General features: G+C 46.0%; 45 protein-coding genes and 1 riboswitch (2 of these 46 running past the window's edge). Of the genes, 25 read left to right on the forward strand and 20 right to left on the reverse strand.

The annotated features are described in order from the left end of the window. On the reverse strand, positions 1 to 113 hold the start of the coding sequence (gene pdxR / locus SK066_RS02120; protein WP_320543471.1) for a MocR-like pyridoxine biosynthesis transcription factor PdxR. It extends 1,390 nt beyond the left edge of the window; 113 of the gene's 1,503 nt are visible here — the first part of the coding sequence; it begins with the start codon at positions 111 to 113; its stop codon lies off the left edge, out of view. A 272-nt stretch (positions 114 to 385) separates the two neighbouring features. Between pdxR and SK066_RS02125 the strand changes: the two genes are divergently transcribed. After that, positions 386 to 1,369 carry a DMT family transporter gene (locus SK066_RS02125; RefSeq protein ID WP_320543472.1) on the forward strand — a complete coding sequence of 328 codons (984 nt, stop codon included), beginning with the start codon at positions 386 to 388 and terminating at the stop codon, positions 1,367 to 1,369. A gap of 562 nt (positions 1,370 to 1,931) precedes the next feature. Then, entirely contained in the window at positions 1,932 to 2,666 is a 735-nt protein-coding gene (locus SK066_RS02130) for a hypothetical protein (protein ID WP_320543473.1), read from the forward strand. 476 nt (positions 2,667 to 3,142) lie between these two features. Here SK066_RS02130 and SK066_RS02135 read toward each other — a convergent pair whose 3' ends face one another. Together SK066_RS02135 and SK066_RS02140 are read right to left on the reverse strand one after the other, a co-directional pair. Beyond that, complete coding sequence (locus SK066_RS02135) at positions 3,143 to 3,760, reverse strand: hypothetical protein (RefSeq protein ID WP_250344224.1); 618 nt, start codon at positions 3,758 to 3,760, stop codon at positions 3,143 to 3,145. A 308-nt stretch (positions 3,761 to 4,068) separates the two neighbouring features. After that, positions 4,069 to 5,886 (reverse strand): APC family permease, encoded by a 1,818-nt coding sequence (locus SK066_RS02140; RefSeq protein WP_188774335.1) that lies wholly within the window; start codon positions 5,884 to 5,886, stop codon positions 4,069 to 4,071. Between the two features lie 467 nt (positions 5,887 to 6,353). Here SK066_RS02140 and SK066_RS02145 point away from each other — a divergent pair, with 467 nt between their 5' ends. From SK066_RS02145 to SK066_RS02155, 3 genes are all read left to right on the forward strand, one after another. Beyond that, the gene (locus tag SK066_RS02145; protein ID WP_188774334.1) at positions 6,354 to 6,596 is read left to right on the forward strand and encodes a hypothetical protein; all 243 of its coding nucleotides are present in this window, start codon (positions 6,354 to 6,356) and stop codon (positions 6,594 to 6,596) included. Positions 6,597 to 6,746: 150 nt separating this feature from the next. Then, positions 6,747 to 7,643: a stalk domain-containing protein gene (locus SK066_RS02150; protein WP_320543474.1), complete on the forward strand. Its 897-nt coding sequence runs from the start codon at positions 6,747 to 6,749 to the stop codon at positions 7,641 to 7,643. 575 nt (positions 7,644 to 8,218) lie between these two features. Continuing rightward, a complete protein-coding gene (locus SK066_RS02155; protein ID WP_320543475.1) occupies positions 8,219 to 9,631 on the forward strand; it encodes an MATE family efflux transporter in 1,413 nt (470 codons plus the stop codon). Positions 9,632 to 10,184: 553 nt separating this feature from the next. On the opposite strand, the gene SK066_RS02160 is transcribed toward SK066_RS02155, so the two are convergent. Both SK066_RS02160 and SK066_RS02165 read right to left on the reverse strand, forming a co-directional pair. Next, positions 10,185 to 11,189 carry a hypothetical protein gene (locus SK066_RS02160; protein WP_320543476.1) on the reverse strand — a complete coding sequence of 335 codons (1,005 nt, stop codon included), beginning with the start codon at positions 11,187 to 11,189 and terminating at the stop codon, positions 10,185 to 10,187. Between the two features lie 343 nt (positions 11,190 to 11,532). After that, the gene (locus tag SK066_RS02165; protein ID WP_320543477.1) at positions 11,533 to 12,483 is read right to left on the reverse strand and encodes a hypothetical protein; all 951 of its coding nucleotides are present in this window, start codon (positions 12,481 to 12,483) and stop codon (positions 11,533 to 11,535) included. A gap of 323 nt (positions 12,484 to 12,806) precedes the next feature. Between SK066_RS02165 and SK066_RS02170 the strand changes: the two genes are divergently transcribed. From SK066_RS02170 to SK066_RS02180, 3 genes are all read left to right on the forward strand, one after another. Continuing rightward, entirely contained in the window at positions 12,807 to 13,277 is a 471-nt protein-coding gene (locus SK066_RS02170; RefSeq protein ID WP_188774329.1) for an ArsR/SmtB family transcription factor, read from the forward strand. A gap of 157 nt (positions 13,278 to 13,434) precedes the next feature. Then, the gene (locus SK066_RS02175; protein ID WP_320543478.1) at positions 13,435 to 14,730 is read left to right on the forward strand and encodes an MFS transporter; all 1,296 of its coding nucleotides are present in this window, start codon (positions 13,435 to 13,437) and stop codon (positions 14,728 to 14,730) included. Between the two features lie 296 nt (positions 14,731 to 15,026). Continuing rightward, a complete protein-coding gene (locus tag SK066_RS02180; RefSeq protein WP_188774327.1) occupies positions 15,027 to 15,584 on the forward strand; it encodes a GNAT family N-acetyltransferase in 558 nt (185 codons plus the stop codon). A 1,662-nt stretch (positions 15,585 to 17,246) separates the two neighbouring features. On the opposite strand, the gene SK066_RS02185 is transcribed toward SK066_RS02180, so the two are convergent. Further along, positions 17,247 to 18,242, reverse strand: a complete 996-nt coding sequence (locus tag SK066_RS02185; RefSeq protein WP_320543479.1) for a MerR family transcriptional regulator — start codon at positions 18,240 to 18,242, stop codon at positions 17,247 to 17,249. Positions 18,243 to 18,404: 162 nt separating this feature from the next. Here SK066_RS02185 and SK066_RS02190 point away from each other — a divergent pair, with 162 nt between their 5' ends. Continuing rightward, complete coding sequence (locus SK066_RS02190; RefSeq protein ID WP_320543480.1) at positions 18,405 to 18,623, forward strand: stalk domain-containing protein; 219 nt, start codon at positions 18,405 to 18,407, stop codon at positions 18,621 to 18,623. Positions 18,624 to 18,695: 72 nt separating this feature from the next. After that, positions 18,696 to 19,460 (forward strand): pentapeptide repeat-containing protein, encoded by a 765-nt coding sequence (locus tag SK066_RS02195; protein ID WP_320543481.1) that lies wholly within the window; start codon positions 18,696 to 18,698, stop codon positions 19,458 to 19,460. 150 nt (positions 19,461 to 19,610) lie between these two features. On the opposite strand, the gene SK066_RS02200 is transcribed toward SK066_RS02195, so the two are convergent. Next, positions 19,611 to 20,066, reverse strand: a complete 456-nt coding sequence (locus tag SK066_RS02200; RefSeq protein ID WP_188774323.1) for a DUF4385 domain-containing protein — start codon at positions 20,064 to 20,066, stop codon at positions 19,611 to 19,613. A gap of 428 nt (positions 20,067 to 20,494) precedes the next feature. Here SK066_RS02200 and ppsA point away from each other — a divergent pair, with 428 nt between their 5' ends. Then, positions 20,495 to 23,155, forward strand: a complete 2,661-nt coding sequence (ppsA, locus tag SK066_RS02205) for a phosphoenolpyruvate synthase (RefSeq protein WP_320543482.1) — start codon at positions 20,495 to 20,497, stop codon at positions 23,153 to 23,155. Positions 23,156 to 23,396: 241 nt separating this feature from the next. Here ppsA and nagE read toward each other — a convergent pair whose 3' ends face one another. The 3 genes from nagE to SK066_RS02220 all read right to left on the reverse strand — a co-directional run bounded on the left by nagE (position 23,397) and on the right by SK066_RS02220 (position 27,222). Next, on the reverse strand, positions 23,397 to 24,893 hold the full coding sequence (gene nagE, locus SK066_RS02210; RefSeq protein ID WP_320543483.1) for an N-acetylglucosamine-specific PTS transporter subunit IIBC: 1,497 nt from the start codon (positions 24,891 to 24,893) through the stop codon (positions 23,397 to 23,399). A gap of 449 nt (positions 24,894 to 25,342) precedes the next feature. Beyond that, positions 25,343 to 26,209, reverse strand: a complete 867-nt coding sequence (locus SK066_RS02215) for a BglG family transcription antiterminator (RefSeq protein ID WP_320543484.1) — start codon at positions 26,207 to 26,209, stop codon at positions 25,343 to 25,345. 329 nt (positions 26,210 to 26,538) lie between these two features. After that, positions 26,539 to 27,222, reverse strand: a complete 684-nt coding sequence (locus SK066_RS02220; RefSeq protein WP_320543485.1) for a hypothetical protein — start codon at positions 27,220 to 27,222, stop codon at positions 26,539 to 26,541. 426 nt (positions 27,223 to 27,648) lie between these two features. Here SK066_RS02220 and SK066_RS02225 point away from each other — a divergent pair, with 426 nt between their 5' ends. The 4 genes from SK066_RS02225 (at position 27,649) to SK066_RS02240 (ending at position 32,667) form a co-directional block, all read left to right on the forward strand. Continuing rightward, positions 27,649 to 29,031: a hypothetical protein gene (locus SK066_RS02225; protein ID WP_320543486.1), complete on the forward strand. Its 1,383-nt coding sequence runs from the start codon at positions 27,649 to 27,651 to the stop codon at positions 29,029 to 29,031. Between the two features lie 201 nt (positions 29,032 to 29,232). Further along, a riboswitch (purine riboswitch) is annotated at positions 29,233 to 29,331 on the forward strand. Positions 29,332 to 29,472: 141 nt separating this feature from the next. After that, on the forward strand, positions 29,473 to 30,657 hold the full coding sequence (locus SK066_RS02230; RefSeq protein ID WP_320543487.1) for an MFS transporter: 1,185 nt from the start codon (positions 29,473 to 29,475) through the stop codon (positions 30,655 to 30,657). A gap of 284 nt (positions 30,658 to 30,941) precedes the next feature. Next, positions 30,942 to 31,346 (forward strand): hypothetical protein, encoded by a 405-nt coding sequence (locus tag SK066_RS02235; protein ID WP_320543488.1) that lies wholly within the window; start codon positions 30,942 to 30,944, stop codon positions 31,344 to 31,346. A gap of 535 nt (positions 31,347 to 31,881) precedes the next feature. After that, positions 31,882 to 32,667 carry a DUF2087 domain-containing protein gene (locus SK066_RS02240; protein ID WP_188774318.1) on the forward strand — a complete coding sequence of 262 codons (786 nt, stop codon included), beginning with the start codon at positions 31,882 to 31,884 and terminating at the stop codon, positions 32,665 to 32,667. 509 nt (positions 32,668 to 33,176) lie between these two features. On the opposite strand, the gene SK066_RS02245 is transcribed toward SK066_RS02240, so the two are convergent. The 3 genes from SK066_RS02245 to SK066_RS02255 form a co-directional block, all read right to left on the reverse strand. Further along, entirely contained in the window at positions 33,177 to 33,659 is a 483-nt protein-coding gene (locus tag SK066_RS02245) for an AbrB/MazE/SpoVT family DNA-binding domain-containing protein (RefSeq protein ID WP_188774317.1), read from the reverse strand. A 430-nt stretch (positions 33,660 to 34,089) separates the two neighbouring features. Further along, a complete protein-coding gene (locus SK066_RS02250; protein ID WP_320543489.1) occupies positions 34,090 to 34,770 on the reverse strand; it encodes a CidB/LrgB family autolysis modulator in 681 nt (226 codons plus the stop codon). Further along, a complete protein-coding gene (locus SK066_RS02255; protein WP_320543490.1) occupies positions 34,767 to 35,138 on the reverse strand; it encodes a CidA/LrgA family protein in 372 nt (123 codons plus the stop codon). Before SK066_RS02255 ends, SK066_RS02250 begins: the two co-directional genes overlap by 4 nt. Positions 35,139 to 35,787: 649 nt before the next feature. Between SK066_RS02255 and cidR the strand changes: the two genes are divergently transcribed. Beyond that, positions 35,788 to 36,675 carry a cidABC operon transcriptional activator CidR gene (gene cidR, locus SK066_RS02260; protein WP_188774314.1) on the forward strand — a complete coding sequence of 296 codons (888 nt, stop codon included), beginning with the start codon at positions 35,788 to 35,790 and terminating at the stop codon, positions 36,673 to 36,675. 197 nt (positions 36,676 to 36,872) lie between these two features. Here cidR and SK066_RS02265 read toward each other — a convergent pair whose 3' ends face one another. Further along, on the reverse strand, positions 36,873 to 37,562 hold the full coding sequence (locus tag SK066_RS02265) for an NPP1 family protein (protein WP_320544782.1): 690 nt from the start codon (positions 37,560 to 37,562) through the stop codon (positions 36,873 to 36,875). 644 nt (positions 37,563 to 38,206) lie between these two features. On the opposite strand from SK066_RS02265, the gene SK066_RS02270 reads away from it, so the two are divergent. Both SK066_RS02270 and SK066_RS02275 read left to right on the forward strand, forming a co-directional pair. After that, the gene (locus tag SK066_RS02270; protein WP_320543491.1) at positions 38,207 to 40,489 is read left to right on the forward strand and encodes an ATP-dependent DNA helicase; all 2,283 of its coding nucleotides are present in this window, start codon (positions 38,207 to 38,209) and stop codon (positions 40,487 to 40,489) included. A gap of 471 nt (positions 40,490 to 40,960) precedes the next feature. Continuing rightward, positions 40,961 to 41,374: a DnaJ family domain-containing protein gene (locus SK066_RS02275; RefSeq protein ID WP_320543492.1), complete on the forward strand. Its 414-nt coding sequence runs from the start codon at positions 40,961 to 40,963 to the stop codon at positions 41,372 to 41,374. A 346-nt stretch (positions 41,375 to 41,720) separates the two neighbouring features. Here the strand turns inward: SK066_RS02275 and SK066_RS02280 are convergent, their stop codons facing one another. Then, positions 41,721 to 44,324, reverse strand: coding sequence for an S-layer homology domain-containing protein (locus tag SK066_RS02280; RefSeq protein ID WP_320543493.1), 2,604 nt, complete (start codon positions 44,322 to 44,324; stop codon positions 41,721 to 41,723). 381 nt (positions 44,325 to 44,705) lie between these two features. Between SK066_RS02280 and SK066_RS02285 the strand changes: the two genes are divergently transcribed. The 4 genes from SK066_RS02285 (at position 44,706) to SK066_RS02300 (ending at position 50,266) form a co-directional block, all read left to right on the forward strand. Next, on the forward strand, positions 44,706 to 45,209 hold the full coding sequence (locus SK066_RS02285) for a MarR family winged helix-turn-helix transcriptional regulator (RefSeq protein WP_229685622.1): 504 nt from the start codon (positions 44,706 to 44,708) through the stop codon (positions 45,207 to 45,209). Then, a complete protein-coding gene (locus SK066_RS02290; protein ID WP_320543494.1) occupies positions 45,202 to 47,001 on the forward strand; it encodes an ABC transporter ATP-binding protein in 1,800 nt (599 codons plus the stop codon). Before SK066_RS02285 ends, SK066_RS02290 begins: the two co-directional genes overlap by 8 nt. Continuing rightward, positions 46,998 to 48,890: an ABC transporter ATP-binding protein gene (locus SK066_RS02295; RefSeq protein WP_320543495.1), complete on the forward strand. Its 1,893-nt coding sequence runs from the start codon at positions 46,998 to 47,000 to the stop codon at positions 48,888 to 48,890. The genes SK066_RS02290 and SK066_RS02295 overlap by 4 nt, the downstream gene beginning before the upstream one ends. 962 nt (positions 48,891 to 49,852) lie before the next feature. Further along, complete coding sequence (locus SK066_RS02300; protein ID WP_320543496.1) at positions 49,853 to 50,266, forward strand: hypothetical protein; 414 nt, start codon at positions 49,853 to 49,855, stop codon at positions 50,264 to 50,266. 82 nt (positions 50,267 to 50,348) lie between these two features. Here the strand turns inward: SK066_RS02300 and SK066_RS02305 are convergent, their stop codons facing one another. Continuing rightward, positions 50,349 to 51,101, reverse strand: a complete 753-nt coding sequence (locus SK066_RS02305) for a DNA-3-methyladenine glycosylase family protein (protein ID WP_320543497.1) — start codon at positions 51,099 to 51,101, stop codon at positions 50,349 to 50,351. Between the two features lie 442 nt (positions 51,102 to 51,543). Further along, positions 51,544 to 52,410, reverse strand: a complete 867-nt coding sequence (locus SK066_RS02310) for a YitT family protein (RefSeq protein WP_188774308.1) — start codon at positions 52,408 to 52,410, stop codon at positions 51,544 to 51,546. A 512-nt stretch (positions 52,411 to 52,922) separates the two neighbouring features. Here SK066_RS02310 and SK066_RS02315 point away from each other — a divergent pair. Next, on the forward strand, positions 52,923 to 53,819 hold the full coding sequence (locus SK066_RS02315) for a diacylglycerol/lipid kinase family protein (protein ID WP_320543498.1): 897 nt from the start codon (positions 52,923 to 52,925) through the stop codon (positions 53,817 to 53,819). Positions 53,820 to 54,121: 302 nt separating this feature from the next. Then, the gene (locus tag SK066_RS02320; protein ID WP_320543499.1) at positions 54,122 to 55,081 is read left to right on the forward strand and encodes a nucleoside hydrolase; all 960 of its coding nucleotides are present in this window, start codon (positions 54,122 to 54,124) and stop codon (positions 55,079 to 55,081) included. Between the two features lie 288 nt (positions 55,082 to 55,369). Here SK066_RS02320 and SK066_RS02325 read toward each other — a convergent pair whose 3' ends face one another. Beyond that, a complete protein-coding gene (locus tag SK066_RS02325; RefSeq protein WP_320543500.1) occupies positions 55,370 to 55,765 on the reverse strand; it encodes a hypothetical protein in 396 nt (131 codons plus the stop codon). 159 nt (positions 55,766 to 55,924) lie between these two features. On the opposite strand from SK066_RS02325, the gene SK066_RS02330 reads away from it, so the two are divergent. Further along, positions 55,925 to 56,383 carry a GNAT family N-acetyltransferase gene (locus tag SK066_RS02330; RefSeq protein WP_320543501.1) on the forward strand — a complete coding sequence of 153 codons (459 nt, stop codon included), beginning with the start codon at positions 55,925 to 55,927 and terminating at the stop codon, positions 56,381 to 56,383. A 109-nt stretch (positions 56,384 to 56,492) separates the two neighbouring features. Here the strand turns inward: SK066_RS02330 and cobA are convergent, their stop codons facing one another. Together cobA and nirD are read right to left on the reverse strand one after the other, a co-directional pair. Then, positions 56,493 to 57,284, reverse strand: coding sequence for a uroporphyrinogen-III C-methyltransferase (cobA, locus tag SK066_RS02335; protein WP_320543502.1), 792 nt, complete (start codon positions 57,282 to 57,284; stop codon positions 56,493 to 56,495). A gap of 237 nt (positions 57,285 to 57,521) precedes the next feature. After that, positions 57,522 to 57,671, reverse strand: partial view of a nitrite reductase small subunit NirD gene (nirD, locus tag SK066_RS02340; RefSeq protein WP_320543503.1) — the 3' portion only. It continues 183 nt past the right edge of the window; 150 of the gene's 333 nt are visible here — the last part of the coding sequence; its start codon lies beyond the right edge, outside the window — the gene reads right to left on this strand; its stop codon occupies positions 57,522 to 57,524.

The raw sequence follows: 57,671 nt of genomic DNA on the forward strand, positions 1-57,671 counted from the left end.
GGTAGCTCAACCGATCGTTGTGTAGTGGGTGATAAAAAGCTGCTCGCTGCCTGCGGTGTGGCTGTTGGAGCATCGATATGCTTGGAAGAAATCGTATCGCGGGAAAATGTCATGATCAACACTCCTTTTCAGGCAAGGTTTTATAAAAATGTACGTAGAGACAGACATACATACATGTAGGTAGATACAGATTCATAGTAGACGGTATACGGCCAGGTATATAACAGGCACAAGAGTAGTAATACCAGCCCTATACCCAGCCTGCTGTTTGCTTCTGTTCATCATAACGTGTTCTACCCTGTGTACCGATGCATCTGTTCTGCTTGACTTCATCTGTTCTATTGTCCTTCCTTTACAATAACAGAACAAAGAGGAGGAGTGACAGATGATTATGCTCGGCTATGCAATGATGTGCTTGATTTTCAGCACAACCTTTCTGGCTATTAAAATTGGAGTGGACGCAGGAATGCCCCCGTTTTGGAGTGCAGGTGTGCGCTTCTTTCTAGCTGGGCTGATTCTGATGATCGTGATGCGTCTATGTGGAAAGATCAGTTTTTCTGTTCTGCTACGTAAGGAGACGCTGTGGATTGGTGCGAGTATGACCTTTGTAACATTTGCCGCATTGTATTGGGCAGAGCAATATGTAACCTCGGGTGTGGGTGCATTGCTATCAGCAACCGGGCCAGCGATGGTATTGCTGATCCGTGCGCTGGTGCTCAAGATGAATGTACCACGGATCGCCTTTATCGGTGCTTTTATCGGACTCGGTGGAGTGGGGCTGCTCATGTTGCCAGGCTTATCGGGTACGGTGCATGGCTTGTGGGTTCTCGCCTGTGCGGTCGTCATTATCGGTGAAATCGGCTATGCGAGTGGTGCAGTCTATTCCAAACAGGTATCGTCGAAAATGAAGGACGTATCACCAATCGCGCAAAATGCAGCACAGCTGATGCATGGAGGCTGGATGCTACTCGTATTATCTCTGCTTACCGAGCGTGGACAGATTCATATGGATGCGATGCTGGAGCCGGAAGCGTTAGGCTCACTGCTCTATCTGATCGTGGTCGGATCCATGGGTGGACATACGCTCTTTTACTGGCTCGTAGCGCGTACGAATCCGGTATTTCCATCGACATGGCTATACATTTCGCCTGTGCTTGCATTACTGATCGGCTGGGCAGTATACAGCGAGCCACTCAGCTGGATGGTTGCAGTTGGAGCAGGCATCGTATTATGCGGTGTGATCCTGACCAATTTGGAATTGCTACAGACGCTCTGGAAGGGCAAACGAAGTAAAGCAGCTACCAGACGTTCTCTGGAGCTAGAGCGGCGCTTGGACCTGGAGCAACCATTACCGGTCAAGTCTCGCTAGGTCGTGCTGGATGGTGTTGGGTCTGTAGCTGTTGTTGAGTAAGGAAGACTGGTGATAGTATAGCAAGCGATCATCACAGCGAGGAACGATGATCAGCATGTAGTGATTTCTAGTGCTATGTATATAGCTGCGTATATAGGTTCATAATCAGTGTTATTTGTACTACAGTGTAACCACCATGCGATAGAGGAGTAGGCGCAAACCAGGTCTATTTACCGGGCTCAAGTGTATCCACCTGCTCCTCTGCCGCATACGATACGTGCAAGGGTTCAAGACGTGCAAAATTTCGAGCTGTCGATAAGAGATGCCAATAGCAGAAGCGAGTCGTAAAGTGACTGTTAAAGTGACTCGTAGAAATAACTAGTAAAAGTAACTAGCCAAAGCTAGTAACACTAGTTGATAACAAAAGTGAACAAAATCCAAAAGCCAAACCGTACAGGTAACCCTCATCGCAAAACAATCCCATACTTCAATCCACCAGCAGGAAATTATCCCCTCCATTCCGAATTAGGTAAGTAGCTAAATCAAATCCGCCATTACCGAAAACGGAGGGATCTACATCGTGATATTCAACAAAGGCAAACATAACCATCAAATTCATAAAACCTACAAAACAGCTACTTTCAGTACATCGAGCAGCTATAGTCACACCTCAGATCGCGCCATCAACGAATCGCTATTACCTTTACATCAGCAATCCCCCTCATCATTCCATCAGCCATCGATTAAGCCTATACGTGCATTATTGCTCAGTCTCGGCGTATTGCTTGCTAGTACAGGTGGACTGGTGTTCACCAGCTCCTATGCCATCGCAGCTGGAGCGTCATCACACGCATCAACACAGTCAGCTCTCCAAACCGTCAATGCAGCAGCGAATTCAGCCCCATCCAGCACATCCAATACGGCACTCGCCGATCCAACTGTGAATACCGTCATTCAAACGCAGACACAGGTATACGAAGGCAAGCACTTCCGTTTCTACTATCCACCAGCATGGAAGACAGGCATCAAAGTCGAAGTCTACCATCCACCCGGCATGGATACGTCTGAGGTTGTTGATTTTACCTATAATGGCAATTCCCTGCTTAACTTAATGGCAGTTCCACGCGCCGAATGGAATGCTCAGCTTCCTGATGAAGTTCCATATGGCTACCGCATTGCTGCGAATGGCAACTACATCTACGCAATCAATCTTCCACAGGATAGCGTCTATGACCCGACAAGCAAGGAATACCCAGCGTTCCATAAAAGAGTGCTTACGATGGAGCAAGTCCAGCTGATGTTCCAGGGCAAGTAGATTCTAAAATGGAGATTAAGATCAATGACCGCCCGAATATCAATGATCACCATGTAAATCGAACATTAATAATAACGGCACCTCGGCACCAACAGGTACAGAAAAAGTACTGAACAATTACAGAAATTTGTCCAATCGCTATATTGATAATCATTCAAATCGTAGTTCTAATAAATAGTAGTTCTAATCAATACTACGTGACTACTCACACCACAGTCTAGCTCTAGTCCCACCATCGAATAACCATCACCTCCAAAAGTCCATGCAAAAAAGGCAGGATAGAAAGCCACAGTAGCTTCCTATCCTGCCTGATATTTCACAACCAAATACATAAACAATACCAACCTGCACAATCGCAATAGATAACCCATTACGCAGTGTACATCACGCTATACGTAACGAAGCCCTCAATGAAGCCCAGCCGAATCCAGCTGATGGAGTCTAATCTAATCCAACACCATACTGATCCGATCCATTTACTGGTTCACCGCATAAATCCCCGGCTTCCCACCCACAACGCCGATCCATAGCTCACCGTTTCCAACCATCACACCACGATAGTTGATAAATACATCATTCACATTTTGATTCGCCAGTGCATTACGTACCTTTGACGTCATGATCGAGTTATATTCATTCAAAAATTGCTTTTCGTTCAAAATGCTACGTCGTTTACCATCCGCTTGATTGACTGCCAGCGGATACGATACACGCTTGGCAACTGCATCGCGATTACCATTAGCCACCGCTCGCTTGAGATTGGTGAAATACCCGGTAAACTGCTTGGCAGAGTCGAAGCCAGCTACATTCACCAGACGATTATTCAGATTAGCCTGAGTGGAAGAGCTAGAGGAGCTGCTACCGTTGTTACTATTAGAGCTTGAGCTACTGCTGGAGCTTGATCCTGAACTCGAGCTGCTAGAGCTGGAAGAGACCGATGGAGTCGATGGTGTGCTTGGCATTTGAGGAGCAGATGGTGTTGCCACGGTCGCTTCCTTCACAGCTGGCACCGTCAGATCGTTGGCCGCATAAGCTGGTGTCGCTAATGCCATAGCCATCACCGCAATAAGTGGAATCGCGCGCTTGTTCGTCATGATTCATCCTCCTATGTTGATAGTATCGTGTCTAGCATGTGGCACTATAAACGAGAGGTGCGATGAGAAAAGGATGTGGCGTAGCCCAAACTCCATTCCATTGCTACTGAATCCTCTTGTATACATGCCTTTACTCGTTTGTACCCGATTTGGAGTGTTATTGACCAATAACTTCCAGAGTGTATACCCTAATCGGCATCATCGCAGCGCCGTATGATGTATGTATTATCTAATATTTCCCAGTCGCAAAGCAAGTAAAAAAGCCTGCTGCAAGCAGGATCGCTTACAACAGACTGTAAAAGAATTCGTTAGTTTTTCAAATGGAACGGTACGGTCGCTACAACAACATCCTTGTAGTTGATCAGATACGCACGCATGAGCAGACTGGTCTGATTATGCAATATACTTTCCCACCAGTGCTTGGTGACGAACTGCGGAATCAGAATCGTAATATGATCGGTCTCCCCGTTTTTCCATTCAACCGTATCGATGAATCGACGCAGTGGACCCAGAATACTACGGTAACGTGAGCGCAGAATGATCAGGCGTACACCTGGATTCCATTGCTCCCATTTTTTCTCCATTTTCTCAATCGCTTCTTCGTCAAAGCCAACATACACAGCGACGACATTCGGTGATAGCGTTTGTGCATAGCTGATCGTGTTCATTACGACCCGCGTAATTCCAGCTACCGGAATGATAATCGTATTGCCCTTCGGCTGTGGCTTATCCTGATCCAGGTCGATGCGCAGCTGTTCAGCTGTATTTTGATAGTGCACATAGATTTTGTGGAACAGGTACACGACGATGGGCAGGAAGATGAAGATGATCCAGATTTGCGAGAACTTGGTGAAAATAAAGATCAGCGTAATCGACAGCGTGGTCAGCATACCGATCGTATTGATCAGCAGCTTGATTCCCCAGTTGGCTGGACGAAGCTTGATCCAGCGAATCATCATCCCCAGCTGGGACAGTGTGAACGGAATGAATACACCGACCGCATACAGTGGAATCAGATTGTCCGTCTCTCCGTGGAACACGATGACCAGTAATGCGGAAGCTAGGCTCAGGAAGATAATCCCGTTCGAGAAGCCCAGGCGATCACCACGTACCATGAACATATGCGGCATGTATTTATCCTTTGCCAGCATGAACGACAACAGTGGAAACGCAGAGTACGCCGTATTGGCAGCAAGGAACAGAATCAGTGCCGTTACACCTTGAATAATAAAATAGATTACGCCACTGCCAAAGGTCATCCGAGCAATCTGTGAAATGATCGTCTCGGTTGGACGTGGGCTCACACCGTACCAGTAGGCAAGCAGTGTAATCCCGATAAACATACTACCCAGAATGATCCCCATCATAAGCAGTGTGGCAGCTGCATTACGCTCAGCAGGCTGGCGGAAGTTCGGAATCGCATTCGATACCGCTTCAACCCCTGTCAGTGCCGAACAACCGGAGCTGAACGCCTTGAGCAATAAGAACAGACTGACATTGGACACGGTAGCGCCAAATTCCGGAGCCGCCGCTTCAATGCCGCCCGTCATGTATTTGATGACACCGCTAATAATCAGGAAGAAAATCGCTACGACAAACAGATAGATCGGAATAGCGAGCACGGATGCAGATTCGGTCACCCCGCGCAGGTTCATAATCGTTAAAAATACAATCATAATCAATGCAATTAATACCCGATGATCATGCAATACAGGAAACGCCGATGTGATCGCGTCTGTACCTGCGGACGAACTAACAGCTACCGTTAGTACATAGTCGACCAGCAATGAACCACCGGCAATCAGACTCGGAATCTGTCCGAGATTATCCTTGGCGACAATATAGGCACCGCCACCGGTCGGATAGGCAAAGATCGTCTGACGATACGAGATAACTAGAATAACCAGCAATCCCAGTACAGCCAGCGAGATGGGAACGGAATACCATAGTGCAGCAAAACCGGCTACCATCAATACAATTAAAATCTGTTCGGTTCCGTACGCAACCGAAGATAGCGCATCGGAAGACAAAATGGCGAGTGCTTTCAGTTTGCCTAGCTTTTCCGCTTCGAGTTCTGCGGATTTCATCGGTCTTCCGATCAAGATACGCTTTAACTTGCCTAGCATCTTTTTGTACCCCTTCGTTGTGTAAATTTGATAATTGATGTTACAAATAACATAATGATTATACGTGTACAAAGCCACCATGGATACATATAAAATACGTTACGATTTATATACACCCTTTTTCTTGTATCAACGCAATTTGCTCAGTCTATCCACGGTATGCAGACATTAAAACAGACCGCACAGCAGAAAGCAACATCATACCGGCTTGGTGGATCGAAGCATATGCACATATCCTTACCTACCGGCTGTGCAGCTTGCATGGCGGCTAGACTGAACAGGCGTATTTCATTATACTCCTCACGCGCAAAAAGTCATGCTAAATTTTGTGGAAATTTGTTAAAATGACACGATAGGTGATTCTTTAGCAAATATAGCTCGATAGAACTGCTCGCAAGACAGAAGCCGGCAGACTTTTGCGGCTATATTGCATGAAGAAGAATAGCCGAAGACAGGAGAGAATGAATATGAAGAAAATCATGCTCCGAGTATTGCTGGTAGCGACATTGCTGATCTTAGCTGCTATCGTGACCTGCTTTTATCTGGGCTACTTTATGCAGGCGTATTTCCTTATCTTTATCATTCTGGCGGTGTTATTTGCGATGGGGCAGGTAGCGAATCTGAACAACAATGTATGGCTGCATCGGAATAGCTATGAACGACGTATGCACGAGGAAGCCGAGCGTTACCGTCATGAACGCGAAGATTGAGCAAGCTAAGATCATAATCTAAAATATTACATTTGTACTATATAATGAGACGTGCTCCTTTCGCCGATATTAATAACAAAATGAATTGCCGGGTACACACTCTTATCCCTGCGCTAACGGCAAATCATCTGGCGAACAGGAGGACCACATATGAAAAAGACAAAATGGCTGTTTCCCATGATGCTAGCAGGTATGATGCTCGCTGGCTCCACTGGCGTATATGCTGGTGTAAAGCTGGAGAAGATCGAGGCTTTCAAAAATCATGGCATTAGTATCGAATTAAATGGACAAACCTATACACCCGTTAATGTAGACGGGCAGCCGCTCACACCTATTACGTATCAGGGTAGTACGTATTTGCCGATTCGTGCGATTGGTGAAACGATGAATACATCGGTGCTGTATGATGCGGTGAACAATAAGGTGCTGATCGGTAAGTCTGGTGCAGCCGCTACACCTGCTGCAACCGCAACAACTCAGGATACGACGAATAAAAATGCAGCGGCCAATACAGCCGTAGCTCCTTCAACAGCAACTGGCACAAGCAGCAATGCCAGCTCTGCGGCTACAAAGGATGCCACAACGACAACCGCTCCAGCCGCGACAAGCCCGAATACAAGTGATGCAGCACAGGGGCAGAGCGCTCCTATCACACCAACTCCGGGACCGATCGACACCTTAACCGAGCCTGCTCCGCCAGTATACAATGTATCGATGACGACAGGGATTATTCAGAGCTCGTACCTGTCAGCGGACTTTCCATTTCCAGCAGATGCCGAGCGTGTAAGCCTGGTTGAGCAGGTCGCAGGTGGTAAAAAGCAGCTCTCGCTCGTGTACCGCACGCAAGCCGATCTACAGACGGTCGGAAATGCCTATGTTGATTACTACACTGGCTACAATATGGAATTTGGCGCCAAGCGTGTCGCTAGCTCAGGCATTAGCATCGTCGGGATCGTGAATGATGCGTTCGGTGTATCGATTCAGGGAAACCCAATGTCACTGCGTCCAGGCTACAATAGCGTATCGGTGATTCTGGCTGAGCAATAAGGCATAGGTCAATCAATTTATGAAAATGGGTTCTTAGCTGAAGACCGTTGTAAGCGATTAAGCGAGCAATTATTTTCAAAAATACGAGACTTTTTTCACAATGATTTTCAAATTGAAATATTATGGAAAGTGTAAGTGGTTATGATATTCTGTAAGTCCATCGGGTGTAGGAATGATGACTGGTGTATATTACCATTTTATCGCATAAAACCTTGATACAAAAGGCATTTCGCTCTTCATGACATAGAAGAGCGAAATGCTTTTTTTGCTATGTTGTTTGCTTATGTAAACGTGTGGGAAACCCATATTTCGTACCGCATTCTTTCTGCAAAAGCAGCATAATACCCGTCTATAAAACGTTTGAATCGGAAAATTTGAAATTCTTTCAGAAATTTTCAATTTAGGTAGTGCAATTGGAAAATGGATGTGCTAAGATACGTAGAGTTTTAAGAGATGCCCGTCGGAAATGCCATGTGACCTTCACGCAAATGAATGATTTGCCTGGAGGTTTTTTGCAGCCAAGACTGCCATAACGGATTGTAGTAAAAAGAAACAAACAAAAGGAAGGTGACATCATGAGCGCTATGAACCCTGCACAAGGTAAAGCCCCTGTTGAAACACAATTTAATCTGTTTAAATTAACCTGGCCGATTTTCCTTGAGGTATTCCTGTTTATGTTAATGGGAATCGTCGATACCCTGATGCTGAGTGACGTGTCTGACAACGCGGTTGCGGCGGTTGGTACATCCAACCAGGTTATTTCCATCGCTATACTGATTCTGGAGGTAATCGGCAACGGGGCGGCAATCGTTGTAGCCCAGTATATTGGCTCACGCAAGCTGCTGGAAGCAAGCCGAATTACGGCACTGGCGATTACGCTGAACCTGTCTGTAGGCGTGCTCCTGAGTGGAACCTTCCTGCTGTTTGGTGGACATATTATGGAATCCATGCACTTGCAAGGCGATATTCTAGCACTGGCAGAGAGCTATATCGCGATCGTCGGTGGTGCAATTTTCTTACAGGCACTGATTAATATTTTAGCTGCTGTTATTCGTACCTATGGTTTTACGAAAGAAACGATGTTTGTATCGGTATTTATGAACTTACTGCATATCGGTCTGAACTATCTGCTCATCTTCGGTCACTGGGGCTTGCCTCAAATGGGCGTACAGGGTGCAGCGATCTCGACGATCATCAGCCGTCTTGTATGTATGCTGATCTTCTTCTGGCTGATGTATCGTGTAATGGAAGTACGGATCATGGTTGCCGATTACTTCAGAATGTCCAAAGAGTATATTATGAAAATTCTGAAAATCGGTGTTCCGTCCGCAGTTGAGCAAATTACGTATCAGCTGTGTCAGCTCGTATTCGTCTTTTACGTCACCTATCTGGGTAGCGAAGCGATGGCTTCCCGCCAGTATGCGAACAATATCTCGACCTTTATCTATCTGTTCAGTATCGCAATCGGTATGGGAACAGCGATCATCGTCGGTCGCCTCGTTGGTGCAAAGCGCAAGGAAGAAGCGTACCACCGCGTATGGAAAAGTGTAAAATGGGCGATGGCAGCAACGCTGGTCATGGACGTGATCATCATCCTGCTGCGCGAGCCACTGATCGGCATGTTCACAAGCAATCCAGAGATTATCCGCATGGCTTCACAGGTCATCCTGCTGAGCTTCCTGCTGGAAACGGGACGAACCTGTAATATCGTTATTATCAACTCGCTCCGTGCCTCTGGTGATGCCAAATTCCCGGTCTATATGGGCTTGATCTCAATGGTGTGCATGAGCTTGCCGCTCGGCTACCTGTTCGTTTTCAAAATGAATCTGGGTCTAGCTGGCATCTGGCTAGCAATCGCCGCCGATGAATGGACACGCGCCGTGATCATGTACTTCCGCTGGAAGAGCAGAGCATGGGAAAAACACGCACTTGTCCAGCACGATGAGCCTGAACCAGCTGAAAAGCTACCTGTGGCGGCTCCGGTATGATCGTAAACTGAATATACGCTAGATATGCAAAATCCCGTTCACTGTTAAGGTGAATGGGATTTTTTATGTTGGCGTGTTTGCAGCAACCACTCCAGATAGAGAACATACCAACGACCTCCGGTTAAGCCGGGATACTTTGATTGTAATAGAGCAGGCGTATCCCGGCTTAAAGGTCGGTCTTTTGGTATTGTTCTCTACCTTCCGTTATGTGCGTATGGATTTGTACGAACATAGATAAGTAAACCTTAAATCATTTGAGTATACAGTCTGTTTGTCCTTGTCCTGTCCGTGAACCCACTGCCAACTCCCATGCTACGATGTACTTTTATTCTTGTTGCAGAATGCACGGAACGGAGGAAAGGAAATAAGGGGAAAGGACGACTTATAGTGTTAGTGATCTTCTAACACGAGGTTCAATGGAAAGTGATTTTTGCGAAGCAAAATATCTTACAGCTTTGGAGGGGCGGGAATCTACATGTAATTCCTAATCCAGTAGATTCCCGCGGCTCCACCTGAGTCCGTCCCCTTATTCCTTGCCGGAGTGGTTCCTCATTCAAAGCCGAATAACACGACGATAGTGCATATTTCCAATACGATCGGTCCAATCCAGCTCATCTTGATACGCCGAGCGGTAATAAATGCCGACCGGGAGATAGCCGAGTAGCATGCCACCGCCGCCGCATAGCGACATACCGCCATCGCCGCCTTTGTCGATGGTTTGTCCGTCAGGTGATAACGTAAGCTCGACCTGGTAAGGATCGCCGAGGAAGTACAGACCGAAGCCATTAGCTAACTCTAGATCGTATGGACGTTCGATGTCAGGTGAAGCAGTGGCTGCTTTATCCTTTTCAAAATAGCGAAGCTTCATCGTATAGTCCCATTGATTGCCCCATGGGAACATCGTGCGGACGCCACCGCCATTTAGATACTCCCATTCATCCTCCGTGGGCACCTGAAAGGGTGAATCCAGTTCGATCTCTGCCCATTCGGCTGCATCCTCCGTCGTGTAAAATAACCAGACGCGGATCGTATCGCCATCACGCTCAAGTCGGTAGGATTGATCGAGCTCGTAAGAATTGTACTGAGCTTGCTTGAAGACTTCGATTTGTTCGAAGATGTCCTGATCTTCTTCGGGATCTAGCTCGTCGAGCGATGTTTCTTCCCAGCTTACAGAATGCACCTTACGCTCGGCGAGTAACGGGCGAATGATAGCTTCACGTACGGGAGAGAGCTGATTATCCATTAATGAATCTGCACTTTCTGGTGGGAGTCCAATATCGGTGAGTATAGACCGGAGCTCTGTCCAGGTCGCTTCGTCCTCTTCATCTGGCCATTGCTGGAGTCCGAGTGTTACTGTATCACCCGGCACAAATACAAATTCACTGCCCTTATATGTAAATACACCGGTCTCTGTTGTTGCTCCATATCGGCTGAAGGTTTCTATTCGATCCAGCTCAAAGCCTTCGGGTAGCTGAGGCTTCAATTGCTCCAGCAGGCTTCGTCGTTGCTGCTGATCCAGCGTATTCCACACAGGGCGGTTATACTGATCATTACTCATGGTTTTAAGCTCCTTTTCTATTGGAGGTAGATGGTGCTCAGCGGATGATGAAGGGTGAAATGGCTAGCTGGTATGGATATGGATGGTTCGTTAGCAGCTGGAGCATCAGGCTGTTCCTTTTCAAGCAGATGCTACGTGCCTCATCCAGCCTATTGTAGCTGTATTGTATTACGTAAAGCAACCATTCTGGCAGAAGGTTAGCAGGAGCAAACGAATTGTCCCGATGAGATGCAGAACCGTGTTAGCAGATGTGACTACATGATATGACCGGATCATCAGGCAGGACTTGCTTTATCGATCTACCAGACTTCTGCAAGCCATGGGTGCATGGGTACAATGTTGTCTATTCCAGCATTGCTTGAACCTCTTCTAGCGTTACCACATATAATGCCTGCTCGGTGCATAGTAGAAGACGATCCTTTCTGCAATCCTGTTGTACATACTGAAGCGAGCCATGCTCTTCATTTACGAACTCGATTACTTTGCCGGTACTTAGTTGTCCAGATGTATCCAGCGTTTTAAATTGAAAGGATGTTCCATGCTTATCATAGCCCGCCTCGAATAAGAAATTTCTACCGTCTGTACAGAAGCCACTGGAGCCAGATATACCCGGATGAATGAAGGCTACCTGTGATGATTCAGTATGCACGCCATTGGTAATATGTCCAAGCTGAAAATCAGAATAATAATAAAACCATATCTCCTTTTCGTTGACGACATTAAGCGCATAGCAGTCATCGATCAGGGCAGCTGTGTTTTTATAGCGAATATTCCCCTTCGAATCCCAGGCGATCAAGCCGCTGGCACCAACCGGATCAGACCAGCCATAATTACCATATACACCCTCATCAAAATAACTGACCCAGATCGTTCCTTTTCGGCTCACCTGTACATTCTGGATACCATCGCCCAGCAGAAAATCACGAATCTCCACGCCCTCGCGGCTCCAAACACGGGCATTGCGATCGTATTGCTCTCGTCCATAATATGCAGCTCGTGCTCCGACCAGTAGCAGATCATCATGCAGGGGCTGTACATAATGGTAAAAGTATTGCTGCTCTGGAATGACAATCTCCTCAATATAATCCTCCGATGCCACCAGCACTTTATACGTATATCGTTGTTCAAGCGCCGTTTGGACGAACATGCCTTGTTTTCGTGCCGGTACTTCGTTCATAAGTAACACATACGCCAGACCATCATGTCCCCATTGCGCAGAGACGATAGTAAAGCCCTCCGTATAGCCAGATAGATCGGCAAATGGTAGTAACGTTATTTTCACATCAGACATCATGGAATCCTCCTTCATAGTCGATCAACGATGATCTTCGCTAGTTATAGGGTGATTATAGCAGGCGTATACAGGCAAGAACATGGCGCAAGTATAGCGAACACAGCACGAAAATGAGGAATGGATGTACAAAATATGTACGCTGATGGGTGATTGATTTCTACGCATTAAGTAGAAGCGCAATTTCAGGCATAGAAATATCCAATATTCATTTGAAAAAACTTCCAAAAAACCGTTGACAATCCCAGCTCTGGCATCATACAATACAATCAAACAACACGGTCAAACAAAACTGACGGTTTTAAAAAAGTAGGAGTGAGTTGCAAATGAAAGATGTTCTGATTATTGATGAGTTAAACCAGCTTCGTGCCGTAAGTGATCCGTTTCGTGTTCAGCTGCTGTATCATCTGGGCAGAGAGCCGATGACCGGACAACAGCTTGCCGAAAAGATGGATCTATCCCGTTCCAAAATCCATTATCATCTACAGGAGCTGGAGAAGAACGGAATTATCGAAGTCGTCCGCCGGGAAGAGAAAAATGGGATTTTGCAAAAGTTCTATAGCCCGATCGCCAAGGCGATCATTCCAAGTGAAGATTTACTAAGCTTTAGCGGGGCACCGCAGCTAACGAAAAAGGATTATCATTTCGAAGGCAATGCCGAATCGCTCCAGCGTTTTCTGGAAGGCATCGATCGTCTCTACGAGGAGCTGAATGGACAGGGTGCCGATGGTGACAAGGCAAGCTACGAAGTGAAGATTCAGTGGGCAGAGCGTAGCACGGTAAAAGCGGCAGATTAACAGGCGAAGGATACAGGCAGCTTATTATAGGCTGGTGTATCGATTTCCTTCGCTGGATAGGAACCTATTACTTGTAAAAAGGGTAGGTTTTTATTTTACCGAAACGGTCAAAAAAATATGACCGAATAATTAAAAGAACACGAAAGGAGAAAATCACATGAGTTCAATATTACGTAACTGGAATTTCACACTGCTGTTAAGTGGACGTTTTCTAGCGAATATGGGTGATAGCTTCTACGCCATTGCCGCAATGTGGATGGTCTATCAGCTGGGAGGCTCGACGCTATACACGGGACTGGCGTTATTCTTAACTTCACTCCCGGCGCTGGCTCAGATCGTGATGGGGCCGCTGATCGATCGCTTTCCGGCTAAACGGCTTATGATCTTCACGCAGATTACGCAGTCCGTACTGCTGCTGATCATTCCAACATTATATGCCTACGGGATGCTGACGATCACGATCGTGCTGGTACTGATGCCGGTCATCTCACTGCTCAATCAATTCATCTACCCGACGCAGCTAAGCTTGCTGCCAAAGGTGCTACCGAAGGAACAGCTAACGCGAGGGAATTCATTGTTTGCCATCGCCTATCAAGGAAGTGACGCAGCATTTAATTCACTTGCAGGGATTGTGATCGCCATGGTCGGCGCTGTATCGGTCTTCTATCTGAATAGTATGACCTTCGTGCTCACCGCGCTATTATTCACCCTTCTACGGTTACCACAAGTGAAGCAGGAACAAGATGCTGCCAGAGTACAAGCGGCAGATGCGCCGCTGGAGCAGGCCAAGCGTCCAACCTTAAAAAGCGTCATTCGTCAGTATAATAGCGATCTGCGTGAGGGATTAGATGTACTGAAAAAACCGATCTTCACACGGATGCTGCTCGGTATCATCTTCGTCAATCTAGCAGGCATCTCCATCTATGCCGTACTTCCTGCCTTTGCAGAGAGCTGGGGCGGCGCGCAATACTACGGATTCTTCATGGCTGCTGCGGGTGTGGGGATTATTACTGGCTCGTATGCCGCTTCGCTACTCAAGCTTCATCGCTTCAAAATGGGCTTACTCTACTGCCTGCTCATCTTCATCTGCGGCGTATGCTGGATGCTGACCGGTGTGGTGCCTGCCGCATGGATGGCGATTGCACTGTTCGCCATCGGCTGGATTCCAGCAGGCATGATCAACGTCTTATCGCAGGTCATGATTCAGTCGGTCGTCCCACCACAATTGATCGGCCGTGTGATGGCAGCTGTACTCGGATTATCCGCCGCGATTGCCCCGGTTGGAGCGATTCTCGGTGGGGCGCTTGGAGCCTGGGCAGGAAATAGTGTACTCATCATCTCCTGTGGCGTGATCGTCATACTCAATTCCGCTTACTGGCTGCTGAATAAGCACACTCGTGCAATGCCACCAGCGAAGGATATGACCCCTGCTGTACTAGGCATGGCCGAGTAAAAGGCGAACGAGCCTTTTCCAGGTATAGCAAGCAGGTAGAAGTCACGCAGACTATATTCGCAGTAGTCTGCTACGCATCACGTCAAATCTGTTGTATCTCGTATATCCAGCCAGTACACATCCTCAGTTATTTTGCAGCGCCCCAGGTCATGGCATCCTTGAAACTGCACCCTGAACATGCCGCAGCGTCTGCTGTCATACAGCTTGAAGAGATTAAATAGAAGCTCTACACGAAATAAGCTAGGCAGTATTGCGGAATGTATCGATCAATCTAATACAAAGATGGAGGGGTTCAAATGTTGATGAATGCAGAGCAAGGGATCGTGTTGGTGGGCGTAGAGGAAGCGGATAAAGCGTTTTTGTTACAGCTGTACAATAGTCCGACGGTGATTATGAATGCACTAGAGCCGTCAGAGTATCCGATCTCAGCTGGTAGTATCGACAAAACGGTCGGCTTCTTCCAATCCGGCGATAACAAGATGTTTATCGTCAAAGTGAATGGCGAGCGTGCCGGTATGGCCATGCTGTACGAAACCTCGTATATTCATCAGCGCTGCAAATACGGCCTCGTGCTGACGCCGGACTATGTAGGCAAAAAGGTAGGTACCTACGTTACCGAGCTGATTCTGCAATACTGCTTCAATTACCTGAATCTACGTAAAATCTCCGGTGAAGTGCATCTGCATAACGAAGGCGCACTCAAGCTGATCCACGCATTTGGCTTTGAGCAGGAAGGCATTTTACGAGATCATGTGTACCGCGAAGGCGAACATCGGGATATGTACATGTACAGCATTTTAAAATCAGCCGTCGTGTATCCATCTCAGATGAAGCCGTATGCAGTAGCTCGCTAAGGGCTGGCGTTAGCGCGGAGGTCAGGTGAGTAAGATTCCTTTGGGGAGGTGAGTAGGATGCAAACACGTGGTGTGATCATTATCGTAACGAAGTAATTTGTTGGAGCCGGGTTCAGTTATCGAGTGAAAGGAGCACATATCCATGAACAACGAGCGTAACGTGATCATTATCGTGACGAAGTAATTCGTTGGAGCAGCGGGTTCATTTATCGAGTGAAAGGAGGACACATCCATGAACAACGAGCGTAATGTGATCATCATCGTAACGAAGTAATTCGTTGGAGCAGTTGGTTCAGTTATCGAGTGAAAGGAGGACACATCCATGAACAACGAGCGTGGCGTGATCATTATCGTAACGAAGTAATTCGTCGGAGCAGTTGGTTCATCTATCGAGTGAAAGGAGGACATATCCATGAACAACGAACGTAACGTGATCATTATCGTAACGAAGTAATTTGTTGGAGCAGTTGGTTCATCTATCGAGTGAAAGGAGGACATATCCATGAACAACGAACGTAACGTGATCATTATCGTAACGAAGTAATTTGTTGGAGCAGTTGGTTCATCTATCGAGTGAAAGGAGGACATATCCATGAACAACGAACGTAACGTGATCATTATCGTAACGAAGTAATTTGTTGGAGCAGTTGGTTCATCTATCGAGTGAAAGGAGGACATATCCATGAACAACGAACGTAACGTGATCATTATCGTAACGAAGTAATTTGTTGGAGCAGTTGGTTCATCTATCGAGTGAAAGGAGGACATATCCATGAACAACGAACGTAACGTGATCATTATCGTAACGAAGTAATTTGTTGGAGTAGTTGGTTCATCTATCGAGTGAAAGGAGGATACATCCATGAACAATGAACGTAATGTGATTATCATCGTAACGAAGTAATTCGCTGGAGCAGTTGGTTCATCTATCAAGTGGAGGGAGGGCATATTCATGAACAACGAGCGTAGCGTGATCATCATTGTAACGAAGTAATTCGCTGGAGTAGCGGGTTCATTGATCGAGTGAAAGGAGGACACATCCATGAACAACGAGCGTAACGTGATCATTATCGTAACGAAATAATTCACCCGTCACCCAGCCAGTGATCACATTCCCATCTTATACATACATGTTCCGAGAGGAGGGATCGATATGCATACAAGCTCCATCCTGAACGTCATTATCATTATCACACAAACAGCGTAATCTCCCATCACACTCAACCCATTTTCACAACAAAACCAACGACAAAGGAGGCAACAACATGCAAAAAACACCTGTACGCGGCGTCATTATCATCGTAACGAAGTAATCTTTATTTCTCACTACTCACCACACTATAAGTCAATATCCAATGAAAGGAGAACCCATCCATGACAAACGAGCGTAGCGTGATCATCATCATTAAGTAATCGTCCCTTTCTGAACTTACCCACACTATCCGCTTTTCAAAGGAGGCAAGTCCATGTCCAAGCATCTGGATCGTGGTGTCATCATTATTATCAAATAAATGCATTACCTTCATCCCCACCAAGGCTCCGCAATATGACTTTCCTCAACATAATCAATACAACGATAAACATACTCATAGGCCGCTTTTTCGGATTTCTTCTCTGACATCACGATCAATCCGAAAAAGCGGTCTTTTTCTGCGCTCTAATCTATGACCATACGCGAATGGGTACCGCCAGCAGCGTGAACACACCCGTGTAAGGTGAGGTACGTTGTAGCATATAATCGTGCTGCTCGAGCCAATCCTGTAGTAGTCGGGCAAGTGTAGAATTTTCTGTGTTTTCTGGGATCGTATCGGTAATACATATCCGTCCATGTGGTTTCAATACGCGCTGTAGCTCTGCCAGGGCGAGCGGCAGCTCCTGCTCTGCCAGATAGCGAAAAGCAAAGCTGGACACGACAAAATCAAAGCTTCGATCATCATAAGGAATCGACAGCAGATTACCGATTCGTACATCCATGGCAGGGAATTTGCTCCGACATTGCTTGAGCATTTCGCGGGATTGATCAATACCTGCCATATTTGCCCCTTGCGCCAGCAATCGCCCTGCAAGATTCCCTGTTCCTGTACCCAGATCCAGCCCTCGCTCGCCTTGAGCTGCACGCACACTAGCAGCAGTATGAGTGAGTACCTCGTCATAGCCGGGATACGCCGTATGATCTGTATGTACATGCCGATCATGTTCTTCGGCTCGCTGATCAAAATTCCAGTGATCCCGCCAATTGTGCCGTAGCTCACGCAGCTGCCGTGCCTGCTGCGCTAACTCGAAAAACTCCTGCAACGGTAACTCCTGTTCCTTTTGTAATAACTCCAGCATTTGCGAGGTCGTCTCTGCCATCCGCCGCATCTCCAGCCATTGTCCAGCCAGTAGCGCCTGCTGTAGCTCCAAATAATACCGCAGTCGTTCGCGATCTGTAACAGCATGGTGCGCAGACTCTGATTCCAATACCTCGCGAATATCCTTTACCGTCATACCTGCTTCCCGTAGTGCAATAATCGTCTGCAATCGCCACACATCCTCATCGCTAAACACACGATAGCGATTATCTTCGCGAATCACACCAGGCAACAACCCATTTTGCTCATAAAAGCGGATCGTGCGCGTCGATATTCCCAGCTTGCGTGCGAGCTCATTGATTTTCATCGTATCACCTACCTGTGAACATCTAAAATTTGTTTATCACGATATATCCTCGATACCTATAAAAGTTCTAATCTCAATATAGAGGATGTGGATTTGTAATGACAGCATTTGGCATAATATAGATAGCACATGATATGAATAGAAGAGGATGAGGATCGTAAAATGAAAGGTTGGCTATTAAAATTAATCAGGCTGACTAATAATAGCAGCAATGCCATCGTTAATGGACAAATGGTTCCTCTGGTTGCTCCGCCGTTTATTGATCCGACCGAGCACACGTTTAATGTGAATTTGCGATTTATCTCTGAGACGATGAAAGCTAGTGTACAATGGGTCAAAACAGATGAAGATGCCCGTATATTTATTGTAACTAAAAGCTAATTCACCTATAGTTCATATGATGCGGGCGGCGGTATGCGATCATAGCCATTCAGAAAGGAAGGGATCATACCCATGCGTAAGCTTGAATCCGATATGATCATCAACCAGGAATCCTTCCTAGATATCGTGCGGTACGAAAACGAATCTTTACATAATATGACGATTACGAACTCGAATATCGGTGCGCCGATCTTTTTTGGCTGTATGCTGCGAGAGATGACGTTCGATACCTGCGATTTGAGTAATACGAGATTGTTTGCCCATTGTACGATGGATACGTGTACGTTTATCCGCTGTGATCTGCGTGCAGTGGGGATCGGGCAGGAGGAAGCTGTATTCGTGAATTGCGAATTTACCTCCTGTGATATGAGAGGGATGACGATGGAGAATGCGACATTCGTCAACTGTACATTTACCAAATGCAAGCTACAGGATCGGGTGCTGCAAGCTTCTCGTATTGTGAATTGTACATTTGCTGGGAAGCTGGTCGATATTACATTTGAAGGGAACGGAAAGCAAGGGCTACAGGCTAATTTTGCTAATTGTATGCTTGATGGTGTAGTGTTTCAGGGTTGTGATTTGTCGCTGGTAGTTCCACCTAAGCTGAAAAACCATATTTATGTAGACGATCTATCTCTACGGGTAAAAAAGGCATTAATACGGATACAGCAAAATGAAGACCCATCCAGCGACGATGGGAAAATACTGCTGCGTTATGTAAAGAAGCTGGACAATAACTCGCAATATATATTTAATATTGCCTATATGCGGAAAGTATATGGAGATGCATTTGCTGAGAAATTCGTTCAGTATTTAGAACTGGATAATCTAGTTTGATAGTAATTTGATAGTAATTTGATAGTAAAAGGTACACATATATCGGCATCATTATATTCCCTATGTATAAACCAAAAACGACGATGATCATAAAATGTCTGCTGCTCATCAACTGTATATCATAAGGCACAATACGAGCAAAAAAGAGCATCAGCCGCCATAGCGCTGCTGATGCTCTTTTTTCATGCGTATATAATCGGCGTCCGTCTTCGCTTCATCCCATTTTACTTTGAAAATGCGTGCGGATTCTGCTTTGATCGGATCGCTAGTATAGGGCAAAATAGTGCCGTCCTCATCGTATTTACGTCCGCCCTTGTGGTTCGTATAGCGGCGTGCACGCGTATAGCCCATTTGCAGGAATTTACGTGCCATATCCATACCGACAAAGTCGTTTTGCTCCTTGTATTCTAGAAACATTGCATAGATCTTCTCAGAGGATTCCTTAGCGATATCGGGCGTTTTGAAGCGCCAGTGTGGAAGGATTTCGCCTTTGTACGGCTCTACCATAAGTACGCCTTGCTCACCCTTGCCTACACGATATAGCTCAGGATGCTCGCGCAGATCGAGATTGGGATAGTCGAGATCGTAGTCGAATTTGTCAGGCATTGTGGTCACCTCGATTGGTCTGTTTCCTGTCATTTACCCGTTTAGAGGGAGAAGTATTCGTTTACAGGAAAGGACTGTGTGGCACAATGAGGTGTAGAAGTAGAAGTAGAAGTAGAAGTAGAAGTAGAAGTAGAAGTAGAAGTAGAAGTAGAAGTAGAAGTAGAAGTAGAAGTAGAAGTAGAAGTAAGGTGAAAAGAACATCGTTAAAACCGCTAAATATAGCTCAAATAAACATAATAAAACCCTCTACTTCTGCATAAAGCAAAAGGTAGAGGGTGACGTATTGCATATAAAAATACGCGATGCTATAATAGAATCGCGTATTTTTTATTATTTAAATATAGTATGGTCATCTTATAATTTAATGATATCATAGGGACGAAATCTTGTCAAACATCAAATTCGGCAAGCGGACGGGAGCGATGGGGATGACGAAATATGTAGTGGATTTGCAGGAGTTAACTACCGAGCATTCGCTAGAGCTGGTAGGTGGAAAGGCATTTCATTTGGGGCAGCTGCATGCAATGGAGGGTGTTGCTGTACCGGATGGATTTTGCATCACCACCGATGCTTACAAGCAATTCGTGCAGCATCGTGCACAGTATAATGAATGGCTCCAGCAATTAGCGATATTGTCTATAGATGAAAATGAATCCATTCGAGAGCTCGCGCTGCAAATACGGCAATGGATACTTGAAGCCGAGCTGCCTGCTGAATTAGCAGAAGAGGTCACAGGGCACCTAACACGACTGGGTGCGGATGAGCCGTATGCCGTCCGTTCCAGTGCAACCGCAGAGGATTTGCCCCATGCGTCCTTTGCTGGACAGCAGGATAGCTATTTGAATGTGATCGGTCAGCACTCATTAATGCAGCATATTCGAGCCTGCTGGGCGTCGCTATTTACCGAGCGTGCTGTTATGTACCGTATTCACAATGGCTTCGATCATCGCCAGCTCTCCCTCTGTGTAATTGTGCAGAAGATGGTGTTCCCAGAAGCTTCCGGTATTTTGTTTACTGCTGATCCGCTCACCTCCAATCGTCATCAGCTAGCTATTGATGCAGGGTGGGGACTGGGGGAAGCGCTAGTGTCTGGCATTGCTTCGGCAGACCATTATGCTGTGCGCGATGGGCGAATGACAGAGCGCCGCATAGCGGTGAAAACGACAGCGATATATCCAATGCCGCAGGGAGGAACGGTAACGCAGACGATTGAAGCTAGCCGCCAGCATCAACAGGTATTAAACGACTCGCAAATTGTACAGCTGGCGCAGCTTGGACGGCAGATTGAAGGTTATTTTGGTCAGCCTCAGGATATCGAATGGTGCCTGGCGAATAATCAGTTTTATATTGTGCAGAGTCGTCCGATCACGACCCTGTATCCCATTCCCGAAGCGACGGAGCCTGGGAATCGGGTGTATCTGTCGGTAGGTCATCAGCAGATGATGACGGATGTGATGCGACCGCTGGGGCTGTCCTTTTTTCTAAGAACGACAAGAGCACTGATGCGTGTAGCAGGAGGGCGTTTATTCGTCGATGCGACCGCTTTGTTACAGCGTAACGCTACGCGTAAGATGCTGATCGAAGGCTTCGCACAGTCGGATCCGCTCGTCAGTGATGCCCTACAAACGGTGATCGATCGTGGCTTTATTCCTTTGCTGGATGAACCTGTAGCGCAGACTCCGTTGAGCGGGCAAGAAGCTGAATCAGCATTAAAGTCTTCTCCAGCAAAACGGGTGTCGACTCCTGCTCATGAAGCGAGTGTGGAGGCGGAGCTGCCAGTCATCGATCGTTCCATCGTTAATCGACTTGTTGAACGAACGGAGACATCTTTAAAAAAGCTCCAAAACGAGCTGCCCAATCGGTCAGGAACAGAAGCGATGGATTATATTGATGAGGATTTGCATGAGCTGCGCAGCATTTTATTCGAACCAGATAGTATGGTGGCGATCAAGGGAGCGATGGACGCTTTTAATTGGATTAATCGTCAGGTCTATGATTGGCTTGGTGAAGAGCATGCGGCAGATATGTTGTCCCAGTCGATTCCTGGTAATGTAACCTCTGAGATGGGACTGGCTCTAATGGAGCTGGCGGATACCATTCGTCCTTTTCCCGAGGTGATCGCGCTACTAGAACGGACAGAGGATGATGAATTTCTGGAGCAGCTTCGAGATGTGGAGGGTGGCAGTATTGTTCGTGAAGCGATGGATGCGTATTTGCAGCGCTATGGGATGCGTTGTCCAGGTGAGATCGATCTGACGCGGACGCGATGGAGTGAGCATCCCGCTGCACTAATTCCGCTCCTGTTGAGTTCTATTAAAAGTAATGCGTCCGATGCTGGCAAGCAACGGTTTCATTTAGGAGAGCAGCGTGCCGCAGCTAAGGAAGCAGAGCTGAGTGAACGAATCGTACAGCTACCCGAGGGTGAGCAGAAGCTACGTGCCTTTCAGCATTATGTGCGTATGCTGCGTGAACTGAGCGGATACCGTGAGTATCCGAAGTATGGCATGATTCGACGCTATTTTATATATAAACAGGCGATTATGCGGGAGGCAGAACACCTGGTACAAACGGGCGTAATCCGGCATAAGGAAGACGTATACGAATTAACGCTGGAAGAGTTGAATGAGGTTGTGCGTACCAGACAAGCCGATCTGGAGCTAATCGAGCAGCGTCGCCGTGATGATGAGCAGTACAGCCGTCTGGCGCCACCACGTGTGATTACTTCGGAGGGCGAAACGATCAGTGGACAGTACAGGCAAGATTCATTGCCAGAAGGAGCATTACCAGGAACACCTGTATCGGCTGGAGTCGTCGAAGGTAGAGCGCGTGTGCTACATTCGATGCAGGAGGCTACGCTGGAGGAAGGGGATATTCTGGTAACCCCATTTACCGATCCAGGCTGGACACCAGTATTCGTCACGATAAAAGGGTTAATTACCGAGGTGGGTGGAGTGATGACGCACGGTGCGGTCATTGCACGTGAGTATGGATTGCCTGCGATTGTCGGCGTCGATCAGGCGACCACACGTATTCGAGATGGGCAGCGGATTCGCCTGCATGGTGGGGCTGGATACGTGGAGCTATTGTAAAAGAGTACAGTCGCATCCGTAGCTGCCTGAACTGCATTTCAAAAACAAACGAGTTTTAACAATGGAGCGTAGTAGATAGAGAGCGTATAATCGCTACCGGTAATCTCGCAACTCATGATTGGAAAAGTATAAAAAGCATCGCCAGCAGTGAGAGAATCACTGCGAGCGATGCTTTTAGTTGTAATCTGAGTTTTCATTACAGTAGTATACGATTCAGGTATTGTAGGGGGATATCCATGTATTACTTGTCGATAATATCTTTAATCTCATCCTTGAGTGCTTCGGATTGTGTACCGAAAATAACCTGTACGGCACCCTGACCGAGTCGCATAATGCCAGCTGCACCTAGCTTGCGCAGCTCTGCATCCTCAACCTGACGGTCATCTTTAACAACGAGACGCAGACGCGTGATACATGCGTCGATGCTATCGATATTTTGTGCACCACCAAGATGGTTCAGGACTTGAGTGGCTTTGCTGTCACTACTCGTTGCACCAGAAGCTGAGATAGCAGCCTTCGGTTGAGCTGTTGGCGTGCCTGTAGCAGGAACAGCAGTTACTGCCAGATCATCATCCTCGCGACCCGGTGTCTTCAGATTGAACTTCACGATCAGGAAGCGGAACAGTACATAGTACACGACACCGAAGCCTAGACCAACTGGAATCATCAGCAGCGGGTTGGTGGCAAGCTTCAGATTTACAAGGTAGTCAATTAGACCTGCCGAGAAGCCAAAGCCGAGCTTGACGTTCAGCATATACATGATCAAGCCAGACAGACCCGTCAGCAAGGCATGTACAACATACAATAATGGTGCAGTGAACATAAACGCGAATTCCAGTGGCTCCGTAATACCTGTGAGGAACGAAGCGATCGCAGCACTGATAAAGATGGCAGCTACCGCTTTGCGTTTCTCTGGACGTGCTGTATGGATAAAGGCGAGTGCTGCACCTGGTAGAGCGAACATCATGATCGGGAAGAAGCCGGACATGAACATCCCTGCCGATTTGTCACCAGCGAAGAAGCGAGTCAGGTCACCGTGCACGACTTTACCCGCAGCATCGGTATAATCGCCGATCTGGAACCAGGCGATCGAGTTCAATACGTGGTGTAGACCAATTGGAACGAGCAAACGGTTCGCTGCACCGAATACAAAGGCACCAAAACCGCCCAGACCGACAACCCACATCCCGAATGCGGAGATGGCATCCTGAATCGGACTCCAGATCATACCGATCAAGGTAGCCAGTACGATAGTCGTTGCAGCCGTAATCATTGGCACAAAGCGTTTACCGGAGAAGAAGCCGAGCCAATCCGGCATTTTAATATTGTGAAAGCGATTATACATATACGCTGCCCATAGACCGACCAGAATACCACCCAGTACGCCCATATTCAGCTTCACGTCATCCGGAATATAGCTCATCATGCCCGGAATAATGTCGAGAATCGCAGTCAGAATCATATAACCCATAACCGCCGACAGCGCAGCTACAGCATCGCGTGCCATACCGATGGCAATACCGACAGCGAAGATGAGCGCGAGATTACCGAAGATCGCACCAGCACCAGCGGTAAGCAGCGGAGCGATATATTGATTCAAAAATCCCCCCACCGTAGAGCCAAGTGGAATATCCTTCTCATAGTTCAGCAGACCAAATCCTTGTAAAATGGCTGCGGCAGGTAGTGTAGCGACCGGAAGCATCAGCGAGCGACCGATCTTTTGTAAAAATTGAAGCATAGGCATAGACCTCCTTACAGTGATAGGGAGTACATCATTTTGACCTACCCGTATACTGTTTTCTTTTGAAATGGGATGATGCGGTATAGCGTATTACAAAATACGGAATCCTATGAAAAATATTTTCATTGCAGAATATACGAAATGGGCTGTACATTCATCCGCTAACTCTGTCGCTATCCCATCCGATGAATGAGGATAACAACACGATTAGCGGATGAATAGAAGCACAATTCACATCATTCTTGTTGTAAGGTTGGAAGCCGTGGCTCACCATTAGTCAGCACCAAGCACCAAGCACCAAGCACCAAGCACCAAGCACCAAGCACCAAGCACCAAGCACCAAGCACCAAGCACCAAGCACCAAGCACCAAGCACCAAGCACCAAGCACCAAGCACCAAGCACCAAGCACCCATATAATCGTATTTATAAGCTGCGATGCGTGCGATCAGCCTTCCTTATTGTACGTACGGAATAACCGATACAAATGCATCGCGAGAAAACAAACCTCATCCTCCGGCACGCTTAGCTTGAGCTCTTGCTCCATCACGTCCTTCATCCGTACTGCCAGTGCATACTCCGCAGCATATTGCTCGCGAATATGATGGATCAGCGGATTATCGACAAGCGAGCCCTGGACGATCCGTTCTAGTGCAAAGCGCAGATGGATCATCAGGCGTACCTGATTCATACTGCCCTGGCGGAAAGTCATATTATGCTCCTGCTCGATCATTTGTTGTAGCTTTCCGAGTAGGGAAGACATTTTAACGAGCTGTCCGACAGGTACATGCGTGACCGCAGAGTGGATATGATACGTTAGAAAGCCCGCTTCATCCTCCGGGATATCCAGCTCAAATGACTCGCGTATCATGTGCAGAGCATCCAGCGCCACCTCATATTCCTGTGGAAAACAAAGCTGTGTTTCTTGCAAAAAAGGATTCACGATCTCGATCCCATGACGCATCCGATAAACGGTAAACTGGATGTGGCTTGGCAGAGCCAGATAGATCTTATCGTTCAACCGTTCAGGAAAGGTCTGCTCGATTCGCTGGATAATTCGATCCGAAACCTCCAGCACCGGCGCATCCATATCCTCGAAAAAGGTCGGATGGTTCATCAGCTGTTCCCGGTCTTCCAGTCGAAACCGCTTTTCGATGCGTTCATCCGACGTGTTCAGCTCCTGCATATTTTTGGCGGCAAAGCCGAGTCCTTTGCCCAGCAGCACATATTCAACACCGGTTGGCTCATACGATGCCATCACGATATTGTTGCCGACTACGCGATCTACACGCAGCAATCGATTGTCTATGCTCATTCCGATAATCACCTCTTGCTTGCAGGATAACACGGTAAGGCGCTGGCGAAAAGCAAGAATGACGCTGCAGCCGTCAATTTTGCAATTTATACCTGACATGTATCCATCCAAGCCCAGAAACGCCAAAAAGAGCCAAGACAAGGGAGACACAAAGATACCCGGAAAGGATATTCGTATCGTCCGTTGCTTGGCTCATGCCCATTGCTGGTAACACGCCGATGTACGGTCGCTGTATATAATTTGGTTGCGGTTTCATACGTAGCATATAACGGATGAACAAGGTCGTCAATACGATTTGATGATTTTCATCTTGAAAATAATTTTCTGTTCTAGTTAACGTGACAAATTGCATAATTTGTATACGTTTTAGCTACTGGAGTTCTTTGAACCATTTCGTTTCCGCCTACATTTACACCAGTAACTTGAGTACCGGAATATCGTATAGTTGCTGTATAGTTATTAGGTCTAGAAATAGAAGGTGTATCAGGAAGCCACTGTGTTAGAGGCACAAATCCTACAATTTTTGAATAAGCACTTACATTCGTAATTGTACATTTGTTTACTAATACATCTGCATAGCCAACAATTTTGTAAGGTATCCCACCATCATGAATTATAGTACTCCAATTCTCCATAGCGCTATATTTCGGTTTAATATCATCCTCGCTCACATAATTAATTTCATTCTGATTGTTTTGATCTTTAGCATAAAATAAGTATGCTGCATATTCATCTACAGAATTAATTTTTAAAAAAGGACGACTTTCAAACTCCTCTTTTTGATTTTCTTCTATAGGTGCCAGGCTATTCTCGAATCCCGCAGCTTCTTGAACTTCTTCGTAAGAACTATATTTACCTTTGTATTTTTCTAAATACTCAGGGCTGACTATGTCTTTTACTGTGTACTGTTTATTAGATTCATTTGATAGGGTTTCATCTGCTGCTGTGGCCAAAGAACTATAGGTTGATAAAAGTAGTATGAAGCAAAATACAGAAAATGAGATTTTTTTCATTATTTTTCCTCCAGTTATAATTATGTTATTGTAATATTATCCAATACGAAAGGGGGGAGATTGAATGTTCACTTCAGTGTTACCTTGGATTTTGTTTTTAATTTTTATAGTTTTGTTTGCTTTTTTGATATATGGGGGATTTCTTTTAATAAAATACTTAAAAAGCAAAAATCAATGATAAATGATAGAGAGTTGTTACATCCTCCTTTCACATAAGTACTCCCACTATCGTAATTATTATTTTATTACTGGTTTTTAAAAATATTTCCATTTAATTTAAGGTGAATATAATGGCCGAAAAATAGTGGCTTTATCCAATAGATTGGATTTAAGCTGCTATTTTTAAAATTTGATTAATATCGTAATATTTACATATTAAAATACTTGTAGAGTTATATGTATTTGTATGCGTAGGAGGTTTTAGCGGTGAGTGAGTTAAATAATATACAGCAAGAAGTGAAACGTTTCCTTACTTCTGAAAATCTAAATTTAACTAAATTTTCAAATATGACCAATATTAATAAAGGTATTCTGAGTTCTATTCTTAATGGTACTCCGCCTAGAATAATGTCTCTCAAAATGCTGGATCGGATAACAAAGCAAATGAGTTTACCTGAAGGGCATTATTATTCACTCTATGTAGATGAATGTTTTAGAGAAGGAATTCACTGGCGAAGAATAAAACCATTTTTTTTCAAATGTAGTCATATTGGTCGTTTAGACTGTATATGTAAAGCATTGAAATATCTTCTTGAAGATTTAAAACAAATTCCTTTTATATTTGAAGTTGCTGAAGAAATGTTCGAAGAGGAGGCTTACGAAGCAGCAAGTATATTATATAAAAAAGTAGTCGAAGCCGAGAAATCACATCAATCTGAACGCTTGGGTATTTCCTATTATCGACTATTTCAGATTTACAAAACGGATGAGAGAATGAAAAATAAAGCAGCCTTACAATTTATACCGTATCGAAATCAAATTCCCCATTATTTAGCTTTAGATGCTCTACTAAAGCTGGCTAACTTTTTTGCTCTTCGTGAAGAATTAGAAGAGGTCAGAAAATATGCGGATGAATTATATGAACTTACTCATAATATTTACAAGATAAAAACATGGAAGAATAAGTATTTTAAAACAGAGCGACCCTTTACATATTATTATGGAGGAAGTTATTTTCTTAAAGCTGTTTGTTTCGAATTAGAAGGAGATTATGATCAGGCGAAGGTTTGGATTAAAGCATATCAGGAGCTGAAATGGGATGAAAGACTAGATGAGAAAAATATGAAGGAGTTAGAAAAGTTAAATATTTTTGCTCAGTCTAAAATGCTATCACTTGATATACAACAAGGTAATAAAGAATATATTTCAGAATATTTGAAAATTTTAGAGCAAAATGAGAATGAAATTTTAAAAGGAATAACTCTGCTTTTAGAAGCTTCTAACAAGTACAACTATTTTTTTGAAAGCGAATTGAAGAAATTTAAATTATACTTAGATGATAAAGCAGAGTTTATTAGTATTGAAGGACAGTACAAGAAGGAAGTCCATTTTTTGAATTATTCTAAACTCAATCTTCAATATGCTATATATTTCTTTAGAAAACAAGAATACTCGAAAGGTATATCTAAATTACTGTCAAGTTTGGAAGATTCGGTTAAATCTAAAAATCAAGAGGGTGTATATAAGACAATTAGTTTATATGGAATTTATCAATTTTATGCTTCGAAGCGTCAAGACGCCAAGTTTAAGGAAATATGTAAAGAGATTTGGGAATATAATCTTCAAACATATAGTTTAGATTTTAATTAAAATGATACTTGGAAAATTATAACACTATAATTGCTCAATTGAATTAATGAAGTTAAATAGATAACTTCAGTTGAGGATAAAGCACTTTTAGGAAATTCTAAATGAATAAAAAATAACTGTTGAAATTCCATTTCTCATCTGGTAAGGTATGTAATGTTGATGTGACGTCCCATCAATGTTTAACCTACAACTGAATGAGTGAAGGAATTTATCATACATCGTGTATAACCTCAATAATATGGTTTGAGGGTCTCTACCAGGAACCGAACAATCCTGATTACTACAGATGGTGCATCGTCTATGCATCCTGTTGTAATCAGGATTTTTTTATGGATTTTGCAGCATTCCGGCACTCCCGTTTTGAACATAAGCAGCGGATCCTGTCGATCCGTCTGCATGCATGTTAAAAATGAATCGTTTAAAACAAAGGAGAGAGAAGGCTTGAATTTCAAGGTACTGATTTTGACCATTGCGACCTTCACGGTCGGCTTGATTGAATTGATTATCGGTGGTGTACTGCCTGAGATTTCCCGTGATCTGAACGTATCGATCGGTACGGCAGGACAGCTTATCACCATTTATGCATTAGTCTATGCGATTGCTGGTCCAACGTTACTGGCGCTCACTTCCCGTGTAGAACGGAAGTCGCTGTATCTGTGGTCGATGCTGATCTTTACAGCGGGTAGCATGCTTGCATTTTGGAGCCCGAACTACGAAGTATTGTTCGCTTCACGTATGCTGACAGCAGCGAGCGGATCGCTGATCGTTACCCTGTCACTAACCATTGCAGTAAAAGTCGTAGCCCCACAATTTCGTGCTCGCGTTATCGGTATTATCTCGATGGGAATTAGCTCATCGATCGTACTCGGCGTACCGATCGGCGTTCTGATTCAAGAAGCACTTGGCTGGCGCGTGCTGTTCCTGGCGATTGCGCTGCTCACCCTCGTTGCTATGCTGATCGTTGCCTTGTTCATGGAGCGTATTCCGGTTGAAGAATCCATGCCACTGCGTGCACAGCTCGCTTCTCTGAAAAATACTAAAATCTTCAGCGCGCATCTCGTAACGATGCTGCTGCTGGCAGGTCACTATACAATGTACGCGTATTTGACACCGTTTCTGGAAAATACGATGGGATTGAATGCATACTGGATTAGTATTGTATACTTCGTATTCGGTATTGCTGCTGTAAGTGGTGGCATGATCGGTGGGATGATGTCTGACCGTCTGGGTAGCCGCCGTAGTATTCTGATCGTGATCGGTGTATTCGCCCTGACGATGGCTGTTCTACCACTGGCTGTCAAATCGATCTGGATCTTCCCGATCGTACTGTTCGTCTGGGGCGCACTGAGCTGGGCACTGTCGCCAGCACAGCAAAGCTACCTGATCGAAAATGCACCGGAAACATCCGATATTCAGCAAAGCTTCAACTTCTCCGCACTCCAGGTCGGTATCGCCATCGGTTCCGCTCTCGGTGGAATCGTGGTTAAAAATACCGGTACAGTAAACATGAATTCATGGGTTGGCGCAGCGATTGTCGTACTGTCCTTCCTGTGCGCGCTGTACTCGCTGTCCCGTCCGGCTATAGCAGCTCGACGTGTGAGCAAGCAGGCTGTGCATTCGTCGTAAGTGATGGATCGGAAACGAAATATTTTGCTACTATAAATAGTGAATGAGAAAAAGACCGAGTACTCTTAATGAAAAGAGTGCTCGGTTTTATTTTGCAGCAGAACAGAAGGAGAAACAGGAATAGAAATAGACACAGAAACAGAAATAGCAATAGAAATCGGAATTGAAATAAAAATAAAAATATAGTAGCCAATCTACCCCGGTATACGTTAGATGGGTGTATAGAGTAAAGTCATAATATAGCGATGCCATTCAACAACTTACATAGAAAAGAGTGAAGCCAAATGAAGCAACTCCTCATGCTATGGATTGCTGTTTCCATTCTGTGCGCTGCCTGTGACAAGCAAGAGACCGCTAGCACCCCAAAGCAAGCCGCTCCTGTAGCTTCAACCACCTCAAGCTCGGATACCATATATAGCTACCAACAATACGAAAAGCTATTCGATCAAAGCTCCACCAATCTAGTAATTCCAGACGCCCATATCGTAAAGCATACGACAGACACGAATCTGGTAGCGATTGACCCGGCTGACTCCTTCAACACACGCTCTTTTTTGACGAAGAATGGAGAGCAATCCAATGAGACGACGCAAAAACAATTAATCTATAAGGATAATCAAGGCGATGCGTTTACGGTAGTTGATGTGATCTACCTCCAGCATTCGCTTGGCAAAGACATGATCTCCTGACCCAGCAATACGCTAAAGCAGGAGCAAAATGAGCCAATACTAGATCAATACGATACTTGTTTAATCGCGTATAATAATATTCTTGTTCAAATCACGAGAATTTCTAAAACAAAGCCACTTGATCTGAAGCAGATGAAAACTAAAATTAGTGCGGTCACAGACTATTTGCAAAAAGAGTTGAATTAAAGTGAGCTAGATTGAAATGAGAAGATTAATGCTGATTGGATGCTAATTGGACGTTCGACTGATGGCTAGCTGTATCTGCTGTATTGGCTATACTTGTTATATTGTACATTGTAAATAACCAGCTCCTCTTCGGTCATGAACTGAAGGCGGGCTGGTTATTTTTATGTAATATTCAGAGTATAATCCGACTCAAACCGAATACGAACGAAATATAATCCGAAAAACATGAATTTGTTTGTATTTTTAATAGACAAAATATAAATTTGACTATTTATTTGATAGACATTAATATATAAATATAAAAAGTCGACTATTTAATCTATTCTATCCAAGTAAAGGAGCAATCACGATGAGTGAAATAACCAGCAAGCAGCAAGCCGATCGTTTTTGGCAGGCTTCACTGGAAGAGTTGAAGCAGGGATATATGGAGGATGCACATGCAGGGCCATTTGGTGGGTTTGTATGTCTGATCGATGGGCAGGTATTTGAAAAGGGGAGAATCTATGAGCAGGATGGGCTGTATTTTGAGGCGGAGCGCTTCGTTCAGCAGCATATTCGCTTAAACTACGTTTCTATGTTCCACTATTTGCTCACACTGAACAAAAAGCTGACCGGCTTAACGGAGCTGCAATGCAATTTACTGCAATCCTTTTATGAAGGGAAAAGTGATGCGGAGCTGGTAGCCGAGCATGGGAGCAGTAAATCGACCATTCGCAACCATCGGTTTGCGTTGCGGGAGAAAGCCAAGCAGGCACGAGTGTTATTGGCGATTATGGAGCTGCTGGAGCAACAGAGTAATGACCCTGCACCATTTATCGAGATTCATCGCACGGCGACGATGGTGGACGAACGGTATAATATTACAGAGCAGGAAAGTGCATTGCTCCTGAAGCAGTATTTTAAAGAGGGATTGGATGGGCCATTGTCTGAATTCCCACGCAAAGAGAAACGAAAAATTATTATTTTGCGTCATCTGGTGAAGCGTTTTGATAGCAATCGTCAGTATACAGAAAAACAGGTGAATGAGGTGCTATCTGCTGCATTTGCCGATTATGTTACGCTGCGCCGATATATGATCGAATACGGCTTTATGGATCGTCATGAGGATGGTAGTGCGTATTGGGTGAAGAAATAGTTACTGTTCATGATCATATTCAAGCCAGTAGTCATATCACAACCTGTGGCGATATCAAAACTACAGGTATATCCAATCTACAGCGATAGTAAAACCCCCACGTTGAATCCATCCATGATGGAATGCAGTGGGGGTTCATTTGTAATCGTATAAAATTCAATGTTAGGAGCAAAAGAATAGACTTCTTCACAAGCATGCCTATATTCAGACCATCCTAAGCGAGATAAGGATAACAACCCTACCATCACCATCATCATCTATAGCTCAAAGCCAGGCGATAGCCCTCATCCAGTGCATCTCTAACCATCGGTAGCGATACATTACATAATGGAATCGATACCAGCATGAACAGGCGCTTGGAGCACAGCTGCATTTAGAGCTGTTTCCGTCGTTCGTATCGATCATGTCTTCGACTAGAAAATGATAAATGGTTCGTTATACTGCTCGTCAGACGATCATAAATCAAGCAAAGCCAGTGATCGGTGCTACATCCTGCTCATCGCTGATCCTTAGCGCTCGTAAGTAGAACTGGATGCACGCAATTCCTTTTGAATCTGGCAAACACGGCTTTGTGAGATGCCAAGTATGCGAGCCAGCTCATTTTGTGTCGCGCCAGGGTTCTCCTGCATCGCTGTTTCCACCTTGGTCAGCATCTCACCGCGTTTGCTTCTGGACTTACGTAGAGAAGACTGCAAATTGCGGCTAAATGCAGGTGCTTCGGTCATTTGCTCCATCGGAATATGCTGGGATTCGTCACCCATCTGCTCCGCACATACTCCACAAATGAATTGATCCTTGTAGTACATCAGATCGTCAAAGCTACCGCAGAAAATGCATTGAATGCCCTTGTGCTTGCGGAAGATGATTTCTTTTTCAGTAATAAAAAATTCCATCGGATCACTAATGCCAATCTCCATCGTATCCCGAATCTCTTTCGGAATAACGATTCTGCCGAGACTGTCCAATTGACGTACCATACCTGTTTTTTTCATGATTAAGGTCCTCCGCTTTGGTCAGTTTAGATTATCACATTATCGATTGATCAAAATTCGTCTGCCTGTTGGCTCCAATCATCAGGCTGCTCTTATATAAATATACAACAATATCGGTATAAAATTCATCTTTTGCAATTGGGACTGGATAAAAATTTTGGAAATTGTCCGAATATATACGTTAATAATACATGGATAATAATGGATTTAACAGCGAGTTTCATATAGTTGTTGCAACAACTCAAATAATTTATTAATAGAAAACACAATTAAATAACCTGCAATTAATATAATAAAAAATTTAATTAAACTAATAATTATTCACTTATACGTATAAAATTATATTTAAATGATGGGTATCAAAGGGAAGTTATTTATGCAACTATGTATGTAATAGTTTATTTATACAGACACAAAAAAAGCTGCCCGTTCAGGGCAGCATCATAAGTGCAAGAATAGGCGTGGTCGCCAGTGTAAATAAAGCCGACAGAATCATCGAGATACTGGCGATCGTTCCAGTCAATGAGCTGAGCTCAAATGCCTTCGATGTACCTGTACCGTGAGCCGCTGTACCGAATAGAATGCCTCGGGCAATCTCACTTTCAATTCGGAACCATTTTACCATATACGGGCCGATCATACTGCCAATCAGACCGGTGATGATCACGAACACAGCAGTAATCGTAGGCACGCCGCCAATCGCTTGGGATACATTCATCGCAATCGGTGTAGTGATCGAGCGTGGGATAATGCTACTCATCAGATTATGATCCAGATGCAGCAGCTTGGCAAACAATGCCGATGTGCTCACTGCAACGAGCGATCCGCAAAGCACACTCGCGATAATCGCGCTGGCGTGCTTTTTGAGTGTGGGCAAGTTTTTGTACAGTGGTATCGCAAATGCAATCGTTGCTGGCTGTAGCAGCAGGGACAGCAGATGACCGCCTTCATTGTAATTCGTGTATGGAATCTTCATGATGAGCAGCACGATGACCAGAACGAGTGGAGTCGTCAGCAAAGGCGACAAGTATACACGCGGGAAGCGCTTGTACAGCTTCTTCGCTCCTGCATAGATGATCAATGTTGCCAGTAGGAAAATAATCGAATTCATGAGGAATGACGCTCCTTTCGTTTGGACATGATGGCAGCCAGTAGACCGGAGCTAGCCATAACGAGAATCGTGCTGAAAATAACAATGGCCATAATGCGTACGCCATCCTGCTCCAGCATCGGAATGTAGTTCATCACCCCGACAGCAGATGGAATGAAGAAAAGTAGCAGCTCCGCCAGTAGCCAGCTTGCTCCGATATCGACCCATTCCAGCTTGATAACGCGAGATTGTAGCAAAATGAATAAAATCGCAATGCCGATAATACTGCCGGGAACAGGCAGATGTAGCCAGCTCACCAGCAGATTCAGTAGCTCGGAGAAACCCATCAGCGCAGCGACTTGGATAATGCCTTTCCCTATATTTTTCATGAGGTAAATCCTTCTCTCTTAATATTCGATGTGTAAATGACAGTTGTAAGGAAATGAAGAGTGTTCTAGCTGATATGAAAAGTTTACATCTGTTTCTTTCATGAGTAAAATTCATATATGGCATGAAATGTATTCCGTTTGGCTATGGGTTGGGAGGGCGGGTGTGAAACACTGGTGCTGTCTTGTATGCACCACTTCGGGAAGGAATAAGGGAATGGACTTCCGTCTCGCACAGGAATCTACGAAGTAGGAGTGAAATGTAGATTCCCGTGCTCAAAAGTCCGTCCGTTTCCCTTATTTCCTTCCCTTCGTTCTGTGCTAGGAGGGACAGGGGTGTTTGCATACACGCTATGGTGAGGGGGCATTTTGTTTAATGAGGTGTGTGTATGAGACTTTGTATGCTTTATATAGGGCAGTGGAGTGGGTGGATAGTAGATAGTAGTAACAGATCGTAAGGTGAAGAGGAAATGATTTGTTGAGGTGATAAGGCGGTAACAGGGAGCATGGGGAGAAGGTGTAGGGATGGGTAGAACAATAGATAAACGAACGCATAAGTATATAAAAAACACATAAATAGATGTAAGCACATAGGCAAATAGATGAATAGATAAATAGACATAGGAATACGTTACATCGAGGAGGCGTTGGGATGGATATTCGGCATTTGCAGTATTTTATGGAGGTTGTGCGGTTGGGGAGTTTTACGCGGGCGGCGGAGGCGTTGTTTATTACGCAGCCGACGATTAGTAAGACGATTCGGGCGTTGGAGGAGGAATTGGGGGCGGCTTTGTTTAATCGGGTGGGGCGGTCGATTGAGTTGACGGATGCGGGGAGAGTGATTGAGCAACAGGCGCAGAATATTGTGAAGTCGTTTGAGAGTCTGTCCTCGCAGCTGGATGATTTGCGGAATTTGAAGAGTGGGCACCTGCGGATTGGGCTGCCGCCGATGATTGGGTCGCGGTTTTTTCCAAGGATTATTGGACAGTTTCATCAATTGTATCCGAATGTGACGATTCAGCTGTTTGAGGATGGCGGTAAGAAGGTGGAAAATGATGTGGTCAGCGGTGCGCTGGATATCGGGGTTGCTGTATTGCCGGTGTCGGATCAGGTGCTGGAATATTTCTCATTTCGAGAGGAAAAGCTGAATCTGCTCGTTCCGGTGACGCATCCGCTGGCAGGTCGGGAGCAGGCAGAGCTGATCGAGTTAGCGGAGGATTCGTTTATTATTTTCCGCGAGGATTTTACGCTGCATGGACGAATTATCGATTCGTGTATTCGAGCAGGCTTTCAGCCGAAGATTATTTATGAGAGCTCGCAATGGGATCTGATTAGTGAGATGGTGAGCGCAGGGCTGGGGATTGCATTATTACCGGAGACGATTTGTAGGCAGATCAATCAGGAGAAGCTGCATATCGTACCGGATGTACAGCCAGCGATTCCGTGGCAGCTCGGGATGATCTGGCATCGTGAGCGGTATTTATCCTTTGCGGCGCGGGAGTGGCTGCGATTTACGCGTGAGCAGATGCAGAAGCGATGAGGCAATAGATAGAAGCTTTATACTCTAGAAATTCTATACTATAAAAGTTTATATACTATGTAGCCTGTAATCTGTAAATGGAAGCTCTATCCCTTATAGTATAAACAAAATACGGTGTAGTTTACGATACAAAAGCCGCTATCTCCTCATTCGAGAGATAACGGCTTTTCGCATGAATTCCTATGCAGCAGTGAGCTTTATTTAAACCACGCTTTTTGCAGATTGCTTGTAAAGTTCGAATCCTTGAACGGTACGTTAGCATCGCCAAAGTCTGTCGTATTCAGCGCATCCCGTGCGGCTGGTGTGAGCTGTTCCCAATTGATTAGCGGTTGGGTGCCGCCCACATCGGTTACACTAAAGAGAGAATGATTCAGTGGCCAGATGCTACGGTAGCCGATGAGTGCATGGGAGCCGCTCATATTGTTGCCTGTTGGCGCAGCATTTTGGAAGCCGCCGTGCTGGGAGTACGAGATGGACAATACCTTTGGATTAGCAGCTGTCGGATCGTCGATCCAGATGACGGCACATTCCCAATCATGACGATGACCGAGCGATGGAGAGGCTTCATCCTTCGGAAAGTACCACGAATACATAATCGCCCACGCACCGTTGTACCATGCCGAGCGCGCATACACCTGACCGATGCTTTTGCTGCTCTGTCCTTCCGGTGAGCCTGTTGGCTTCAGCCCACCACTTGTATTCCCCTGTGCATCGACAGCAGGGAACGGCACACTGCCATTGTATACTTTGAGAAAGGGCTGAAAGGTCTTGGCAGCGCGCTGCGAATCATTGGTCGGTGTCACCTCGCTAAAACCAACTACCTGATCATGATTAATCACCGCGGCATGACTGGACGGAACGGGTAAAATAGCAGAACAGGCTGTCATTGCAAGTGCGCCAGATAATAACCATTTGGATACGGTATACTTCATATGTATTCCTCCTGTATCGATAGGATGCTATGTATAGCAATATTATCCAATCGAATAGGATGGATCGCCATATCAATATAGCGAGTAATGGCATGAATAAATGGGCGAAAAATAGACCTCTAACGAGCTTGTTTATAACTTGTTCATAATAGGATGCCCAATGAGATCTTTTTTCATAGCTTTCCCTTTTGATAAAATGCTTCATATCAGGTAGAGATAGAAGTGCGTAGTTTAGCTATCCAAGATACATTAAGATATATAGTTCGTGTATAGGTTATAGATTATGAAATGAGTTATAAAAGCTTGTACGATCGCACATGTAGGAAACTTACGGAACGTAGGGAAGGAAATAAGGGAAACGGACGACTTTTGAGCACGGGAATCTACAATGATCTCCTATTGCGTAGATTCCTGTGCGAGACGGGAGGACGTTCCCTTATTCTTTCCCGGAGTGGTGTACATCCTACCACCTACATTGGCTCACATATCATTAATCACTAGAATTCCTTTTATCACACTTGATAGGAATAGGATAACCACAATAAACCCACATGCATAAATAGAGACAGCTAGACACAGAGAGAAAGCAGGTGAAGATCATGACGACCATTATTGATATTCCGGTACGTCCACTGGTGGAATATGTGTATCGGAGCGGCAGTATTGAATCAGGCTTTCGCGTAGCACAGACGATGCAAGAAGGCACACGTATTCATAAGCAGGTGCAGGAAGGCTACGGAGAAGAAGGCGAGAAGGAGGTTCATCTACGGATCGAAATTCCTTTACGTGATCTGCTATTTCGCATCGAAGGACGCTGCGATGGATTATGGATAGACGAGTCCGGCTTGCTCACGGTCGATGAGATCAAATCCACTTCGATCACAGCAGAGGATATCGGAGACGGGCGTGAGGTGCATTGGGCGCAGGCGCAAATGTACGGGCATATTTTGGCTGAACAGCGTGAGCTGGAGCAGGTACGTATTCAGCTCACCTATGTACACAAAAGCAGTGGCAAAGAAACCAAGCTGGAGCGCATTCGCACTCGTCAGGAGCTACAAAACTTTGCAATGGATACATTGGAGCAATATGCGCCCTATGCGGAGATGCTAGCCGAGCATCGCCGGCGACGTAATGCTAGCATCGAGGGCTTGCCGTTTCCATTTGCCGGGTATCGTTCAGGTCAGCGGCAATTTGCTGGAGCGGTGTATAAGACGATTGGCGAGCAGGTGAATCTGTTCGCCGAAGCACCTACCGGAACAGGCAAGACGATCTCGACGTTATTTCCCGCGATTAAAAGTATCGGCAATGAACGTGCGGAGCGACTGATGTACATTACCGCCAAAACGGTCACTCGCGCTAACGCCGAGGATGCACTCCAGCGCATGCAGCAAAATGGTCTGCATCTGCATGGTGTGACGATTACGGCGAAGGATAAGGTCTGCTTTTGCACCGCCGAGGGCGGAAGTGGACGGGAGGATTGCGCGTACACGAATGGTTATTATGACCGTATTAATGAAGCGATTCTCGATATGCTCACGAACGAAACACTCATGAACCGCGATGTGATCGAGCGTTATGCGCAAAAGCATACCGTCTGTCCCTTCGAGCTGTCACTGGATGCCTCGTATGCGTCGGATGCGGTCATTTGCGACTATAACTATGTGTTTGATCCGCGTGTATCGCTCAAGCGTATGACGGATGACCAGCGCAAAAGTACGGTGCTATTAGTCGATGAGGCACATAATCTGGTCGATCGTGGACGGAATATGTTTTCCGCTCAGCTGAATAAGGCTGCATTTCTCGATCTAAAACGAGACTACCAGCAGCGTTCAGAGCCATTGTCCAAAATCGCTGGCGCGATCAATGCCTATTTTATCCGCCTGCGTAAGCAAATGGATGGAGAGCAGATGATCAGCCGCAGTGAAGCACCGGAGGATATTTTCAAGCTACTGGAAGAATTCACGATTCGTGCGGAGACGACCTTGCTAGAGCAGGGAGATAGCGGTGAGACCGAGCAGTTGCTGGAGACGTATTTTGCAGCACAGGCTTTTTTACGCATTGGACGATTGTACGATATGGAGAGCCATATTACGTATGTAGAGCAGGACGGCAGCGAGGTCATACTTCGTATGTTCTGTATCGATCCATCGCTACAGCTTCGTCAGACGGCCAAGGGATATCGCTCGGTCATTCATTTCTCAGCGACCTTATCGCCTATTCGGTATTACCGCGATATGCTGGGCGCGGCAGAGGATGATTACAATATTTCGATTCCATCGCCCTTTTCTAAGGAACAGCTCGAAGTACGCATCGTGCCTCTGTCCACACGCTATCGCGACCGGGAACGTACTCGGCAGGAGCTGGCAGAGCTGCTCGCCCAGCTGGTCAATGAGCGACAGGGCAATTATCTTGCCTTCTTCCCGTCCTATCAGTATATGCGTGATGTGTTGGAAGCATTTGAAGCGCTGGAGCCGGATACAGATATATTAGTACAGCAATCCAGTATGGCAGAGGAAGAGCGAGATCGATTCCTCGAAGCCTTCCAACCTTACAACGAGCGCACCTTAACCGGATTCGCTGTCATGGGCGGCATTTTTAGCGAGGGTGTCGATCTAGCAGGCGACCGCCTGACGGGCGTGATCATCGTCGGTGTCGGCTTGCCCCAGATTGGCCCTGAACGTGAGCTGATTCGTGAGCATTTTAGCCGAGGAGGACATAGCGGTTATAACTATGCCTACGTCTACCCAGGTATGAATAAGGTGCTGCAAGCAGGTGGACGATTGATTCGTACCGAGCAGGATCACGGTCTGCTCATGCTGGTCGATGATCGCTTTTTACAAAATCCATATGCGCAGCTATTGCCGCCGGAGTGGAAGGATTAAGGGAACAGAGTAGAAGAATGGAGATTATATAGAAGAAAAGCAAAGAGCGCGCGACCCATGATCCATTGAATATGGCAATAGTGTATAGATACCGATTTTATTAATAGAACAATCAAGACGGACGATGCTGTGTGTAGCTATTGTCCGTCTTTTTAAGCTTGTGGTATCGATGTAAAGTGCTAACATTTTTTGTAGTTGTAGTTGTAGTTGTAGTTGTAGTTGTAGTTGTAGTTGTAGTTGTAGTTGTAGTTGTAGTTGTAGTTGTAGTTGTAGTTGTAGTTTATGAGAATTGTTAGATTTTAAAATATGGTAAGCATCTTTTCACAAAAAGATCAAATTTAATACATAATTTCAAGAAAAATCAAATTTTAAAAGGGTTTCCATCCCTCGAATCCGAAGCATACTATATACCCTTCATTTTACATACCGTCGCTCTATGACCTTAACCCATACGAAAGGTGGAATTACCGCATGAACCCTAACGATAAGCCGAGCGAACCGCTCACACCTAAGAAACTAGGATCAGCTAATCATCTGGACGATATTTTTAATGATTATGTATCTAAAGGTGGCATGGACAATCTCAAAGGAGCAGGTAAGCCGCTTGATGCGCCCGATGGCGATGTATTAAACTCCGTACTCAAAACCGCCAACTACCTGCCACCCTGGTTAGAGCTGCAAAAGCAAATTCGCATCGGGATGAAGGAGCTGATCGAGCAAATGGATCACCATCTAAACGACTCATCGACAAGCCAATGGGAAGCGCAAATCGATGAGCTGAACAGCCAGATTAAAAAGTATAATATCAGCGTACCGAATCCATTACTGCAAAAGGGATTTGTGTCGGTAAATAATGTTAAAACAAAGTATGAGCAATGGGAGTAGCACTAGCTGCAAAGTAGTCAGCAACCTTCAAACGAATGCAATATAACCTGTTTTTATCCGATACATAGCCGTTCACTTGCTGATTAGTAGCCAAAAGAACACCCAGCCCATTGTCGTCGGATAGCAGTTGTGTCGTTCTGTACTGTATCGTCTCAATCCGTATCATCACATAAACAATAGTATATAAAAAGGCGAGCTTATCGATGGAGATAAGCTCGCCTTTTACTGTGTGTGGGTTCAACCTATAAACTGCACATGCGTTGGTTTTAAGTGTTGCCTTGTCATGATGCTAGATCGTACTTGTAGGACGGTATTATTGTCATTTCAGAGTTATTTTATTTCAGAATTATTGTCCGTTCGAAGCCTTATTAATCGCATCGTACGCCCAGTGCTGAGGTGTGACATCAGACCAGTTGCTCGAACCTTTTCCTGTTTCAGTTGCTGAATTTGACTGAATACGGTTCAACACAGTTACAATCTCAGCACGAGTAACCGGCTGGTTCGGATAAAATTTGCCATCCGGGAAGCCTTTCATTAAGCCAGCAGCTACGACTTTGTTAATATCCGAAGCTGCCCAGTTGCCGGATACATCGCTGGTGCTCGGCGAGGATGTGTTAGAGCTGTCCAGCTCCTTCCAGCGTGCGATCAGCGAGGCAAGCTCAGCGCGTGTTACTGCTTGTCCTGGTTGGAATGTGCCATCTGGATAACCTTTCATCCAGCCATTTTGCTGCACGAGTCCGATACCGGAGGCTGCCCAGTAGGAGGCGGGAATATCCTTGAATTCCAGCTTGCCTGCACTACCTTGGTCGCCGATCAGGCGATCCAGCATCACGGCAAGCTCGGCACGGGTAACCTTTTGCTCTGGACGGAAGGTGCCGTCCTGATAGCCCTGAATATAGCCCTTGTGATTGTCTTTCGTACCTGTCGCTACTGTCGGTGCAGTCGCTGCTTTGCCTGTTTTGGTAGCAGGAGCTGCTGTTGCAGCAGGTGCCGATACGGGAGCGGGTGCTGTAGCATTGTCTGCAACGATATCATCCAGTCGCGAAGCCCCTGCGCCATTGCTTCCACTACCACCACTGATCAGAATCGGAATGCTTGTCGTTGGATCGACAGGCAGCTCTGGCAGGAAGGGGAAGGTGATCGTAAGCAGCGGTGCTTCCAGTGGTACATACGTGTTGTCGGTTGGCGTAGCTGGTGTAGTTGCTGTTACAGGAGGAGCCTCTACGCCGTTGTTGCCATCTTCGTTATTGCCAGCAGTTGGTTGTTCCGAATCGGTTGGTGTAGTCGGAGTCGGATCGGCTGCATCGGTCTGTGGCGCAGCTACGGTCTGTTCTGGCTCAGCCTGTAGGCTCGCTGGAATGACCTGAATGGTATACGTTTTGCTCTGACCACTCGGTGAGGTGACTTTTAATGCTAGATCAGTCAGATCATCGGTCAATGGAGCCGTATAGATGAAGCTGTGTGTGCCATATACTTGATCCGTCACAGTGACGCCGTCTACGGACAGTGTCGCATCCGGATCATATACGCTAGCCTGTACGGTAATGGCGCTTGCGTCTGCATTCATATTCGCATGGTACATCGTTACATCTGGCTTGAAGCCCGGCTGTAGCGTACCATTTTGTAGCGATAGGGACGTCAGCTCTGTGCTGCTCTCCGGTGCATGTGCGCGAACAGTGAATGTTTTCTCCAATGTGCCGCCCTGTGGCCCGGTTACACGGATACGTACCGGATAACTGGATACACCGCGTACGAGTGAAGAGGCGGTTACGAGTCGGTTGTTCTCAATGTCGAAGTAGCTGTTGCCTTCGCTGCCTTCACCCGAGACCAGACTGAAAATAAAGCTATCGTCTGGATTAGCACTGGTTGCTGTCAGCAATCCTGCACTCGCACCTGGCTTCATATCCCAGGTCAGATCATCGCCAGACAGCGTCAGATCAGTTGGAATATCCTCTGGAGCGGTCTGATAATCAGCATGAATAGCAGCAAGAGCAGCATTCATATTCGGGTTCACACTGCTGTAAAAGACCAGCTCGGTCGATTCGCCCGGTTTCAGATTACCTGCATTAAAGGTTAATGTCAGCCATTCATCGGCAAGCTTTGCATCCATACGCTCTGCTCCATCTGCCTTAAAGGCTGGTGCGCTATACGGATCACGGCTATAGCCTACAGAAGCCTGTGCACGAGGATCGCTGGCTACATACATAAACACATTATCGCTGGCACTACCCATAGCGATCGCGATCGCATCGGAATCAGAAGGTGGATTGGAGGGAACCCAGTTGATGGTGCTGTTATCGTTATTCAAGTCAGCATCCATATCCGGATCGAGGAAACGCATATAATGAACATCGTAGACGGAGTTAGTCACGCTGGGATTGGTAAGAGTAATGGTTGTTTTATAGAAGGAATCGCCTGGTTTGAATGAGATCGTTTGATTAACTCCGAGGGCTTGATCGCGTGTAGTGCCCACTGTGCGGGCAGCAAGTAGATCATCAGTGGAGATGTTTTGCGTAGTTCCGGGGATATCGATATTGCCGTTTTGCTGTTCATTGATGAAGCTTTTGGGGCTGGCGTCTGACGGGGTTTGCTTGTAGCCGACGATGAAGCCTTCTGACGGACTGCCTGGCAGGATGTAATCGCCACTGCTCATGTCCTTACCGTTATCATAACCATCACTGTCGGTGTTCAGGCCAATACTTTTACGCAATGAACCGGGGTGGAAGCCGCCCGGGCTTGCGGTTGATGTACCCAGTGTGCCACTTTCTGCAATGCCTAGCTCCATATACTGTCCACCAAGATACGTATCCTGGCCAACCTGTTCATGACGTGCAGTGATTTCTGCCGCATGGATTGGAGCAGAGGGGAGCAATAGCATGATGGCGAGCCAGCCGCATACGCTAGTTTTGGCAGATAGACGCCATGGCGAACGCAGGCTGCTTGTTTTCATATTTGATTAACCTCCTTTGATCTGTACGAGCTTTGCAAGCTGCTGCAAATCCTCTCTATATACTTATCGTAATTCTGAAGAATTTTTTAACATTTTTATGGTAAAAAAATACTCAAAAACGTAAAAAAGAATATTTCTTAACAAAAATTTAACAATTTTAATATCCAGTGGTAAATTAAAATGAATTGCATCAAAAAATATACGAAATGAAACGTCTTAATTTATAAGAATAGGCTTAAAATACGCGAAACTAGTGGTATTATAATAGATAATGATTGACAAAGAATTACTTCAAGTTATAAAATTAGATAACCTAATAAATAGTCATGCTAAATAATAGTTTGCTTACACAAAATGTGATCGAATCCCGGGGTGAATAATGTGGAAGATGTAAAATTTGAAGGAATCTCGCCGATGGGCGAGGAGCTGCTGCGAGCGTTCCGCTTATTTCGAAAAGCGGATTGGCGGCAAAAGCCTGTAGCTGGCCATAAGCCAAGTGAAATCATGGCATTAATCTGTATTGGCAATCAGGAAGATTGCAAAAGCTGTGGCATTCAGGTTTCCGAGCTTAGCCGTATGCTTCGCGTGACGTCTCCCACTGTAACGCAATTGATTAAAGGCATGGAAAATGACGGCCTGGTTGAACGCAATATGGACCCAAGCGATCGCCGTGCTGTTCGTGTTACGCTAACCGATAAGGGCGAATCCATCATGGATCAATCGCTGTCCGTGTTCAAAAGCTCCTTTGAGGGGCTAGTTGATTATTTGGGAGAAGAAGAGAGTCGCAAGCTGGCACAGCTGCTTGGACGTGTATATGAGTATTTTGAAGAACGAGTATTTGAACCGCTGGAGCCCACCCACAAAGGGGATGGTCAACATGACTAGGATGCTCCGTCAACTGCGGCCTTATTATGGGGCCGCAGTTTTTATTCTATTGCTGACCTTTTTGCAAACGATGTCAGAGCTATTTTTACCTACATTAATGGCTGATATTGTGGATACGGGGATTGCGCATGGGAATATCCCGTACATCTGGCGTATCGGCTCATATATGCTTCTTTTTGCTGCGCTTGGCATGGTGTGTTCCATTACCGCTAGCTATTTCTCGGCGCGTGTTGCGCTTGGATTTGGGCGCGATCTGCGTAGTCGTGTGTTTTCGCATGTGGAGCATTTTTCGTTGCAGGAGTTTGATCGGATTGGTACAGCCTCGCTTATTACACGCACGACCAATGATATTACGCAATTGCAGCAGGTGCTAACCATGCTGCTACGCATGATGCTTATGGCACCGCTAATGATGCTGGGCGGTATTATTATGGCGGTATCCAAGCAGGCGCAGCTATCGCTGATCTTTATTGTGGTCATTCCAGTGCTGGGGCTGACGATCTGGCTGATCGGACGGCGTGGATTCCCGCTATTCAAAGCACAGCAGAAAAAGCTGGATCGACTCAATATGGTCATTCGTGAGAATCTGACCGGGATTCGTGTCATTCGTGCCTTTAACCGTGATCGTTATGAAAATGTACGCTTTGACGGGGCGAGTCGCGATCTGGCAGATACGGCGATTCGTGTGAATAAGCTGATGGCGCTCATGATGCCGATGATGATGCTAATTTTGGACATATCGATCATTTGTATCGTTGGTTTTGGTAGCTTTCAGATTAGCTATGGCAATATGCAGGTCGGTGATCTGATGGCATTTGTACAGTATGCGACCCAGATTCTATTTTCCTTTTTGATGTTGTCGATGATCTTTATTATGATTCCGCGTGCTTCGGCATCGGCGGCACGTGTGAATGAGGTGCTGGATATGCAGCCGGATATCGTTGATCCGGTAGCAACTCAAGCGGCTAGTGGCACTGCATCTGCTGTAGCAGCAGACCTGAACACACGCGCTCAGCCTGCTGATCAGGCGAATAATCGTGCTGCTCGTGATGTGGTGCTGGAGTTCGACGGCGTCGAGTTTTATTATCCGGGTGCCGAACAGCCTGCGCTGAAACATATTTCATTTCAAGCGCGCCGTGGTGAGGTGACCGCGATTATCGGGGGTACCGGATCAGGGAAATCAACGCTGGTGAATCTGATTCCACGCTTTTACGATGTAAGCGCTGGTGCGATTCGATTGAATGGACATGATGTGCGTGAGCTAACGCAGGAGCGATTGCGCGAGGGTGTCGGGTATGTGCCGCAGAAGGCGCTATTATTTACCGGAACCGTAGCGGACAATATACGCTATGGTAAGCCGGATGCGACGCAGGAGCAGCTGGTGCATGCTGCTCAGATTGCACAGGCGGATGAGTTCATTTCGCGTATGCCAGAAGGGTATAATTCTGAAATTGCGCAAGGTGGCTCTAACGTATCGGGCGGTCAAAAGCAGCGCTTATCGATTGCGCGTGCGCTGGTGCGTCAGCCAGAGCTGTATATTTTCGATGATAGCTTCTCGGCACTGGACTTCAAAACGGATGCCAAGCTGCGTGCAGCCTTAAAGCAGGAAACGGTCAATGCGACCGTGCTCATGGTTGCCCAGCGTGTAAGCACCGTTCGGGATGCAGACCAGATTATCGTACTGGACGAAGGCGAGATTGCTGGAATCGGTACACACCATGAATTAATGCAGCATAGCGAGGTATATCGTGAGATTGTATCGTCGCAATTGTCGGAGGAGGAGAGCGCATGAGTAACGATAACAATCGCAGACCCTCCGGACGTCCTCCCGGTGGTGGCCCGATGGGTGGCCCTCCAGGCATGGGCATGAGATTGCCAGGTGAGAAGCCGAAAAATTTTAAGGCTACGCTGAAACGATTGGTACGCTATCTGCGTCCATATCGGCTACACTTGCTTGGTGTATTGATCGCGGCATTACTAAGTACATTATTTTCTATCTTTTCACCGCGTGTGCTCGGTATGGCGACAGATGAGCTATTTAACAGTGTGAGCGGTGGTCGAGCGATCCGATTTGATTATATTTTCGAGCTGCTTGGTATATTGGGTGGGTTGTATATATTTAGCGCGCTTTTCTCGTATATTCAGCAATATTGGATGGCATCGGTCACGCAAAATACGGTGTACGAGATGCGTCGTGAGATTAAGCAAAAGCTGACCCGTTTACCACTTAGCTATTATGATCGCCACAGTCATGGTGAGGTGCTGAGTCGCGTCACAAATGATGTGGACAATATTAGTACGACCCTCCAGCAAAGTCTGACGCAGATGATTACGTCTGCCGTAACACTTGTTGGTGTAATTGTTATGATGCTAACGCTGAGTCCGCTACTGACCCTGATCACTGTACTGACCATTCCACTTAGTCTGATCGTGACGATCTTCGTGGCACGTCGCTCGCAAAAGCATTTTGCCGGACAGCAGGCAGCACTGGGTCAATTGAACGGTCATGTCGAGGAAATGTATACCGGACATCAGATTGTGAAGGCATTTGGACGCGAGGAAGAAGCGCTACAGACCTTCGATGGATTGAATGAGAAGCTGTATAACTCGGGATGGCGTGCGCAGTTCATTTCAGGAACGATCATGCCGCTGATGAACTTTGTGAGTAATATTGGTTATGTGCTGATCTGTGTGGTCGGCGGGATTATGGTCACACGCGGCAGTATCGGAATCGGTGGTATTCAGGCATTTATCCAGTATGCCCGTCAATTCTCACAGCCGATTACCCAGCTCGCCAATATCTCGAATATTATCCAGTCAGCGATTGCTTCGGCGGAGCGTGTATTCGAAGTACTGGATGAACGGGAAGAAGAGCGCCCTGCGCTGAGTGAAGGCGTGAGTATGACGAAGGAGGGCACTTCTTCTACTCCAGCTCGTGTACGTGGAGATGTGACCTTTGAGCATGTCCAATTCGGTTATAAGCCAGATCAACTGCTCATTGGCGATATGAACATTGAGGTACATGCCGGTCAGACGGTTGCTATTGTCGGCCCAACAGGAGCAGGGAAAACAACGCTGATCAATCTGCTTATGCGCTTCTATGAGTTAAACGGTGGCGTCATTCGTATCGATGGACGCGATATTACCGAGATGCCGCGGGGCGATCTACGTAGTCTATTCGGGATGGTGCTACAGGATACATGGCTATTTGGCGGTACGATTCGCGATAATATTGCCTATGGGCGCGAGGGTGCGACTGAGGAGCAGATCGTGCAGGCTGCGGAAGCGGCACGTGCGGATCATTTTATCCGTACATTGCCAGAGGGCTATGATACGGTGCTGAATGAAGAAGCATCTAACATTTCACAGGGGCAAAAGCAATTGCTCACGATCGCCCGCGCCATTCTCGCTGACCCGTCGATCCTCATTTTGGACGAAGCGACCAGTAGTGTCGATACACGTACCGAGGTTCTGATCCAGCAGGCGATGAATGAACTGATGCGCGACCGCACGAGCTTCGTCATTGCTCACCGCTTGTCTACGATTCGTGGTGCTGATCTGATTCTAGTCATGAATCATGGTGAGGTGATCGAGCAAGGAACGCATGAGCAGCTGCTGGAGCAGAACGGTTTTTATGCTGATTTGTATAATAGTCAGTTTGCTGATGAAGCGGCTGGGTGAGCAGAGCTATCCAATGCTATAGTAAGATGAAAATTTCAGTGAGAAAGTTCGATTTGAAAAAGTGCTAGGCTATGGAAGGCATTATAGTTGTTTGGGTTAACTTTGTTAGTGAGCAGGTCTATCACATATTGATGTTGTGCAACAATCACTCCGGCAAGGAATAAGGGGACGGACTCAGGTGGAGCCGCGGGAATCTACTGGATTAGAATGTTAATGTAGATTCCCGCCCCTCCAAAGAGGTAAGATATTTTGCTTCGCAAAAATCACTTTTTATTTAACCTCGTGTTAGAAAAGGCACTAACACTATAAGTCGTCCTTTCCCCTTATTTCCTTGCCTTCGTTATGTGCGGCTTGCATCATGAGTATGAATACACAAGTAAGATTTTATATTGTTCTTACTATCATTTTTGATATTCTACATAATTAAAAGCTCATACTAGTGTATATGTGTTTATACTGTTATAGTATGGTTCCTTTATTGATTTAATTTTGTAGTAAGATATAAATTTCGAGTTGAAAAAGCAAAAGCCACTATCTGCGTCAGCAGAAAATGATAATACAAATTTCTTTTCTAGACAGATGCCTATATACAGCAAGTTAATTGCGCAATATGTTACAACATGTATCAAAGCCACACGGCGTTAATTGTTCATTCTAAGCTAGTTAGCACAGTTATTTCTCACTACGTTACATATGCTATGCAGTTATGCAATATAGACGAATTAGCTCTGTTAATAAAGTATCCGCATGCTCATGCAAGCACGAAGCGGAAGGCAGAGAACGATGCCAAAAGACCGACCTTTAAGCCGGGATACGCCATCTTTTCCCCCATTCAAAGTATCCCGGCTTAACCGGAGGTCGTTGGCATGTTCTCTGCCTGGAGCGGATGTCGAATCACCACCCTGGTGATCAAAAACCAGCCAAGCATTCAAAAGCATGTAAAAGTAAAGGAGATCAGACTCATGAACAAACAAGAGCCATCTAGCAGCAAGATTGCATACGGACAGCGGAGTATATATGTGTATTCGTTAGGGCATTCACTGTATCCGCTAGATTGGGAATTGTGTTTTGATGAGGTGGAGGAGTATAAGGAGAAGCTGAAGCGTAAATATGATCGTTTTGAAGAGCGGTATAAGCATATCATTGGCGAGCTGGATGTATTGTATAGAGAGATCGATGGACTGCTTGCTCTGGCGCTCGCAGATGCAGGGATAGAGAGTAGTAATTCTGCGCTGCTGCGTTGTCCGCCGATGATTATGGCTTTACCGCGTGGAGATGTGAGCGGTGGAGCGGATGTTGCGATTATTTTAAAACTGGAAGAGGATGGAGAGACGCTGGTATATTCTCCTTTGCCACTGGATTATTTAACGAGGTAAATCGTTGGTTTACCTCGTTATGCGTAGGTGGCACCTTATGAAGTGATTGGGATCGAAGCTTATACGTATTCCATACGATTCGTCATTGCGGATCATATGGTTCCTGTGTAGGTATAGGTGTATCCGTATCCGCAGCTTGATCATCATTAGAAAATTCAGCAAACGTTTTTCCCGAATCGACCCAGCCAATATTGATCGCTTCCCATAGATAGATCGATGCAGCAGTTGGATAGGCGCTCCAGTTCAACTCGTGCTGCTGTGTATATTTGCCGTCCTCACGTTCTTCCATCTGATGCAACCAGCGTGCGGCGCGCTGCAAGCCTGCATCGCCATGGGATAAAATGCCCGTGCGTCCCAGGCTAAAAATCAGAAACATTTCCGCCGTCCAGCGTCCAATTCCTTTGACAGCCACAAGCGCTTGCAGCACTTCATCATCCGACAGTTCATCCAAATGATCTAACGGTAATAGACCCTCCTGCACATGATGACATAGATCGCGAATATAGCGAATTTTGAACATCGATACGCCAACTGCACGTAGCTCGTCATCCGTATACTTCCCGATCGTCTCAGGACTCATATCCTCCCCACATAGCTCCACTACCCGCTTCCAGATCGTAGCTGCCGCCTTCACTGACAACTGCTGCGAAATAATCGACGACACCAGCGAAATAAACGGATCACTACGAAGCGGAATTTCAAGCGGCCCAATCTGCTCCATCAATCTCCCTAAGACCGGATCACCCTCAGCCAATGCACGCATATTCTCGCTATCTAAAGCCAACCGCAAATGAGTCGGTCGCGAAAAAGAATTGGAATCTAAATTCGACATCATATGTCCCCCTATTTTGATGATATGTACATACCGATTATGCCATACTATTAGCTTCATTAAGTCTTGAAAAGTCTTGAAAATCTTTAAATTGACAAATGTGCCTGTTGGGTTAAATGTGTTAAGCGTATGCTGCAAGCAGCACAGAACGGAGGGAAGGGCATGAGGGGAAAGGACTCCTTTGGAGGGGCGGGAATCTTCATTTGCACCCAATTCCAAAAGATTCCCGCGGCTCCACCCGAGTCCGTCCCCTTATTCCTTCCCGCAGTGATTGCTGCCCACCAGCATAATCCAGCTAACCACATCAACCAATCCAACACTATAACAAAAGAAGCCCCTCCCCCTCAGGAGAAAAAGCTTCTTTATCGTGAATCAGATGAACCCTTTATTGGGTTATGTGTAATAGATATACCTTATACAGCTCACTCGGCCTTGCTTAGCTGGCTTAGTGAATATTCTTTTTCTCGAAATTACCGCCAATGACTTCGCTCACATGCTCTACTGCGAGGAAGGCGGTCGGGTCAATATCGTTCACAATCGTACGCAGCTTGGCAAGCTCCAGACGGCTGACGACGCAGTAGATCATTTGCGTATCTTCGCCAGAATAGCCGCCTTTGGCGTACATGAAGGTCGTACTGCGACCGAGACGATCCATGATCGCCTGCGAGATTTCATCATATTCCTGCGAGATGATCGTGACTGACTTGGATTCCTCCAGACCTTCCACGACAATGTCCATTACTTTTGCCGCAATATAGTAGGTGAAAATAGAGAACATCGCGGAATCCCAGCCGAATACGAATCCGGCAGCGGTAAAGATGAACACGTTGATGATCATAACGATCTGACCTACAGGCATATGGAACTTCTTCGCTAGCAAAATGGCGACAATCTCTGTACCATCCAGCGAGCCGCCAAAACGGATAACCAGACCAATCCCGAAGCCGAGAATCACGCCGCCGAACATACTGGCGAGCATTTTATCATCGGTTAGTGCAGGTACATGGTGCAGGTAAGCGGTCATCGAAGACATGACAGCGATTCCGTACAGGGTCGATATGGCAAAAGTTTTCCCGATTTGCTTATAGCCTATAATCAGGAACGGTACGTTGATCACAAAGATGAAGATACCAAGCTGAATGGTGCTTAGCTCGGACAGGATGATCGAGATACCGGTGATACCGCCATCGATCACGCTGTTGGGGATTAGAAAGATTTCCAGTGCGACCGCCATCAAGACGGCGCCGGTCGTGATGAAGATAAACTTCGCGAGCAACTGGCTTAAGCTCATTTTTCGGTGTTTTCTTGGCATGCACAATCCTCTTTTCCAAAATAGTTTGGGTAGGATTGTTGATTAATTCCATAAGCGCTGCATCAAGCTCCGGCTCCCTGTTGCCGGATTGGACATGGAGACGTGTTATAAATGGTCGTGCAACCATGTGACAGAGGAACAAAGCGGGAGTACGGACCGGTATGACGAAGAGCATTATAGTCAGCAAACGTACCGGATAATCAGTGGGACGACGTGCTTTTTCTATGAACATGCTGAACCGGTAAGCGGCTATATCGAACTATTCAACAAACTTTTATCTTAAATTAATAATGATAATCTACCTATATAAATTATAGCATAAAAACAGCACGCAAACCCAGAAAAGATCAAAATTGTTTCGATTTTTTGCAAAAAAGCCAAATTTCCCGAGCAATTAATAGTATATCGCAACAAGGCAACTGAAATATACGCCAATATCGTAAAATCACAAAAAAATTTGATTTTCATCAGAGCTAGTTGGTTCATTCTATGCTATATACGGAGGGGTTAAGATGTATAAAAAGGGAATGCTTATCTATAACGGAAATGCTGGATCGGTCGATACGACACAGCTGGGTACAGTGCTCGGCATTCTATCAGTGGAGCTACCCGAGCTTATCGTAAGGCGCACAAGTGAGCCGGGTGAAGCAAAAAAGCTCTGCCGCGAGTACGGAGAGCAGGTAGATGTAATGTACATTTTAGGCGGAGATGGTACGGTGCATGAATGTATTAATGGACTTGCTGACCTGAAACGCCCGCCTGTGATTGGTGTGCTACCTGGCGGCACCTGCAACGACTTCTCTCGTGCGCTAGCGATGCCGCAGCAGCTAGCACGAGCAGCGGAGGTGCTGAATGAGCGGCAGACACGCACGCTGGATATCGGGACAGCCAACGGACATTTTTTCACCAACTTCTATGGTATTGGTCTGATCTCAGAAACATCGCAAAATATTAATGCGGATATTAAAGGTGCATTTGGAAAGCTGGGCTATTTTCTAAGCACATTGCAAACGGTACGCACAGCGCAGCCATTCACGTTTGAGCTAGAGCATGATGAAGGAACACTGTCTGGTGAAGCGGTCATGATCTATGCGGCAAATGGACGTTTTCTAGGAACGAATCCGCTCCCATTTCCACAGGAAGCGCTACAGGACGGCTTGCTCGATGTGCTGATTATCCGTGAAGCCGGCCTGCCGCTGCTGCGTGAGCTGCTCAGTCGTAAGTCGCCGGAAAACTGGAGACCGGAAAATAGCAATATCGAATACATTCGCACATCCCGTCTGGAGCTTCGGACAGATCAGCCGATGCCAGCGGATACGGATGGAGAGATTTATTTGCAAACACCAGCGCAGCTCGGCGTGTTGCCGGGTAAGCTGACCTTTTTGATCGGTGATTCGGCTGGAGAGTAATTGCCGATTGGGCGTGGATGCGCTGGATGAATGGACGGATTTTTTCGTGATTGAATTAAATTTTCAGCGCAGGAGATCATGGATAGATGAACAAATTCTTGAAAACATAGACGGATGATAGGTCGCGCGATTTCGTTTTCCAGTAAATGACTGTGGAACATCGCTTCATGTTCCCTCATAATAGAAGATGGAAATGCACGGGCTGTGCTGATCGATGCAGCAGGGTGTCTATTTGCGTAGATGATCCGTATCAATCATAGTCACAGTTAGATAAAGCATATATATTGGGGGAATCGAGCAATATGTCACAGATGAAATCCGTATATTTTAATCATGATGCCGGTGTCGATGATCTGGTATCGCTGTTTATGCTATTGCAAATGGATAATGTGGAGCTGACAGGTGTCTCGGTCATTCCAGCAGACGGTTATTTGGAGCCGGGTGCAGATGCGAGCCGTAAAATTATCGACCGTTTTGGTCATGGTAATCAGGCACCGGAAACGGCAAAATCGAACTCGCGTGGTAAAAATCCATTCCCGCCAGCATGGCGTATGCATACGTTCTATGTGGACGCACTGCCGATTCTGAATGAATCCGGTACGATGGAAGCACCGTTGTCTGATCTGCCTGCTCATCGTCATATGATTCGTCAGCTACTGGCGAATGAAGGCAAAACAACGCTGCTATTTACCGGGCCATTGACAGACCTCGCCCGTGCATTAGATGAAGCGCCAGAGATTGAAGACAAGATCGAAAAGCTTGTCTGGATGGGTGGCGGCTTTGAGCGCGGTAATGTGGACGAGCCAGAGCATGATGGCACAGCAGAATGGAATGTATTCTGGGACCCGGAAGCGGCATATCGCGTATGGCAAAGCGGCATCGAGATTGACCTGGTTGCTCTTGAAAGCACAATCAAAGTACCGCTGGATCTGAAAATCCGTAAACGCTGGGCAAACGAGCGCCGTTATGAAGGTGTAGATTTCCTCGGTAACTGCTACGCTTGCTGTCCACCGCTCGTGCATATGGAGAACAACTCGACTTATTATTTCTGGGATGTGCTGACGACGCTGTCGATTGGTAAGCCAGAGCTGGTGAGCAAAAAGACGATTAACTGCGTTGTAATTCCTGACGGCAAGTCTCAAGGTAGAACAGTCGAGCAGGCAGATGGTCGTCCGGTGAATCTGGTGTATGATACCGACCCAGAAGCTTTTGCAGATTATATGATTGAGCTGGCGAAAAAGGCGGCACCTGCACGGTACTGAGTAGCGTTCGGTTAGGCGCGTGATCGCAATTGATATCGTAGCATAGACGCAGTGTAGATTATGTAATAGGTTATTGTATCGAAGTATATGGAACCGACAACATTATCTTTAACCGGGATAAAGGTATATTTAAATGAGATAGGAGCATCTTTAACAGCTGGGAACTCTATTTTGATTTTAAAATGGAGCGGCTGTTGAAGGTGCTTTTTTGTGTTTTAGAGTGAAGGGCAGATTAGCATCGTTCCCAAATAGTCGATTGGATCGCATGATCACTGTTGGAACACATGATCATTCCACCACAGGAGATTGATGCCATTCCTTCTCTAGCTGATGTCCGAAGATGATCAATTGTTCTTTTTTTGCTTGAATGGTCATGATTGTGCCCTGATCTATAAACTGTAGGATGTAGCTATCATTAGCCTCGTCAGTATCCCATTTGATCTCAAGATGCTTTTCAAAATGAGAGAAGTAGCCTTCATATTGTGGAAGCGGGAAATGCTGAAGCATATGTATACAGGCGTGAACAGTTCGGTTCGTCCAGCCGAAATGGAGTTCATGGATAACCTTCCCTAGATGAACATATCGCCAAAAAAGCTGGCTGCCTTCCAACTCGTCTACACGGTGATCTATTATTCTGCATTCCACATATGTATTCGGCTGTATGTCATCTTGTAAAATAGCCATAGATTCAACTCCTTAATCAAAATATAGAGTTATTGTATAATCATTGCAAGGTTTAGCAATCTTTACGATAGGGTGATGTGAACACATTGAAGAACAAGGAAATGAATAAACATTGCTGGCATTGTTCAGAGAATATGCAGTTGAGACATTTAACAATCCATGATTTTTCGACTGTGCTCAAGTGGAGTGAAGATCACTTTTTTTTGCTTGGCTAATGGATGGGGATCATACAGAAGTTCAGACGAATTATACAATTGGTGGTTGCGATGTATACATAATGAAGCTGAGAATTTTGTGAGACTGGGGATTGTGTATGACGATACTCTTATCGGATATGCTGATCTGGCAAGCATTCAAGGGGAAGCTGCTGAACTAGGAATTGCAATTGGTGATAGTAGACTGTGGGGGAAAGGGCTCGGTTGTCGTGCAGCGATGTGCATCATACAATACGCATCCAAGCAATTAAAAATAATTCATTTCTATGCAGAAACGGATAGGAGTAATATCCGATCTCAAAAGATGCTTAAAAAAATAGGATTTGAAGAAATAAGTAGATCAGATCAAGAGCAAGCAGATCATTTAAAACAGTCTCTAATACAATACGAACTACATCTATGAAAATAAAAAGGTATATCTTCATATGAAGATATACCTTTTTATTTATGATGAATAGGGCTACTTTCATTATTGATTTCTCATCAAATTCTATTTCAGATCTACAGCAAGATCATCCAATCCGTTCCTGCAATCCCATCTGCATCTCTGCTTGCTCTCGCATCGCCATCAGCTGCTCGCGTACGCGTACTACCTCACCGACGATAATCAGTGCAGGATTACGCAGTTCTTCCTGTACAGCAATCGCAGCAATATCCGTCAGTGTCCCCGTTAACACGCGCTGAGCTGTCGTTGTGCCGTTCTCGATCAGAGCAACAGGAGTGATCGCAGGACGACCATGCTGTACTAGCTCACGGCAAATGGAATCCAGCTGGCTCACACCCATATAGATCGCCAGTGTATCGACACTACTAGCAAGCAGATCCCAGCGAATCGGGTTCGGATTGTCCGCAGACTGGCTCGCGGTTATGCAGGCGAAGGAGGTAGCGATGCCGCGATGGGTGAGCGGAATATCGGCTCCAGCGGCTGCACCGATCGAAGCGGTAACGCCAGGAATGATCTCATAACGGATGCCGTGCTGCTCCAGAAACAGAGCCTCTTCACCGCCGCGTCCGAATACGAGGGGATCGCCGCCCTTCAAGCGGACGACATGCAGACCGAGTGAGGCTTGCTGGAGCAATGTACGATGAATGGCTTGCTGGCTCATATGATGCAAGCCAGGCGCTTTGCCACAATAGATGCGACGTGCATCTGGACGTGCTTCCAGTAACAATTCCTCGCTTACCAGACGGTCATACACGATCACGTCCGCCTGCTGTATGCGTTTGAGTGCTTTGACGGTAATCAGTTCTGGATCACCGGGGCCTGCACCAACAATACTGACCATTCCCTGTACTTTGCTCATCCGCGTGTCCTCCTTTTATTGCTTGGTTGGGGTTAGCTTGTTCATTACCAGATTATATTCATTCCTATGCTTACCAACTGTATTCATTTTAGATAACATAGCTGGATGGGATAATTTGAATGATACAATACAATTTTATCTGAACTCCTGAACTCCTGAACTCCTGAACTCCTGAACTCCTGAACTCCGCCTGCGTGGACTAGCTAGTAAAGTGTCTACATGCCAACGTACGCTTGCTCAGGCGAGCTGCTGCGTAGCAGGCATCATCACATAAACACTACCGTTATGTTCGTCTACCTCTACAGCGAATGTCTGCACGCACCCATCGTCCGGGTCTTGTACCTTTCCGCTGCGCAGGTCGATTTTCCAATCATGCAGTGGACAATG

Source organism: Paenibacillus hunanensis (assembly GCF_034055775.1).
GTDB lineage: Bacteria > Bacillota > Bacilli > Paenibacillales > Paenibacillaceae > Saccharibacillus > Saccharibacillus hunanensis.

What these genes read in the sequence shown, in the direction of transcription:
- SK066_RS02125 (WP_320543472.1), top strand. Translation starts at nt 386, where the DNA reads ATGATTATGCTCGGCTATGCAATGATGTGCTTGATTTTCAGCACAACC.
- SK066_RS02135 (WP_250344224.1), bottom strand. Translation starts at nt 3,760, where the DNA reads ATGACGAACAAGCGCGCGATTCCACTTATTGCGGTGATGGCTATGGCA.
- SK066_RS02140 (WP_188774335.1), bottom strand. Translation starts at nt 5,886, where the DNA reads ATGCTAGGCAAGTTAAAGCGTATCTTGATCGGAAGACCGATGAAATCC.
- SK066_RS02145 (WP_188774334.1), top strand. Translation starts at nt 6,354, where the DNA reads ATGAAGAAAATCATGCTCCGAGTATTGCTGGTAGCGACATTGCTGATC.
- SK066_RS02150 (WP_320543474.1), top strand. Translation starts at nt 6,747, where the DNA reads ATGAAAAAGACAAAATGGCTGTTTCCCATGATGCTAGCAGGTATGATG.
- SK066_RS02155 (WP_320543475.1), top strand. Translation starts at nt 8,219, where the DNA reads ATGAGCGCTATGAACCCTGCACAAGGTAAAGCCCCTGTTGAAACACAA.
- SK066_RS02160 (WP_320543476.1), bottom strand. Translation starts at nt 11,189, where the DNA reads ATGAGTAATGATCAGTATAACCGCCCTGTGTGGAATACGCTGGATCAG.
- SK066_RS02165 (WP_320543477.1), bottom strand. Translation starts at nt 12,483, where the DNA reads ATGATGTCTGATGTGAAAATAACGTTACTACCATTTGCCGATCTATCT.
- SK066_RS02170 (WP_188774329.1), top strand. Translation starts at nt 12,807, where the DNA reads ATGAAAGATGTTCTGATTATTGATGAGTTAAACCAGCTTCGTGCCGTA.
- SK066_RS02175 (WP_320543478.1), top strand. Translation starts at nt 13,435, where the DNA reads ATGAGTTCAATATTACGTAACTGGAATTTCACACTGCTGTTAAGTGGA.
- SK066_RS02180 (WP_188774327.1), top strand. Translation starts at nt 15,027, where the DNA reads ATGTTGATGAATGCAGAGCAAGGGATCGTGTTGGTGGGCGTAGAGGAA.
- SK066_RS02185 (WP_320543479.1), bottom strand. Translation starts at nt 18,242, where the DNA reads ATGAAAATCAATGAGCTCGCACGCAAGCTGGGAATATCGACGCGCACG.
- SK066_RS02190 (WP_320543480.1), top strand. Translation starts at nt 18,405, where the DNA reads ATGAAAGGTTGGCTATTAAAATTAATCAGGCTGACTAATAATAGCAGC.
- SK066_RS02195 (WP_320543481.1), top strand. Translation starts at nt 18,696, where the DNA reads ATGCGTAAGCTTGAATCCGATATGATCATCAACCAGGAATCCTTCCTA.
- SK066_RS02200 (WP_188774323.1), bottom strand. Translation starts at nt 20,066, where the DNA reads ATGCCTGACAAATTCGACTACGATCTCGACTATCCCAATCTCGATCTG.
- ppsA (WP_320543482.1), top strand. Translation starts at nt 20,495, where the DNA reads ATGACGAAATATGTAGTGGATTTGCAGGAGTTAACTACCGAGCATTCG.
- nagE (WP_320543483.1), bottom strand. Translation starts at nt 24,893, where the DNA reads ATGCTTCAATTTTTACAAAAGATCGGTCGCTCGCTGATGCTTCCGGTC.
- SK066_RS02215 (WP_320543484.1), bottom strand. Translation starts at nt 26,209, where the DNA reads ATGAGCATAGACAATCGATTGCTGCGTGTAGATCGCGTAGTCGGCAAC.
- SK066_RS02220 (WP_320543485.1), bottom strand. Translation starts at nt 27,222, where the DNA reads ATGAAAAAAATCTCATTTTCTGTATTTTGCTTCATACTACTTTTATCA.
- SK066_RS02235 (WP_320543488.1), top strand. Translation starts at nt 30,942, where the DNA reads ATGAAGCAACTCCTCATGCTATGGATTGCTGTTTCCATTCTGTGCGCT.
- SK066_RS02240 (WP_188774318.1), top strand. Translation starts at nt 31,882, where the DNA reads ATGAGTGAAATAACCAGCAAGCAGCAAGCCGATCGTTTTTGGCAGGCT.
- SK066_RS02245 (WP_188774317.1), bottom strand. Translation starts at nt 33,659, where the DNA reads ATGAAAAAAACAGGTATGGTACGTCAATTGGACAGTCTCGGCAGAATC.
- SK066_RS02250 (WP_320543489.1), bottom strand. Translation starts at nt 34,770, where the DNA reads ATGAATTCGATTATTTTCCTACTGGCAACATTGATCATCTATGCAGGA.
- SK066_RS02255 (WP_320543490.1), bottom strand. Translation starts at nt 35,138, where the DNA reads ATGAAAAATATAGGGAAAGGCATTATCCAAGTCGCTGCGCTGATGGGT.
- cidR (WP_188774314.1), top strand. Translation starts at nt 35,788, where the DNA reads ATGGATATTCGGCATTTGCAGTATTTTATGGAGGTTGTGCGGTTGGGG.
- SK066_RS02265 (WP_320544782.1), bottom strand. Translation starts at nt 37,562, where the DNA reads ATGACAGCCTGTTCTGCTATTTTACCCGTTCCGTCCAGTCATGCCGCG.
- SK066_RS02270 (WP_320543491.1), top strand. Translation starts at nt 38,207, where the DNA reads ATGACGACCATTATTGATATTCCGGTACGTCCACTGGTGGAATATGTG.
- SK066_RS02275 (WP_320543492.1), top strand. Translation starts at nt 40,961, where the DNA reads ATGAACCCTAACGATAAGCCGAGCGAACCGCTCACACCTAAGAAACTA.
- SK066_RS02280 (WP_320543493.1), bottom strand. Translation starts at nt 44,324, where the DNA reads ATGAAAACAAGCAGCCTGCGTTCGCCATGGCGTCTATCTGCCAAAACT.
- SK066_RS02290 (WP_320543494.1), top strand. Translation starts at nt 45,202, where the DNA reads ATGACTAGGATGCTCCGTCAACTGCGGCCTTATTATGGGGCCGCAGTT.
- SK066_RS02295 (WP_320543495.1), top strand. Translation starts at nt 46,998, where the DNA reads ATGAGTAACGATAACAATCGCAGACCCTCCGGACGTCCTCCCGGTGGT.
- SK066_RS02300 (WP_320543496.1), top strand. Translation starts at nt 49,853, where the DNA reads ATGAACAAACAAGAGCCATCTAGCAGCAAGATTGCATACGGACAGCGG.
- SK066_RS02305 (WP_320543497.1), bottom strand. Translation starts at nt 51,101, where the DNA reads ATGATGTCGAATTTAGATTCCAATTCTTTTTCGCGACCGACTCATTTG.
- SK066_RS02310 (WP_188774308.1), bottom strand. Translation starts at nt 52,410, where the DNA reads ATGCCAAGAAAACACCGAAAAATGAGCTTAAGCCAGTTGCTCGCGAAG.
- SK066_RS02315 (WP_320543498.1), top strand. Translation starts at nt 52,923, where the DNA reads ATGTATAAAAAGGGAATGCTTATCTATAACGGAAATGCTGGATCGGTC.
- SK066_RS02320 (WP_320543499.1), top strand. Translation starts at nt 54,122, where the DNA reads ATGTCACAGATGAAATCCGTATATTTTAATCATGATGCCGGTGTCGAT.
- SK066_RS02325 (WP_320543500.1), bottom strand. Translation starts at nt 55,765, where the DNA reads ATGGCTATTTTACAAGATGACATACAGCCGAATACATATGTGGAATGC.
- SK066_RS02330 (WP_320543501.1), top strand. Translation starts at nt 55,925, where the DNA reads ATGATTTTTCGACTGTGCTCAAGTGGAGTGAAGATCACTTTTTTTTGC.
- cobA (WP_320543502.1), bottom strand. Translation starts at nt 57,284, where the DNA reads ATGAGCAAAGTACAGGGAATGGTCAGTATTGTTGGTGCAGGCCCCGGT.